A 56,357-nucleotide genomic window follows, 5' to 3' on the forward strand; every position below is an offset into this window, starting at 1 on the left:
TCCTTTTACAGCTCCGGCTCTTGGGCACCACTGCCCGAGAGCCGGAGCTTTTTTGCGTTGGGGTAGGGTCGGGGAGCATCGTTTCGCTCCTTACCGCACAGGAGGCCCCCGGGTGGAGGTCCAGGAGACCCGTGTCCAGACGGACCGGGTGCTCACCATCCCCAACATCCTCAGCATGGCTCGGCTCGCCGGCGTCCCGCTCTTCCTGTGGCTCATCCTCAGGCCTGAGTTCGGCGGCCCCAAGAGCGACGGCTGGGCCCTTCTTGTGCTCGCACTGAGCGGGATCAGCGACTACCTCGACGGAAAGCTCGCCAGGCGCTGGAACCAGATCAGCAACCTCGGCCGGCTGCTCGACCCCGCGGCCGACCGGCTCTACGTTCTCTCGACGCTGCTCGGCCTCACCTGGCGTGGGATCCTCCCGCTCTGGCTGACCGGCCTTCTGCTCGCACGAGAGCTCGTCCTGCTCGTGATGGTCGGCATCCTGCGCCGACACGGCTATCCGCCGCCCCAGGTGAACTTCCTCGGGAAGGCAGCCACCTTCAACCTGATGTACGCGTTCCCGCTCCTGCTGCTCAGCGACGGAAACGGTTGGATCGCGTCACTGGCCGCTGTTTTCGGATGGGCGTTCGCAGGTTGGGGTACAACCCTCTACTGGTGGGCAGGAGTGCTCTACGTGGTGCAAGTCCGCCGCCTCGTCCGCGCGGACGCCACGGCCGATTGAGCACCGCCGATTGTCCGGACAAAGTGGTCCGATGGCCCGCCGCGCCGAAGTGCGGGACAATCTGGACGGGTGAAGTCGGCTAGACCGTCGTCTCTTTAGGAGGACGCTTCCGACATGAAGGCCGTCGTGATGGCCGGTGGCGAAGGCACTCGCCTTCGCCCTATGACCTCCAGCATGCCCAAGCCGCTCCTGCCCGTGGCCAATCGCCCGATCATGGAGCATGTGCTGAGGCTGCTCAAAAGGCATGGGCTCAACGAGACCGTTGTCACCGTGCAGTTCCTGGCATCGCTCGTCAAGAACTACTTCGGCGACGGCGAAGAGCTCGGAATGGAGCTCACCTATGCCAACGAGGAGAAGCCGCTCGGTACCGCCGGAAGCGTCAAGAACGCCGAAGAGGCGTTGAAGGACGACGCCTTCCTCGTCATCTCCGGCGACGCCCTGACCGACTTCGACCTCACCGACCTGATCAATTTCCACAAGGAGAAGGGCGCACTGGTCACCGTCTGCCTGACCCGGGTGCCCAATCCGCTGGAGTTCGGCATCACCATCGTCGACGAGGAGGGCAAGGTCGAGCGTTTCCTCGAGAAGCCGACCTGGGGGCAGGTCTTCTCCGACACGGTGAACACGGGCATCTACGTCATGGAGCCCGAGGTCTTCGACTACGTCGAGGCCGATGTCTCCGTCGACTGGTCCGGTGACGTCTTCCCTCAGCTGATGAAGGAGGGCAAGCCGATCTACGGCTATGTCGCCGAGGGCTACTGGGAGGACGTCGGTACCCACGAGAGCTACGTCAAGGCGCAGGCCGACGTCCTCGAGGGCAAGGTCGACGTCGACGTCGACGGCTTCGAGATCTCCCCGGGCGTCTGGGTGGCCGAGGGAGCCGAGGTGCACCCCGACGCGGTGCTCCGCGGGCCGCTCTACATCGGCGACTACGCCAAGGTGGAGGCCGGTGCCGAAATCCGCGAGCACACCGTCGTGGGTTCCAACGTCGTCGTCAAGAGCGGTGCCTTCCTGCACCGGGCAGTCGTCCACGACAACGTGTACGTCGGCCAGCACAGTAATCTGCGCGGCTGTGTCGTCGGCAAGAACACCGACATCATGCGAGCCGCCCGGATCGAGGACGGCGCGGTCATCGGTGACGAGTGCCTGATCGGTGAAGAATCGATCGTTCAGGGTAATGTGCGGGTCTACCCGTTCAAGACCATCGAGGCCGGCGCGTTCGTCAACACCTCGGTGATCTGGGAGTCGCGGGGACAGGCCAACCTGTTCGGCGCCCGTGGCGTCTCGGGCATCCTCAACGTGGAGATCACACCCGAGCTGGCCGTGCGGCTCGCCGGCGCCTACGCGACCACGTTGAAGAAGGGCTCCACGGTCACCACGGCCCGTGACCACTCCCGAGGCGCCCGCGCACTCAAGCGCGCGGTGATCTCCGCGCTGCAGGCCAGCGCCATCGACGTACGGGACCTGGAGAACGTCCCGCTGCCCGTGGCCCGGCAGCAGACCGCGCGCGGCAGTGCGGGCGGCATCATGATCCGGACCTCGCCGGGTGTGCCGGACTCCGTCGACATCATGTTCTTCGACGGGCAGGGCGCGGACCTCTCGCAGGGCGGCCAGCGGAAGCTGGACCGCGTGTTCGCGCGGCAGGAGTACCGTCGCGCGTTCCCCGGCGAGATCGGCGACCTGTACTTCCCGGCGAGCGTCTTCGACTCGTACACCGGTTCGCTGCTGCGGAACGTCGACATCACCGGCATAGCGGAGTCGGGCCTCAAGGTCGTCGTGGACGCGTCCAACGGCAGCGCCGGTCTCGTGCTGCCCAGCCTCCTCGGCAAGCTCGGCGTGGACTCGCTGACGATCAACCCCGGTCTCGACGAGTCCCGGCCCACGGAGACCGAGGAGATTCGGCGCAAGGGCCTGGTGCGTCTCGGGGAGATCGTGGCGTCCTCCGGGGCCGCGTTCGGCGTGCGGTTCGACCCCGTCGGCGAGCGGTTGTCGCTCGTGGACGAGAAGGGCCGGATCATCGAGGACGACCGGGCGCTGCTGGTCATGCTGGACCTGGTGGCCGCGGAGCGGCGCAGCGGCCGGGTGGCGCTGCCGGTGACCACGACCAGGATCGCCGAACAGGTGGCCGCCTACCACGGCACCCAGGTCGAGTGGACCACCACCTCTCCCGACGATCTCACGCGGGTGGGACGCGAGGAGGGCACCATCTTCGGTGGTGACGGCAAGGGCGGATTCATCGTCCCCGAGTTCAGCAGCGTCTACGACGGCACGGCGGCCTTCGTACGGCTGATCGGGCTGGTGGCCCGCACACAGCTCACGCTGAGCCAGATCGACGCGCGGATTCCGCGGGCACACGTCCTGAAGCGGGACCTGGCGACCCCGTGGGCCGTCAAGGGCCTCGTCATGCGGCGGGTCGTCGAGGCGGCCGGGGACCGCTCCGTCGACACGACCGACGGTGTGCGGGTCGTGGAGAGCGACGGGCGCTGGGTGATGGTGCTGCCCGACCCGGCCGAGGCCGTCACCCATCTGTGGGCCGAGGGGCCGGACGACGCCTCGGCCCAGGCCCTGCTGGACGAGTGGGCGGCCGTGGTGGACAGCGCCGGGCGGTAGGACCGGCAGCGTGCTGAGCGGCGGAAGCCGCCGCACGCGCGTACCGGACAGGTCTCCTCGACGAGGCCTGTCCGGTACGCCGGTGGGGCCATTCGGAGGTACTGCTCGCGACATGCGACGATGTGCGGCATGCCGCAGCAATCCCCCGTTCGGAGCAGCCTCCCCCCGCGGTCGTCGCGCCCCGACGCGTCCATGTCGTTGATCACCAACGTCATGGACCACAGTCTCGACGACGGCTACGCGGAGGCCGCCGCCCGGCGGGCGGCGCAGGGTGAGGACGGAGGGCTGCCCAAGACGCTCAGGGCGAAGCTGGGCCTGGCGGCGGGCCTGGTCCTCGCCGCACTGGTGGTCACCGTGGGAGCGGCGCAGGCGAGGATCGCGGCACCCGTGGTGGCCAAGGAGCGCCAGGAGCTGATCGACCGCATCGACCTGGAGACCGCGGACGCGGACCGGCTCGAGAGCGACGTCGACAAGCTGCGTGACGACGTCGACCGGCGCCGGCGGGCGGCACTGCGCCGCAGCGGCGGCGGCTCCGAGGCCGATCTGGTGGGCGTGCTGTCGGGCGCGACCGCGGTGCACGGCCCCGGCGTCAAGCTGGTCGTCGACGACGCCAAGGCGGCCAGTGCGGGCGGCGACGGCTCCAATCCGCGCGAGACCTCCGGCTTCTCCGACACCGGACGGGTGCGCGACCGGGACATGCAGCGCGTGGTCAACGGACTGTGGGCCTCCGGGGCCGAGGCCGTGTCCATCAACGGGCAGCGGCTGACGGCCCTGTCCGCGATCAGGGCCGCCGGTGACGCGATACTGGTCGACAACAGGCCGCTGGTGCCGCCGTACACGGTGCTGGCGGTGGGGGACGGGCAGAGGCTGAGCACCCGGTTCCAGGACAGCGCCGACGGGCTGTACCTGCACGCCCTGGAGGAGAACTTCGGCATCAGGGCCACCATCTCCACCGAGGGCGACGTCCGCCTGCCCTCCGCACCGAGTGTGATCGTACGCACAGCACAGCCGAACGCCGAGAAGACTGAGAAGGGCACATCGTGATCGCCGTACTGGGCCTCATCGTGGGAGTCGTGGCCGGCCTGTTGGTCCGGCCGGAGGTTCCGGCGGTCGTCGAGCCTTATCTTCCGATCGCCGTGGTGGCCGCGCTGGACGCGGTGTTCGGCGGTCTTCGGGCCATGCTCGACGGCATCTTCGACGACAAGGTCTTCGTGGTGTCGTTCCTGTCGAACGTGGTCGTGGCCGCGCTGATCGTGTTCCTGGGCGACAAGCTGGGCGTCGGGGCGCAGTTGTCCACCGGTGTCGTGGTCGTCCTCGGTATCCGTATCTTCTCCAACGCCGCCGCGATCCGGCGACACGTCTTCCGGGCTTGAGAGCGATGAGCAACCAGGACGAGCAGCCGGAGAACAGGCTGCGCAAGGAACTGCCCGAAGAGGTCCCGTCCCCGCCCCCGGCCGCCGAGCCGGAGCGGCCCCACGCCGAGCCGGAGCGGCCTCCCGCGGAGCCGCAGCGGGTGTCCGCGGAACCGGAGCGGGCGCCCGCCGAAGGAGCCGAGGGCGCCGAGCCGCCGCTCACCGGCCGGCAGCGGCTGGTCCAGGGCGTCTGGCCGCCGCGGGTCACCCGGGCCCAACTCATCGTCGCGGTCCTGCTGTTCGGCCTCGGTTTCGGGCTGGCCGTGCAGGTCGCGTCGAACAGCGACAGCGACAGCGCGCTGCGCGGGGCGCGCCAGGAGGATCTCGTCCGCATCCTCGATGAACTGGACGACCGTACTCAGCGTCTTGAGGACGAGAAGCAGGGACTCGAGAAACAGCGCCAGGAGCTGCAGAGCAGCTCCGACCAGGCCGCCGAGGCGCGCAGGCAGACGGCCGAGAAGGAGAAGCAACTCGGCATCCTGGCGGGCACCGTGGCGGCGCAGGGTCCCGGCATCACCATGACGATCGACGACACGAAGGGGACGGTCAAGGCCGACATGCTGCTCGACGCGGTCCAGGAGCTGCGCGCGGCCGGCGCGGAGGCGATCCAGGTCAACGGCGTGCGCGTGGTCGCGAGCACCTACTTCACCGATTCGGGCAAGAGTGTGGGCGTCGACGGGAACAAGATCGATCAGCCGTATCGTTTCAAGGTCATCGGCAAGTCGCAGGACCTCGAACCGGCTCTGAACATTCCGGGAGGCGTGGTGCAGACCCTGGAGAAGGAGCAGGCCACGGTGACCGTCGAGCGGGTGGACAAGATCGTCGTGGACGCCTTGCGACAGGTGAAGCAGCCTGACTACGCTCGGTCGTCCTCCCGGTGAACCGGCGGGGCATGCGGGGCGTCCGGCAGGGGCATGAGGTTGCGGGGGGTCGGCGCACCGAAGAAGTGGCGTGTGGTGGAAACTGTCTGGTGGATACGGACGTTGTGAGGATGTCCGGGTCGACCGGTGTAGGCAATCAGGGTTCGTCCTGCCCCACGGGCGGGTCTGTTTCGGTCAAGGGGAATCGCCCGTGAAGTTGTTTGCGAAGTTGTTCGGCAAGAGCGCGCGAGAGGACGGCGACAACGCGACCGCTCGTCATCGCGCACAGCCTGACGCAGAGGGCCGGCGCCCGCTGTTCCGGGACCAGGTCGCTGGTCCGGGCGGTGACATTTCCGGAGGCCAGGGCGCGGCGTCTGTTGACCCTGCCCAGTCCGGCGGCATAGGTTTCGGGCAACCGTCAACCTCAAGTGCGGGTGGAGGGTTCGCCTCCGACCCCTATGCGTCCGACGCCCCCGCGGGGCAGCCGCGGCAGGAGGATCCGTCCATGTCCGTCCTGGTGTGCACGAGGTGCGGTAACCGCAACGCGGAGAACGCGCGCTTCTGCTCCAACTGCGGTGCGCCGCTGCGGCCCGGCGTGGCGCCGGAGCGTGCCTCGGAGACCACGTCCACGATCTCCATCTCCGGCATCGAGGCCTACGACGCCGAGGTGACGGGGCAGACGCAGGTGCCGATGCTCTCGCCCGAGGCGCAGGCCGCGGTCGACGCGCTGCCCCTGGGGTCGGCGCTGCTGGTGGTGCGCCGCGGACCGAACTCGGGCAGCCGCTTCCTGCTGGACAGCGACCTGACCACGGCCGGCCGGCACCCGCAGAGCGACATCTTCCTGGACGACGTCACGGTCTCCCGCCGGCACGTGGAGTTCCGGCGCTCCCCGGACGGCTCGTTCACGGTGGCCGACGTGGGGAGCCTGAACGGCACCTACGTCAACCGCGAGCGGATCGACCAGGTGCCTCTGTCGAACGGTGACGAGGTGCAGATCGGCAAGTACCGGCTGGTCTTCTACGCGAGCCGGCAGGGCATCTGACCCCCCTGGACTCCGTCCGGGGGGAACCCAGGGAAGGTCCATGCTGCACACACCGAGCGGCGGTGCCCGAAGCGGTACCGCCGCCACGGACGGACTGATGAGCATCGGCGCGGTGCTGAACGCGCTGCGTGACGAGTTTCCCGAAGTCACCATCTCCAAGATCCGCTTCCTGGAGTCCGAGGGGCTCGTCGAGCCGCAGCGGACGCCGTCGGGCTACCGCAAGTTCGGCCCCGGGGACGTCGATCGCCTCGCGCACGTCCTGAGGATGCAGCGGGACCACTACCTGCCGCTCAGGGTGATCCGTGAACACCTGGACGCCATGGAGCGCGGTGAGGCCGTGCAGCTTCCCCTGGTGGGGCGCCAGCGCACCGGGGAGGAGCCGCCGGAGCCGTCCGGGGCGCCCACGGTGGCCCGGATCGGTCGGGCCGAGCTGCTGGCGGCGGCGGGCATCGGCGAGGACGACCTGGCGGAGTGGCAGTCGTACGGTCTCATCGCTCCCCTGGAGGACGGGGTGTACGACGCGGCGGCCGTCACCGTGGCCTCCCTCGTCGCCGAGCTGGGCCGGTTCGGGATCGAGCCGCGCCATCTACGGGTGATGAAGGCCGCCGCCGATCGGGAGGCGGGCCTGGTGGACCAGGTCGTGGCCCCCTTGAAGCGCCATCGCAACCCGCAGACCAGGGCCCATGCCGAGGCCCGTGCCAAGGAGCTGGCGGCGCTCACGATGCGGCTGCACGCGGCGCTGGTGCAGACCGCTCTGGGCGTCCGCCTGCCCTGAACGCGGGGGTGCGCCGGGCGGCCGGATCGGGCACCTGTTCCCGGCCCGACTACCCAAAGGTCCCGACCACGGCCTAGGGTTGCTGTGTGAACGAGCTCGATGTCGTAGGTGTCCGGGTCGAGATGCCCTCCAACCAACCGATCGTGCTCCTGCGCGAAGTGGGGGGCGACCGCTACCTCCCCATCTGGATCGGGCCGGGGGAGGCGACGGCGATCGCCTTCGCCCAGCAGGGCATGGCCCCCGCGCGACCGCTGACCCACGACCTGTTCAAGGACGTGCTGGAGGCCGTCGGCCAGGAGCTGACCGAAGTGCGCATCACGGACCTGCGTGACGGCGTCTTCTACGCGGAGCTGGTCTTCGCCAGCGGGGTCGAGGTGAGTGCGCGTCCCTCCGACGCCATAGCGCTGGCCCTGCGCACCGGGACGCCGATCTACGGCAGTGACACGGTGCTGGACGACGCGGGCATCGCGATCCCGGACGAGCAGGAGGACGAGGTGGAGAAGTTCCGCGAGTTCCTCGACCAGATCTCGCCGGAGGACTTCGGTACCAGCAGCCAGTGAGCCGAGGCGGTTCGGCGGCCCGGGGGCGGTGACCCGCGGGCCCGGTTCGGGGTCGTGGCAATTGCCGGCGGCCATCCAGAGCGTCATGCCGTCCTCCGCGAGAGCATTCGGCTAGCCTTTCCCCGCGGTGGGGCACGAGAAACCACTCTTAGGGTGATTATCACCCGGCGTGGCGAGTGTGGCGATCGTTGACGCACCCCTGGTGACTGCCTACCGTCGAGAAGGCAGTTCAAGGACGGAGGGTCGGCGTGAGGACGAGCGGCGACGGCGCGGCTGGGGGTGCCCCCGGACGCGGTTTCGGGGAGAGCGGTCCGTACCCTCCCCAGAGTTCCCAGCCGCGTTCCGGCGGGCGGTACGCATATCCCGGCGGCGCGGTCGACCCCGCCCCACAGCGGCCGGCGGCGGTGCCGAACGGCGGAGGGGTGGCGTCCATGGCGTCCGAGGAGATCGGTTACCGGGGTCCCACGGCCTGCGCGGCCGCCGGCATCACCTACCGGCAACTGGACTACTGGGCCCGCACCGGACTGGTGGAGCCGAGCGTGCGGGCCGCCTACGGGTCGGGCACCCAGCGCCTCTACAGCTTCCGGGACGTGGTCGTCCTGAAGATCGTCAAGCGGTTCCTGGACACCGGGGTCTCGCTGCAGAACATCCGCACGGCCGTGCAGCACCTCCGGGAACGCGGTTTCCAGGACCTGGAGCGCATGACGCTCATGAGCGACGGTGCCACGGTGTACGAGTGCACCTCGCCGGACGAGGTGCACGCCCTGCTCCAGGGCGGCCAGGGCGTCTTCGGGATCGCCGTCGGCGTGGTCTGGCGGGACGTGGAGAGCGCGCTCTCCCAACTGCACGGGGAGCGGGTCGACACGGGGGAGACCCTGGTCGGGCACAACCCGGCGGACGAGCTGGCGCGGCGACGCAACCGGGCCGTGTGACCGCGCCCCACTGAGCCCCACCGCACCGGCGGACCGCCGCCCACGCCGTGACCCGCGCGTTGTCAGTGGTGTGGTGCAGCATCGGAGATGTGAGAAACGCGCCCACGATCCTGCATCTCGACATGGATGCCTTCTACGCGTCGGTGGAGCAGGCGTCCAAGCCGAGCCTGCGGGGCAGGGCCGTGATCGTGGGCGGCCTCGGACCGCGCGGCGTGGTGGCCACCGCCTCGTACGAGGCCCGGGTGTTCGGGGTGCACTCGGCGATGCCGATGGCCCAGGCGCGCCGGCTGGCACCGAACGCCGCGTACCTGGTGCCGCGCTTCGGTCTCTACCGGTCCGTGAGCGAGCAGGTGATGGCGCTGCTGCGCGAGCTGTCACCGTTGGTCGAGCCGCTGAGCCTGGACGAGGCGTTCGTCGACCTGGAGGCCCGGGGGGCGGCCCGGGACGCGGATTCGGCGCGCCGGGTGGGGGTGAGGCTGCGCGCCGACATCCGGGCGGTCACCGGGCTCACCGGGTCGGTGGGACTCGCCGCGTCCAAGATGCTCGCGAAGATCGCCTCGGAGGAGGCGAAGCCCGACGGACTCTTCCTGGTCGAACCCGGCACCGAGCGCTCGCTGCTGGGGCCGATGCCGGTGCGGACCCTGCCCGGGGTGGGGCCGGCCACCGGGGACCATCTGCGGCGGGCGGGGATCACGACGGTCGAGGAACTGGCCGAGGCCGGCGAGGACGAACTGGTACGGCTGCTCGGCAAGGCGCACGGGCACGCGCTGCACGCGATGGCGCTGGCGCGCGACGACCGGCCCGTGGTCTCCGAGCGGGAGGCCAAGTCGGTGTCGGTCGAGGACACCTACGACGTGGACATCCACGATCGGCTGCGGGTCGGTCTCGAGGTCCGGCGACTGGCCGACCGGTGCGTGGGCAGGCTGCGGGGGGCCGGGCTGTCGGGGCGGACCATCGTGCTGAAGGTCCGCAGGTACGACTTCTCCACGCTGACCAGGTCCGAGACGCTCAGGGGGCCCACGGACGATCCCGCGGTGATCCGGGAGGCGGCCGGGCGGCTGCTGGACTCCGTGGACACCACGGGCGGGGTGCGGCTGCTCGGTGTGGGCGTCACCGGGCTCGCGGACTACACCCAGGAGGACCTGTTCGCCCAGGCGGCGCAGTCCCCCGAGACGGTACCGGTGCCGCAGGAGGGCGTGGCCGAGACCGTTCCGGAGCCGGATGAGCCCGGCGGGCGGCAGTGGCGTGCCGGGCAGGACGTGCGGCACGAGGCGTGGGGCCACGGCTGGGTGCAGGGCAGTGGCCTGGGCCGGGTGACCGTGCGCTTCGAGACACCTCGGTCGCGGCCGGGGCGGGTACGGACGTTCGGCGTCGAGGACCCCGCGCTGGCGCCGGCCGACCCGCTGCCGCTGGTGCAGGATCCGGATCCGCCGGGGCGGGCGCCGCGGGCGGATCCGCCGCCGAGGGCGCCCGGTGGTGGCGTCGACGCCGATCGGTAGCGGACGCCCGCGATCCGCCGGATGCGGGCTCCGGCGGAGCTCCCGAGGTTGTCCCGCCCTCCGGCGCGGCCGCCCGCGGAAGTGGGCTCAGGGCTCCTCCGTACCCGCCAGCTTGCCGAAGTCGTGGTCCGCGAGCGGGGCGGGCGCCGCCACGTCCAGGCCGTAGTGGTGGTAGAGCTGGAGCTCCTGTTCGGGGGAGAGGTGGCGGCCCACACCGAAGTCGGGTGCGTCCTTGATGAGCGCGCGGTCGAAGGGGACCCGCAGGGCGCCCTCGACGATCTCGCTGGGCTCCAGGGGGACGAACGCGTCCCGGGAGAACAGACCGGTGCGTATGGCCGCCCACTCCGGCACCCCGGTGGCGTCGTCGAGGTACACCTCGTCGATGGTGCCGATCTTGGTGCCGGTGCGGTCGAACGCCTTGCGGCCGATCAGGTTGCGCGGATCGATGTCGGTCTGCACGGTCGCTCTCCCTCCACTTGGTCGCAACTCATCCGTAAGCACTACGAAAGAGCACAATCAGGGAGGCGGCCACTCGAAGGCCCGGCCGTTGACCTCGCTGGTACGCTGACAGCGGCTGCTGACCCCGTGCGGGAGAGTCCTCCGACCACCCTCGGAGGCGCCGAAGGAGCAAATCCTCCCCGGAATCTCTCAGGCCCACGTACCGCACGGACGAGGTCACTCTGGAAAGCAGGGCGGATGTCGACGGCGTCCACCCTCACCGACGGTGAAAGCCGGCGCCCCCGGGCCGCCGGTGAAGCTCTCAGGTCGAGATGACAGAGGGGGAGGCCGTCGGGGTATCCGTACCGGGGTGCCCCTCGAAGGTCGCGTCAGACCAGGAGGCCTCCGCAATGACCGCCCATCGCACCCCGCTCTCCGAGCTCGAAGCGGGCATCCCCTTCGAGCAGCGCCACATCGGGCCCGACCAGGAGGCGCGGGCCAAGATGCTCGCGCACGTCGGCTACGGATCGCTCGACGAGCTGACCGCCGCCGCGGTCCCGGACGTGATCAAGAACGCCGACGCCCTGGACCTGCCGGGCGCCCGTACCGAGGCCGAGGTGCTCGCCGAACTGCGCTCGCTCGCCGACCGCAACCAGGTCCTCGGCTCCATGATCGGCCTCGGCTACTACGGCACCTTCACCCCGCCGGTGGTCCTGCGCAACGTCATGGAGAACCCGGCCTGGTACACGGCCTACACGCCGTACCAGCCGGAGATCTCCCAGGGCCGGCTCGAGGCCCTGCTCAACTTCCAGACCATGGTCGCCGAGCTCACCGGGCTGCCGACGTCCGGCGCCTCCCTGCTCGACGAGGGCACCGCCGCCGCCGAGGCCATGGCGCTGTCGCGGCGCATGGGCAGGAACAAGAAGGGCCTGTTCCTGATCGACGCGGACGCCCTGCCGCAGACCATCGCCGTCATCGAGACGCGCGCCGAGCCGACCGGGGTCGAGGTCGTCGTCGCGGACCTCGCCGACGGCATCCCGGCGGAGATCGCCGAGCGCGAGATCAACGGCGTGCTGGTCCAGTACCCGGGTGCCTCCGGCGCCGTCCGCGACCTCAAGCCGCTGATCGACCAGGCGCACGAGCTGGGAGCCCTCGTCACGGTCGCGGCCGACCTGCTCGCGCTCACCCTGCTGACCTCGCCGGGCGAACTGGGAGCGGACATCGCCGTCGGCACCACCCAGCGCTTCGGTGTGCCGATGGGCTTCGGCGGGCCGCACGCCGGCTACATGGCGGTGCACGAGAAGTTCGCACGCAGCCTGCCCGGCCGGCTGGTCGGTGTGTCCGTCGACGCCGACGGGCACAAGGCGTACCGCCTGGCACTGCAGACCCGCGAGCAGCACATCCGCCGGGAGAAGGCCACCAGCAACATCTGCACCGCCCAGGTGCTGCTCGCCGTGATGGCCGGCATGTACGCCGTCTACCACGGCCCCGAGGGACTGCGGACCATCGCCCGCCGCACCCACCGCTACGCCACGATCCTCGCCGAGGGCCTGAGGGCGGGCGGTGTCGAGATCGTCCACGGCGCCTACTTCGACACCCTCACCGCGCGCGTGCCCGGCGGGGCCGCCGAGGTCGCGGCCGCCGCCCGGGCGGGCGGCGTCAACCTGCGTCTCGTCGACGCCGATCTCGTCTCCCTGGCCTGCGACGAGACCACCAACCGGGCCCAGGTGGAGGCCGTCTTCGCCGCCTTCGGCGTCGAGGGCGACATCGAGGCGCTGGACGCGGCGGCCGGCGAGGCCCTGCCCCGCACCCTGCTGCGCACCGACGACTACCTCACCCACCCGGTCTTCCACGAGCACCGCTCCGAGACCGCGATGCTGCGGTACCTGCGCCGGCTCGCCGACCGTGACTACGCGCTGGACCGCGGCATGATCCCGCTGGGCTCCTGCACCATGAAGCTCAACGCGACCACCGAGATGGAGCCGGTCACCTGGCCCGAGTTCGGTCAACTGCACCCCTTCGTGCCCGCCGAGCAGGCCGAGGGCTACCTCACGCTCATCCGTGAGCTGGAGGAACGTCTCGCCGAGGTCACCGGCTACGACAAGGTCTCGCTGCAGCCGAACGCCGGTTCGCAGGGCGAGCTGGCCGGTCTGCTCGCCGTGCGCGGCTACCACCGCGCCAACGGCGACGAGCAGCGCACCGTCTGCCTCATCCCCTCCTCCGCGCACGGCACCAACGCGGCCAGCGCCGTGATGGCCGGCATGAAGGTCGTCGTCGTCAAGACCGCCGAGGACGGTGAGATCGACGTCGCCGACCTGCGGGCGAAGATCGAGCAGTACCGCGACGAGCTGGCCGTGCTGATGATCACCTATCCGTCGACGCACGGTGTGTTCGAGGAGCACGTCGCCGACATCTGCGCCCAGGTCCACGACGCGGGCGGGCAGGTGTACGTCGACGGCGCCAACCTCAACGCGCTGGTGGGCCTCGCCAAGCCGGGCCACTTCGGCGGCGACGTCTCGCACCTGAACCTGCACAAGACCTTCTGCATCCCGCACGGCGGCGGCGGTCCCGGTGTCGGCCCGGTGGCCGTCCGCTCGCACCTCGCGCCGTACCTGCCGAACCACCCGCTGCAGCCGGCGGCCGGTCCCGGGACCGGCGTCGGCCCGATCTCGGCCGCGCCCTGGGGCAGCGCGGGCATCCTGCCCATCTCGTGGGCGTACGTGCGCCTCATGGGCGGCGAGGGACTCAAGCGCGCCACCCAGGTCGCCGTGCTCTCCGCCAACTACGTCGCCAAGCGCCTCGAGCCGCATTACCCGGTGCTCTACAACGGCCCCGGCGGCCTGGTGGCGCACGAGTGCATCATCGACCTGCGTCCGCTGACCAGGACGACCGGCGTGAGCGTCGACGACGTCGCCAAGCGGCTCATCGACTACGGCTTCCACGCGCCGACCATGTCCTTCCCGGTGGCCGGCACGCTGATGATCGAGCCCACCGAGTCCGAGGACCTGGCGGAGCTGGACCGGTTCTGCGACGCGATGATCGCCATCCGCGCGGAGATCGAGAAGGTCGGCTCCGGCCAGTGGCCGGCGCAGGACAACCCGCTGCGCAACGCGCCGCACACCGCGCGGGCGCTCGGCGCGGACTGGGACCACGCGTACAGCCGCGAGGAGGCCGTCTTCCCGGGCGGCGTGGCCGTCACGGACAAGTACTGGCCGCCGGTCCGCCGCATCGACCAGGCCTTCGGCGACCGCAACCTGGTGTGCTCCTGCCCGCCCCTGGACGCGTACGAGGACTGAGCGCGTCGTACGGGTGAGCCCCGCCCGCAAGCCGGGCGGGGCTCACCCGTCCTGGTGCTCAGGCCACGGCGAGCGACACCTCGGTCGCCTTGATCAGGGCGACCACGTCGGAGCCGACGAAGAGGCCCAGGTCCTCGGCCGCGTCCCTGGTGATCACGGCGGTCAGTTCGCCGCCGGGCACGGAGATCTTCACGGAGGCCATGACCGCGCCCCGGGTGAGCCGGGTGATCGCACCGGGCAGCCGGTTGCGGATGGACAGGCCCTCGAGCCTGCTCGTCGCCAGCGAGACCTCGGTGGACTTCACCAGGGCGCGGACGGCGGTGCCGGGAGCGAGGCCGAGCTGCCCGGCGGCCTCCTGGGTGATGGCGGCGGTCAGCTCCTGGCCGCCGTCCAGCCGCACCTTGACGATCGCCATGACCTCGCCCGGGTGGACCTCGGTCACGTTGCCGGGGAGCTGGTTGCGGATGCTCAGTGTCATGAGCACCCACCGTAGAGCGCCCGCCCGGTCAGGCCGGGTATGCGTGGGTCTGCGTCGCCTTCACTGTCGCCCAGACCGATGCACCCGGATGCAGGCCGAGCTCGGCGGCGGCCACGGTGGTGAGGTCGGCGGCGAGGGGGAGTTCGCCGGTGAGGTCGGCGCGGATCTGGTCACCGTGGGTCTCCAGGCCCGCCACCTCGCAGCGCCACAGGTTGCGGGCGCTGGCACCGGTGGGCCGGTCCCGGAAGAGGGTGACGGCGGCCGGCGGGAAGGCCACGAAGACAGGGCCGGACAGGTCCTCCGTGGTCGTCACCGAGGGGCCCGCGTCCAGCCGTACGGTGTGTCCCCCGGCCTGTCCGCGGTAGAGGTTGAGACCGACGAGCCGGGCGATGTAGTCGGTGCGCGGCCGGCGGGCGATCTCCGCGGGGGTGCCCTGCTGAACGACGTGGCCGTGCTCGACGACCACCAGCCGGTCCGCGAGCACCATGGCGTCCAGCGGGTCGTGCGTGACCAGCACGGCGACCGCCTCGAACTCGGCCAGGTGGCGGCGGAGCCGGGCCCGGACCTCCAGCCGGGTGCGGGCGTCCAGCGCGGCGAGTGGTTCGTCCAGGAGCAGCAGCCGGGGCCGGGTGGCCAGGGCGCGGGCCAGCGCGACGCGCTGGGCCTGGCCGCCGGACAGGCGGCGGGGCTTGGTCCCGGCGTGCCCGGCGAGCCCCATGTGCTCCAGCCAGGCCGCCGCCTGCGCACGCGCCTCGGCCTTGCCGGCGCCTCGGCAGCGGGGCCCGAACGCCACGTTGTCGAGGGCGGACAGGTGCGGGAAGAGCAGATAGTCCTGGAAGACGACGCCGACCGGGCGGGACTCGGGCGGGGTGTGCTCCAGCGAGGCGCCGTCCAGTCGCAGATGGCCGCCGGTGAGCGGGAGCAGCCCGGCGAGGGCGCGCAGGGCGGTGGTCTTGCCCGCGCCGTTCGGACCCAGCAGCGCGATGACCTCGCCGGGGGCCGCGGCCAGCGCCACGTCGAGCCGGAAGTCCCCCCGGCCCACGATGAGCCGGGCGTCGAGTCCCTGCTCGCCGACGGTCTTCGGGCCGGTTCCGACCGGTGCGCCGCTCCCGGCCACGGGGGCCCGGCCCGCCGCGGCCACCCGCGCGGGGCCGGCCCCCGTGACCACCTCGCCCTCCACGCGCGCCCCGCCCGCCTTCCGCATCCGGTCCCGCCTCGTCATCGTGTCCTCATGTCCCCGTCAGCCATCGGTCGCGCAGCCCCGCCAGCACAGCGATCGACACGGCCAGCAGGACCAGGCTCAGGGAGACGGCCGCCTCCGGGTCGTTCTGCAGGGCGAGGTAGACGGCCAGCGGCATGGTCCGGGTACGGCCGGGGAAGTTGCCCGCGAAGGTGATCGTCGCGCCGAACTCGCCGAGCGCGCGGGCCCACGCCAGGACCGCGCCCGCGGCGACACCGGGGGCGATCAGCGGCAGGGTGACCCGGCGGAACGCGGTGAACCGCGAGGCGCCGAGCGTGGTGGCCGCCTCCTCGAAACGCGGGTCGGCGGCGCGCAGGGTGCCCTCGACGCTGATGACCAGGAACGGCATGGCCACGAAGGCCTCCGCGATCACCACCCCAGCGGTGGTGAAGGGCAGGGTGATCCCGAACCACGCGTCCAGCCACCTGCCGACGACGCCGTTGCGGCCGAGGGCCAGCAGCAGGGCCACGCCGCCCACCACCGGGGGCAGGACCAGCGGCAGGGTGACCAGGGCCCGTACGACACCGCGGCCGGGAAAGTCCGTGCGCGCCAGCAGCCAGGCCAGTGGCACGCCCAGCACCAGACTGACCCCGGTCGCCGCCGTGGCGGTGACCAGGGACAACCGGAGTGCCTGCCACACCTCGACGCTGGTGAGCTGGTCGGGCAGGCTGCCCCAGGGGGCGCGGACGAGCAGTGCGAGGAGGGGCAGCAGCAGGAACACCAGGGCGGCGACGCCGGGCACCAGCAGAGGCAGCGGCGCCCCGCGTGCGCGTCGGCGCCGCGGCCCGTCCGTGCGTGGGCCGGCCGCGGCGCCGTACCTGCCGGGCGCGGTCACGGTTCGAGGAACCCGGCCCCGCCGAGGACACGCCGGCCCTCGGCGGAGCGCACCAGCGCGATGAACGCCTTGGCCGCCGGGGCGTTGCCCGCGTTCCTCAGCAGCGCGATCGGGTAGTCGTTGACGGCCTCGGCCGACTCGGGGAATTCCACGCCCTCCACCTTGTCACCCGCCGCCTTCACATCGGTCCTGTAGACCACGGCGGCGTCGGCCTCCTTCAGCTCCACCTTGGTCAGGGCGCTCTTGACGTCCTGCTCGTAGGAGACCGGGGTCAGCTCGACGCCAGCGGCGTCGAGGGCCTTCTGGGCGGCGGAGCCGCACGGCACCGTCCTGTCGCAGAGCACGACCTTGAGGCCGGATCCGGTGAGGTCCTTCAGGGAGGACACCTTGCCGGGGTTGCCGGGCAGGGTGGCGATCTCGAGCCGGTTGCGGACGAAGGTCTCCGGGGTGCCCACCGCCTCCTTCCGGTCCGTGACGACGGCCATGGTCCTCGTGCTGGCGGCGGCGAACACATCGGCCGGCGCACCGCTGGTGATGCTCGCGGCGAGCGTGTCGCTGCCGCCGAAGTTGAAGCCGACCGTGGTGCCGGGGTGCTGCTTCTCGAACTCCTCGCCGAGGGCCGTGAAGCTCTCCTTCAGGGAGGCCGCGGCGAACACGGTGACCGACCCGGACAGCTTCGCGGGCGCGGAGCCCGCGGTGTCCGAACCACCGGCGGACGCGCCGCCGGAGGAAGAGGAGCAGGCGCTCAGCGCCATCAGGGCGGCTGCTCCGGCACCGGCCAGCCGCAGCATCCGCCGGGTCCGGCGCATGGAACGGGTCATCACGGATCTCACTCCCGGGTCCTAGGACGAGCTGTCGCACCCTGCCTCGGCCGCGTGTCGGCCGTGCGCCGATGATACTGCCGCATCTGCCAGGTGCGGGTCTGCTGTCACATCGCATGAGCAAGACGCTTTCGCCGGAGAGCTGGCATGTGCGTTTCTACGGCGGATGTGGCCGGTGCGGTCGTCAGGGAGGGGGACGGTCGCCGGTGACGCGCACGGATTCCGCCCCGAGGGCGCTGCGCCGCGCCCCCACCGGGCCCGGCCGTGCCGGATCCAGCGGCGTCCGGGCGATCCGGGTCGACGGGGGCTTCGGCACACCGGGGCCCGGCCCCGGCCGGTCGCGCCCGCTTCGGGTGAACGGGAGGGGCCGGACGCGCGCGGTGGCGCCGGTCAGACCCGGTCGATGTGCACGTTGGTGGACTTCACCCGGGCGGTGGCCTCCACGCCGACCTCCAGGCCCAGTTCCTCCACGGCCTCCCGGGTCAGCAGCGACACCAGCCGGTGCGGTCCCGCCTGGATCTCCACCTGGGCGGCGACGTCGCCGAGCTTGATCGCGGTGACGATGCCGGGGAAGGCGTTGCGGGCGGAGGTGTAGGGCGCCTCCTCCTCGCCGCCCCCCGAACCGGCCAGTTCGACCGAGAACGCGGCGAGGTCCTTGCCGTCGACGAGCCGCCGACCGGCCTCGTCGCGGTGGGTCGCCACCCGGCCGGCGTCCGCCCAGCGACGGGCGGTGTCCGGGCTCACGCCGAGCAGCCGCGCGGCCTGGCCGATGGTGTAGGACTGCATGCCGGTCACGATAGGGCCATCACCCGGGAGCCACGGTCACGGGGTCGCCCTCGGGTGCGCCGCCACATGGCCACCCCTCAGCCCGTGTGCACGCGCGGGCGGCGGGTGCGGTCCGGTTCCGCCTCGCGCAGCACCTCGCGGGTGACCGGGGCGACCTCGCCCTGCCCGAAGAGGAGGAAGCGCAGGAAGTTGGCGAACGGGTTGCCCTCGGTCCACTCGAAGTAGATGTGCGGGGTGCGGCCGGTCACGTCGCGTATGTGCAGGAGGAGTGCGGCGAGCGCGTTGGGGATGGAGGAGGACTCCACGCTCAGCACGCGGTACCGGTTGTGCAGTACCTCGCCGCGCACCGTCAGGCCCGCCTCGAACTCGGAGGGGTCGGTGACGGTCACCTCGACGAAGACGAAGTCCTCCTGCTCCGGCAGGTCGTTGTCGGACCGGATCTGCTCGACCTTGTCGCGGTACTCGGCCTTGTCCCGCCCGTCGGGCTGGTTCGCGATGAACCGCATCTTGCGGCTGGCCATGTCCCTGACGAAGCGCTCCGCCATCGGGTCCATGGTCACGCTGGTGACGCGCAGCTCGAAGGCGCGGGCCAGGCGGGACAGGAAGGAGACGAGGATGATCCCGGCGATGAAGCAGGCGCCGATCTTCACACCGTCCGGGCGTTCGACGACGTTGACGACGGTCGTGTAGAGGAACACCACCGAGATGACCGCGAAGGCGATGCTCCAGCCGCGCTGCCCGGCCCTGCGCGCGGCGATGGTCACCGCGATCGCGGCGGAGCTGATCAGCACCAGCACGCCGGTGGCGTAGGCGCCGCCCTGCTTGTCCACGTCGGCGTCGAAGATCCAGGTGACCAGGAAGGCGACCAGGGTGAAGACGACGACCATCGGGCGCACCGCCCGGGCCCAGTGCGGGGCCATGCCGTAGCGCGGCAGGTAGCGCGGCATCAGGTTGAGCAGCCCGGCCATCGCGGAGGCGCCCGCGAACCACAGGATCGCGATCGTCGAGATGTCGTAGACCGTGCCGAACGCTCCGCCCAGGTACTCGTGCGCGAGGTAGGCGAGGGCGCGGCCGTTGGCCTGTCCGCCGGGCTCGAACTCCTTCTCCGGGATCAGCAGGGTGGTGACGAAGCTGGTGGCGATGAGGAAGCAGCTCATGATCAGGGCCGCGGTGGTCAGCAGCTTCCTGGTGTCCCGGATCCGGCCGGCCGGCCGCTCCTCGGTGTCGCCCGGCTCGCCCTGGACGTGCGGCATGACGGCCACACCGGTCTCGAAGCCGGACAGGCCGAGGGCGAGCTTGGGGAAGACGATCAGGGCGACGCCGATCATCACGAACACGTTGCCGTGCTCCGCGGTCAGGGCGTTGCTCCAGTCGGCCACCACGTGATCGGCGGTGAGGACGTGCCACAGGCCGTCGACCACGACGACCAGGTTGAGGCCGAGGTAGATGCCGACCAGGGCGACGGCGACGCCGACGGCCTCGAGGAATCCCTTCAGGAACACCGCCCCGAGCAGGGCGACCAGGAACAGCGTGATCACCATCTGATGGCCCTGGAGCGCGCTGTTCAGATGCGGGTTCTCGACCAGGTGGGTGGAGGCGTCGGCGGCCGACAGGGTGATGGTGATCAGGAAGTCGGTGGCCGCGAAGCCCAGCAGGGTCAGCACGAACAGCTTGCCCTTCCAGAACGACAGCAGCCGTTCCAGCATGGCGATGGACCCTTCGCCGCGCGGGCTCTCCTGCGCGACCCGGCGGTACACCGGAAGGGCGCCGGCCAGGGTCACGATCACCAGGACGATCGTCGCGATCGGTGACAGCAGGCCGGCCGCGAGGGCGGCGATGCCCGGCTGGTAGCCGAGGGTGGAGAAGTAGTCGACACCGGTCAGGCACATCACCCGCCACCAGCGCTGCCCCCGGTGCGGAGCCTCCGGCACGGCATGGGGCCCGGTGTGGCCGCCGTGCTTGCCCATGTCGGACAGCCCCTCCAGCATCCAGGCGCGCAGGCGACCGGGAGGGGGGTGTTCGGGCGTGGCCATGGGCGTGCTCCAGGTAGGCGGCTCAGCGGTTTCCGGCCATCACGCGGACGGCGGCACCAGCGTAAGCAGAGAGTGACGTCGTGGCCCTTGGATTCAGGGTCGGGGGGCGTCAATCCTGTGTTAAGACCGGCCCGGCGGAGGGAGCGGGACAGCGAGAAGCGGAGGCCGGAGGTCGATGGAGGGGCATGGGGCGGTGGGGGAGGGGTGACCGCGGACCAGAGGGCGGCGGGCACCGAGCGTCATCGCCACGACCCCTCCACGCTGCTCCCGCGCCAGGCCGTCCGCAGCCGCAGTGCGCGGGGTCCGGCGTCAGAGATCCCTGGTGTCCATGCGCCGGTGCCACGCGTTGCGCCGGTGGACGGCCACCAGGTCGGACTGGAGCGGCGACGGAGGCACGGCCAGCACCGGGCAGCAGGCGTGGGTCAGGCAGTGCCGGCAGACGCGGCCCGAGAAGGCCCGCCGCAGGCCCCGCCGGCCCGCGCCCACGACCAGCAGGTCGCTCTCGCGGTCGGCGGTCGCCACGAGCGCCCGGCCCGGGGTGCCGCGGACGATGACCGCGCGCATCGGTACCCCCGGCCCCTCCTCGCCGAAGATCTCGCCCAGCACCGCGGCCAGTCGCTGCTTGGCCAGCCGCTGCCACTCCTCGACCAGCAGGGCGGCGGCGGGCGAGCGGCGCGCGGTGGCGTCGCCCCCGGGCGGTTCCCAGGCGAGCACCGGCCACAGTTCGGCTCCCAGTCTCCGGGCCAGTGCCGTGGCCCGGCGCAGGGCCGTGACGCTGCCCAGGGAACCGCTCACGCCGACCACCACACGGGCCGCCGCCGGGGTGTCGTAACCGGACATGACTCCACCGTTCCTCCCGGGTCACCGCGGCTCCGGCTCCCGGGCCGGCTCCGCGTGCAGGGCCTCCCTTCCATCCCACTCCCGAGTGGGCCACGAGACCAGCCGTGGGGGCTTCCGGCGCCGGTCTCGTCCCGTGGGCCGCGCAGGGCGACGGCGGTCGCCGCGGCAGGGGTACGACCGTCACCGGTGCCGATCAGGTCGGGGAACGTGTGCGATCCCGGGAGGGGCGGCTGGACCCCGGCCCGGCCGGAGGGCGCCGCTGGAAGCGCTGCGACAGGGTGTGGTCACCTGACGCGGCCGAACCCGGACACGGGTCGGGGCCGGTGCGCACCGTATGTGTGCGACCGGCCCCTCGGATCGCCGGGCGGCGCGGTGGAACCGCCCAGAACGCCCTGAGGGCTGTCCCGCGGCCCCCGGCGGGAGCGAGGCAACGGCTACGGCACCTCGCCGCGTTGCCGGATCGCCCGCATACGCCCGGTACGAGGACGGCCCTCAGTCCTTGGCCGCACCGCATCCGGCGCCGTGCGCCGACGGACCGGGGACGACCGGACGGCCGTCAGGCGGCGGTCATCACCTGGTCCGCACCCAGCGGACGGTGCGGGGCGATGACACGGCCGTCGGGCAGAAGCTCGCCGGTGTCCTCGAAGAGCAGGACGCCGTTGCACAGCAGACTCCACCCCTGCTCCGGGTGGTGCGCCACGAGGCGGGCGGACTCCCGGTCGGCGGACTCGGCTTGCGGACACGGCGGCTGGTGCTGGCACATGGATGGGATCTCTCGCTCTGTCGTGGTCATGTCCGTCCCCCGTGGTGAATAGGTCGGTCGGAACCCAGTGTTGTCCTCTGGGCGTCAATCCGCAGGGATTTCGCAGCACCGCTTCTCACAGGTTCATGACGCGTCACCCGTGCGGACGGTTCATTCCAACTGCACTGTCATTTCGGGTGGTTCTGGGGGGTCGGATAGGGCTAGTCCGGACTGCGGAGATCCTTTTCCGGCTCGTAGGAGCATCCAATTGCTCGTACGAGCGAGTGATCGCCGAATATACGGTCGTGCCCCGCTTCCCTTCCGGGGAGCGGGGCACGCGCGCCTGGTATCAGGCGGGGATGGAGCCGAGCAACGGTACGGGAGTCGCCCGATGGGTCAGTACCGGGAGCAACTCGGCCACCCGATGCGGCCGGTGGGCCCAGATGCCGGGTGGGGCCGGGGCCAGGGGCACGAGCAGGTCGGTGGCGGCCGGGTGCCCCTCGGAGGCGTCGGCGCCGACGTCGCCGTGCAGCCACAGGGTCAGCATGTACAGGCCGGGCACGGACAGCAGGCGTGGCTGGTACGGCTGCGGCAGCGTCTCGGCCTGCTGCAGGGCGCGCTCGGTGGAGGTGATCCAGGGGCCCTCGAAGAAGTGCGAGAAGGCCCAGCCGTCCGGCGTCAGCATGGTGTCGGCGGCGGCCACCGCGCGATCTCCGCAGCGGATCACGAAGCGCCAGCCGGCCGGCCTCGTCGCGGACAGGCCTTGGGTGGTGATCGGATCCAACACGTGCACGGGAAGCGGGAGTTCGGGCGTCGTGGGTCCCTGTGCGGCGCGCAGGGAGGGAGTTCGGGCCTCGCGGACCGCGGTGGGGGAACCGAGGGCCGTGAGAACGGAACGCAGTGCGGGCGCGGGTGCGGCGGGCGCGTGCAGGGGCATGGTGGGTCGCCTCTCGTTCGACAGGCGCGGCGGCGCGAGGAGGGTGGGGCGGACAGCGCTGTCAGCTCACGGGTGACCTGAGAGGTGGGGCCCGGTTCGACGAACGAGTGTGCGGCTGCGGCCTGCCGCTGAATCGACGGCAGGAACACGACAGAAACCGGGACCGCGGGCACCAACCTTAGGCCTTGTTCGCGAAGTTTATACGACGCGTGTTCAGACGATGTTTCGTCTACCGCATTCCGGTCGACTCGGCAAGGCGTCATTCAGTCGCTGATTCGCCCACATGGATCCCGCTTTTCGTGCCGGGAGGGACCTGCTGACCTCGTAATACCCCGCCATCGCGGTCGGCCGGTTGTCGTCGGCGTTTTTCACGAGGCGATCGGGGCACACGAACGTGCGTGGTGCGGCATGCCCCGTGAATGTGCCGCCGGGAACATTCAGACAGAGTAGCGGGCGCCGGGCCCGCGCGGGACGTTATCGATCGCTTCCGCTGGGCATCATCCAGACCCGGGACTCCGGCGGCCGGTCTGCGGCCCGCCCATCCGAGGAGGGAAACCCAGATGGGGGAGAAGGTCGTGGCAGGGCAGTTCGACCTGTCCGATCGCCAGCGCTACCGCGAAAAGCTCCAGAAGTGCCTCACGGGACTCGAGCGGCTGCTGGACGAGAAGGGGTTCGACCGCGCCAAGAACCTCATGGGCGTCGAGATCGAATTGAATCTCGCCGGCCGCGACGGCATGCCCAAAATGTTGAACGGGCAGGTACTGGAGCGCATCGCGAGCCGTGATTTCCAAACGGAACTCGCGATGTTCAACCTCGAGGTGAACATCGCTCCGCACCGGCTGGGCGGACGGGTATTCGACCGGCTCGCCGAGGAACTGCGCATCTCGCTGGCGTACGCCGACCGGAAGGCCGGGGAGGTGGACGCCGGCATCGTGATGATCGGCATTCTGCCCACGCTCGACCGTGACGACCTCGTCTCCTCCAACCTCTCCGAGGTGGACCGCTACACCCTGCTCAACGACCAGATCGTGGCGGCGCGCGGCGAGGACTTCCAGCTCGACATCGACGGCGTGGAGCATCTGCGCTGCACCTCCAGGTCCATCGCCCCGGAGGCCGCCTGCACCTCCGTGCAACTGCACCTCCAGGTCACCCCGGCCCGCTTCGCCGACGTGTGGAACGCCGCGCAGGTGGCGTCCGCGGCGCAGATCGCCGTCGGCGCCAACTCACCGTTCCTGTTCGGGCGCGAACTGTGGCGCGAGTCCAGGCCGCCGCTGTTCCTGCAGGCCACCGACACCCGCCCGCCGGAACTCCAGGCGCAGGGCGTACGGCCGCGCACCTGGTTCGGCGAACGGTGGATCTCCTCCGCCCACGACCTGTTCGAGGAGAACCTGCGCTACTTCCCGGCACTGCTGCCGATCTGCCACGAGGAGGACCCGCTGGAGGTCCTCGACGCCGGGGGCGTACCGAAGCTCGCCGAACTGGTGCTGCACAACGGCACGGTGTACCGCTGGAACCGGCCCGTCTACGACATCGCGGACGGCGTGCCGCACCTGCGCGTGGAGAACCGCGTGCTGCCGGCCGGGCCGACCATCACCGATGTGATCGCCAACGCGGCCTTCTACTACGGCCTGGTGCGGGCCCTCGCCGAGGAGTCGCGCCCGGTATGGACGCGGCTGCCGTTCGAGGCGGCCGAGGCCAACTTCGACGCGGCCTGCCGGGACGGCATCGACGCCCGCTTCGTCTGGCCGCGCCGGGGCCGCTACGGCGGCACCGGCGAGGTCGACGCCGTCACCCTGGTACGGGACGAACTGCTGCCGCTCGCCGCCGCCGGACTCGACGCGTGGGGCGTCGAGGCCGCCGACCGCGACCTCTACCTGGGCGTCATCGAGGAGCGCTGCCGGCGCCGGGTGAACGGGGCGGCCTGGCAGGCGGCCACCTTCCACCGGGCCCTGGAGCAGGGCCTCGGCCGCGGGGACGCGCTGGCCGCGACGACGCGCCGCTATGCCGAGCTGATGCACGTGGGCGAGCCGGTGCACACCTGGCCGGTGGGGCTGCCGGAGCCGGTGCCGCTCGGCTGAGCGGGGACCGGGGTTGCGAACCGCGGCAAGCCCGGCCCGGGTGAGCGCTCCCGGAGGCGATCCGGCATGCTGTGAGCTCGCACGGCCGGAGCGACGACAGGAGTGCACGTGGAGGCGGACGCGGCGGCCGACGGCCCTGCGCGGGGGCGGTTCCCGCGGCGGATCCTCCGGGACGAGACGCTGCTCGTGCTGGCGCTCTCGCTCGGCGCGAGCGGGGTCTCCGCGCTGATCAGCTTCGTCGGATCGGTCACCAGGCCCGGCGGGCTCAAGGACCAGGCGGCCACCCTCAACGCGTCCGCCGCGCCCGGGCGCCCCTGGCTCGACCTGGCCTGGCAGCTCTTCGGCATCGCCTCCGCGCTGGTACCCGTGGCCCTGGTCGCCCACCTGCTGATGCGCGAGGGCGAGAGCCTGCGCGCGCTCGGCTTCGACCGGACGCGCCCCTGGCCCGACCTCGGCCGGGGCGCGGGCGTCGCGGCCGTCATCGGCAGCACCGGAATCGCCTTCTACCTGGCCGCCCGCGGCCTCGGCGGCAATCTCACCGTCGTGCCCGAGGCCCTGCCCGAGGTGTGGTGGAAGTACCCCGTGCTGATCCTCTCCGCGGTGCAGAACGCGATCCTCGAGGAGGTCGTCGTCGTCGGCTACCTCCTGCGCAGGCTGGGGCAACTGGGCTGGACGGCGGGGTCCGCGCTGGTGGCCAGCGCGGTCCTGCGCGGCTCGTACCACCTCTACCAGGGCATCGGCGGCTTCATCGGCAACATGGTGATGGGCGTGGTCTTCGTCTGGCTCTATCGCCGCTGGGGCCGGGTCGGACCGCTGGTCGTCGCCCACTCCCTGCTCGACATCGGCGCGTTCGTCGGCTACGCCCTGCTGGCCGGCAAGGTGGACTGGCTGCCGACGGCCTGAGGCGGGACCACGCCTCCGGCCGGCCCCGGCCGGTCAGCCGAGCAGTTCCCCCTCGATCACGGTGACGGCGCGGCCGGTCAGCAGCGTACGGTCGCCCCGCAGGCCGGTGCGGACCAGCCCGGGGCGGTGGGAGGCCTGCAGCCCCGTGAGGTCGTCCCGGCCGAGACGGGCGGACCAGTGCGGGGCCAGCGCGGTGTGGGCGCTGCCGGTGACCGGATCCTCGTCGATGCCGACGCCGGGGAAGAAGCAGCGTGAGACGAAGTCGTGGCCGAGGGACGGGTCGTCGGCACGGGCGGTGGCGATGACGCCCCGCGAGGAGTGCGCCGTCAGGCCCCTGTGGTCGGGGGAGAGTCCGAGCACCGTCCGCTCGTCGGCCAGCTCCACCAGCAGGTCGCCGACGTGGGGCCCGGTGTCGTAGGCGGCGAGCGGGGCGGCGCCCAGCGCCTCGGCGACCCCGTCCGGGATCCGCACCGCGGTGAGCGGGGCGGTGGGGAAGTCCATGGTGATCCAGCCGTCCGGGCCCGGCGTGGCGACGAGGACACCGCTGCGGGTGGCGAACCGCACCGGCCCCTCGTGGGCGCCGGCGGTGTGCAGGACGTGCGCCGCGGCGAGGGTGGCGTGCCCGCACATGGCGACCTCGGTGGCGGGCGTGAACCAGCGCAGCGCCCAGTCCGCTTCGCCGCCCGCGGGCAGCCGGTGCGCGAACGCCGTCTCGGCGTGGTTCACCTCCATGGCGACGTTACGGAGCCAGTCGTCGTCCGGGAAGGCGTCGTCCAGGAGCAGGACGCCGGCCGGGTTGCCGGTGAAGGGGCGGTCGGTGAAGGCGTCGACGATTCGTATGCGCATGGCGCAGACGCTACGGCCCGTGCCGGTCCGGTAGGAAAGGCCAATCGGGGAGCCCTGGACCGGACTCGGCGTCGCGGCGCGCGGTCCGAGGGCCGGCGGGGACCTCGTTTTCCGTGACCCGTCGCAAATGATCTGGTTCTTGACCATCCCTGTGACCTGCGGCGACCAGATGGATTGAGATGAGGAGGAGTCGAAAATCTCAGCTGATGTGGTCCAGGTTCAGCGAATCGACCGATGTTGTCCTGTGCCCCGGCTGACTGTCCTCGACGGGCCCGCCCAGCCGCTGTCCGGTGTCAGTGGCAAGCGGCAGACTGCGCGCATGAATGATGCCCTTGAATCTGATCGCAGTGACCGCGCTGAGCTGGCCTGGGTCAGCTCGATGGGCGGTCCGTTGATCGTGGTCCCCGAGTCCTGCATTGGCGCATGGGGCGGGTGCACGGAGGAGGGAGCCGTCCTGGGCGAGGACGGTGGCCGTGATGATTATGACCGGGCTTGCGAGGTCGACGACTGGGCTGGCGTGATCGCCGTGCGCGCGGAGGCTGCGACGGCGCTTGTCCTGGCCGATGAACCCGCAATGACCTGCTTCCTGTCGGAGGAGTTGGTCTTCGTGCGATGGCTGGCTGCGGATTCGGAGGAAGAATTGCTCGCCGGAGCGCAAGCAGTCGTTGCCGACCCGGACACTCCATGGGAGGACGGCGGCCTGTGGGTCACTGATGGCCCGGCGGTGCTGATGGACTCGGCCGTGGCCGGCGCGGATCTCGGAGTGGAGTATCCCGGTGGTGGCCAGCCGGAACAGGCTCCCGTGCAGCTTCCGGCAGGTCGGTGGAGGGTCCGCGCTGTCCATACGAAGAACGAGTTCGCGTGGGTTGGCGTGGTGCAGCTTGTTGCCGAGGATGGCTCGGTCTGAAGGCTGGCATCCCGAGCCATTCATACTTCGATGGCACGTGCTGAAAGTTCGCTATCGCCGGACAGACGTTCGCGGTAGGCCCGCTGGCGACAACGGTGAGAACACGTGCGGCGTCTGGCCTGGCCGAGGACTGCCGGGAGGAGCCCCTTGCAGACTGGGCAGGTCGACAGGCTCTGGGGTGGAGGCAGGGCCTCGGAGGGGGATTTCGGCGGAGGTGACGATGCTGCTGGCTGAGACCGATCTTGGGCCGGACTCACGCGCCTTCGGTATGCCTGCTGGCGACAGCGGTGAGAGCAGGTTCGCCGCTGTGCCTGGTTGGGGCCGAGGGGCAGTAGAGCCGAGCAAATCTCGCAGAGCCGTAGAGATGGGGGCGGCGACGGCGGTTCTGCTTCTCCAACCGGGGAGGTAACTGGGTGAGGCGGTGGTGCATTTCGCCAGCGGTATGCCCGCTGACGACACCGTTGGGAACACGTTCGCCGTCTCGAAGAGGGCAGGGGACGTTCGCAGATGGGACACGGGAGCGGTTCGGTTTCCTCGGTCTGGGCGGATCGTTCTTGGCGACGTCGCTGTCGTTCGAGATAGGCGTCCCGACGGCAGCGCGATGAACACAGGTGACGGCGCCGTCCGGGCCGGATCCGCATGATCTCGCCGCACTGCTTGCAGGGCACTCGCAGCCACTCGCTGAGCGGGTGGCGTCTGCGGTATGCCTTCTGGCGGCAAGCCTGCGAGCATCGCAGAGCTTGACGTCCGAGGATACCGAGGGGCGGCATGGCGGCGCCGCACTCCAGGCAGTGCCGGGTCTCCAGCGTGATCCGCAGGAAGTCCGGATCGCGGCCCGTGACGGCCGCCAGCCGCGACCAACTCGGGATGCCTCGATGATCCGGCGGTTCGCAGAGAAACATCCGCAGATAGCCCGGGATCAGGTGGTTGGCATGGGCGAGGCGGACGATGAACGACCGGACCCCTTCGCCGCCTCGCGGGCGGACCTGGACAGGCAACAGGCGGATGTTCCCGCTGATCACGCCGCTCTCGACGATGCTCATGAGGCCGGTTTGGACTTCCGGGTCTCGGCCGCGCGGTCGAGTTTCACGCTCTGCAGGGACTTGCGGGTGATCTTCTCGGTGCCGTCCAGGATGGCGTCGAGGGCGGCCCCGCGGATGAGGTGGGACAGCGAGCCGATCATGCCGCCGGTGCGGTCGTGGAGGTAGTGGGCCAGCCCTTCCAGGGTTCCCGGCCGGTGGTGGTGCAGCCGCAGAGCCTCTTCGAGGGTGGTGACCAGGCCGGTCCACTCCTCGGTGCGGGGGAACGCGACGGTTTCGATGACTCCGAACCGGCCCGCGATCTGCCGTCCCCGGGTGCCGTTGAACAGGCCATTTGCCTCCAGGTCGACTCCGGCATAGACGAAGGTGGCCGGGATGCGCTCGGAGAAGTACTTCAGGGTGTCGGAGACCTCGGCTCCGCTGCGGGTCGCAAGGGAGAGATTGTGCAGCTCGTCGACACAGACGACGGTGACCCGCGCGTCGATCAGGACCCCGCAGACAGCCTCGATGACGTCGGTGATGTTGGCGCGGACGGTGACGGGCAGGCCGAGGAAGCGGGCGAACTCCACGGCCAACATGCGCGAGGTCGCGGCGGGCGGGACGGTGACGTAGACAACGGGGATGCGACCGCCGACGCCGGGGTGCTGACGCCGGTCGATGGCTTCGATGGTCTTGCCGAACTGGGTCAGAGCGGTGGTCTTGCCGGTGCCGGCCGGGCCGGACAGGATCAGGCCCCGGCGGGCACTGATCGCGTGACGGTTGAGCAGGGTCAACCGTCGGCCAGTATGAACGACGGTCCGCAAGGTGGAGGTCGCCGCCACCGTCATTCTGGTGTGGTAGTCGAGGCGGGCGTCGTCGTAGTCCTGGCGCTCGTCCGGCCCCAGTCCGGCGAGGACGTCGGCGGGCAGCAGGTCCGGCGGGGCTGGATCTTGAGTGGTGAACTCCCGCCAGCCCTCAAGGGTGGTGAGGTAGCGGTGCAGTTCCTCCTGGTCCACGGCCCGCCGCCATCCGGCCTGCAGGCCGGATGGCGGCAGCTGTTCGAACGCGGGCCCAGCTGCGGTCACCATCGCTTGTCCGCCTCCTTGAAGGGGTCGAAGACACCAAGCGGAATGACCTTCGCGACCAGCTCGTCCTGCGTGTCTGCTTCCTCGTCGTCGTGAGGCAGCATGTCGTCTGGCGCGGCCGGCACCGGTTCGGGCTTCGGCGGCCGCGGACCGTTGCCTTCGGCGCCTGCCTTGGTCCGGGCGGCGACTCGCCGGTCGCGCCGGGACGGCCGCTTCTTCCCGCCGCCCTCGGGACCTTGGTTGGCCCTGATCAGAAGCTCGGACACAGCTTGGGCGATCTGTTCCTCGGTGGGATCGCTTTCGCCCTGCTGACGCAGGTCGGCCGCGGCATGGTCCCAGGCCAGATCCCCGAACGGCTGCGGGACAGTGCCGAGGTGTTTCCAGGGGACGGGGATCCAGCCGCCCTCCCAGTGGTTGCGGACCCAGATCCAGTTGGCGTCGTAAGGGTCGCGGTGGATCTCCCACAAGTTCTTCTTGCGGGCGACCCCGGAGGGCTGGCGCCGGAAGGGGCCCAGGTCCGCGCAGTCGTAGATGCGGTGGCTGATCTTGATGCCGTAAGAGTTGACCGCCCGCCAGGTCGCGGGCAGCAGTTCGACTTAGTCGTCCCCGGTCAGGGCCAGGGGAACGTAGCCGACGCTCTCGAGCAGGCTGGCGTACTTCTGGTTCGGCGTGAAGGTGCGGCCGGGACTGCCGGGGTCCCGCAGCCCGTCGTGCGGCCTGTTCTGCCACTTCGCGATGAGCCATTCGTCCAGGAGTTCCTGGATCTCCAGCATTGACCACAACGGCTCGTCCTCGACGTTCCGTCCGCGGTGCTCGGCCGTGCGGCCCAGGTAGCCGGGGAGGAACTGGCAGAACATCGTGGCCACCGATTCGAGCGTCCGCTCGATGTGGGGCTTCTCCGCGGGCGAGCGTGGGTGGCAGGGCTGGAAGTTGATCTCCAGAGTCCGGCAGGCGGCCCGGAAGTTCTCCGAGATGAATGCCTTGCCCCGGTCGCAGACGATGGTCTCCGGGATGATCACCGGCTGGGCCGCGGCGTGCTCCAACCGTTCGTCCAAGGACAGCAGCCTGCGATGCGGCAGGACCGAACGGGACATCCTCAGTGCGTCTGACCAGCCCAGACGCATCGGCTCCGGGGTCAGAGCACGGGCCAGCAGCAGCGAAGCGTCCACCGACTTGGTGGTCGGCCGCACGACCGCGGCGGCGATGGTGCGGGTGGCGACATCGACCAGGCCGCAGAGCTCGACCCTGCCAGGCACCCCCTCATCCAGCCGCACCAGCACGTCCAGCGGGGTGGAGTCGATCTGCATCAACTCGCCCGGCGCCGCGACCTGCTCGTAACGGAACGGCCCCTCCGGCTGGTTGGCCAGCGACTGGCGAGTGCGGGCCGACCCAGTCACCGGGATGCCGCCGGACAGCTTCGCGAACAAGCGGTAGAACGTCGCCCGCGACGGCATCTCCACCACGTCCTCGCCGTGCTCGGCAGCCAGGATGCGGCCGGTCCGCCAACGCGCGTACTCGATCGTGCGAGTGGAGGCCGGGACACTCTCGGCAATGGCCTGACGCATCGCCGCCACCACCCGAGGATCAGCCCGGCCCAGCAGCGACGCGTGCGGAGCGAGACGGCGGTCCGCCACCGCGGCGACCCCGCCGGCCTCGTAACGCTGCCGCTTGCGCTTGACCGTCCGTGCACTGACCTCCTCGCCCCGCGCGGCCAGTTCCGCGGCCTTCGCCCGCTCGCGTTCCGCCAGCGACCGGCGGGCCGGGTCGTATTCGGGCCGGGGCAGAGCCCCCGCCGGAGCGTCCGGCGGCAGCCCGGTCAGGATCTCGATCAAGTGGTGCTGCCACCACAAGGCCCGCTTCGCGGCCTCCTCCGGGAGATGGTCCAGAAGCGCGGCCGAGCCCGGTGTGGCCCGTTCTGCGGTGCCCAGGACGGCGAAGTCCTCAGCCCCTTGGAGGTGAACCTGGTCGACGAGCATGCCCGTGCCATGGACGTCGGCCAGGCGGACCCGCATCCCGGTGAGCGCGACGACCGTGTACGTGCTCTTCTCGAACCTGACCCGGTCACCCAGCCGCAACCGTCCCGGACGCGCAGACCTCACGACGCCCTCCCCGCCGCCAGGCCGACGACCGTCCCGCCGTCCAGCGGAGCCGAGACCAGATCGGCTGTCAGCTCGTTCCGCCAGAGCAGGTGGTAGAGCGCCGGCAGCACCGCATACTTGTCCCCGACCCGGTCAGCACCGGTGAACAGCAGCTGAGGCTCGGCGAACACCTCCCGCAGGGCATCCGCCACCGAGGCCCGGTGGCAGCGCAGGTGGCGATAGCGCGCCAGCCACCGCAAGTTCGTCCGGAACGTCTGGTCCAAGTCCCCGACCAGCCGAAACTGCCACCCCACCGTTGCACAGACCTCCGCGGTGAACGCGAAGACCTCGGCGGCCTCCTCGTCGACGAGACCCTCCGGCCGGACATCGACCACCACGCCGGTGCCGTCGGCCAGCCGTGCGAAGTAGTCCGGAGTGTGCTGACGATCCCGTTCGCCGTCCCACCAGGACAGGCAGAACGGCTGCGAGGCCAAGGCCACCACCGAAGGGTCGAAGTCCAGGGCCATCGCGGCATCCCGCTCGACCCACGACTCGTAACCCACCAGGTCACGCGAGGACGCCGCCCAGTACTCACCCGTGAAGTTCTTCTGCCCCTTGAACGAGATGAACTTCCGGACCGGGGCTGCACGCTCGAAGGGCTCGTCCCAGCAGCGGGCCAGTGACCCCAGCCGTCCGAACCCGTCGACGCCGACGAAACCCACCTGCACGTCCGACGCGTACTCCCATGCGGATCCCGACCTCACCGGCTCGCTCACGGCCACCTCCCCGACGCCCTCGCTGCCAGCGTCGGCCACCCGGTGCGAAGCCATGTCCCGGAGTCACGAGGCGTCACCCCATCGAGCGACCACCCGTTCCGTACACCACGAGGACCAGATCACTTGAGACCACAAACCAGGTCCTCTCGTGCGGGGACACGTTCACAGCCCTCAGTCGATGCAGAACTCGTTGCCCTCGATGTCAAGCATCGGGATGCACGCATCGTTGCCGTCATACAGCGTCTGCACGTGTACCGCGCCAAGCGGGACCAACCGTGCGCATTCGGCCTCAAGTGCGGCGAGGCGCTCTTCCCCCACGAGTCCGGTGCCGACCCGCACATCAAGATGAACCCGGTTCTTGACGGCCTTCCCCTCAGGGACGCGCTGGAAGTACAGCCGCGGGCCCACACCTGAGGGATCAATGCAGGCGAACCATGAATCCCGCTGCTCAGGTGGCTGCGAGCCCCTGAAGTCATCCCAGGTGGCGAACCCCTCTGGCGGCGGCGGTATGACGTACCCCAACACCTCGCACCAGAAACGGGCGAGGCGCTCAGGTTCTGCGCAGTCGAAGGTGACTTGGAACTTCTTGATCGACGTCATCGGCCCACCATATTGGCGTGTCCCGTTCACCGAAATCCCGGGGATCCGCGGCGTGCGGGTCGAGGTCTCGCGTGGCATGAGCAGCGTCAACGGGCCAGGCCGCCTGAGACGACGAGCGAACCGGACCAGATCACCTGAGACAGGGGCCAGGTCGGCGTAGGCAGGACAACCGGACGGATACGGAAAGGCCTTGTCGCACCTCTGTCTCCGATATATCGTTGAGGCATCGCGTAAGAACGCGATGCGAACGTGACAGGTCAGCGATGGAGTGGAGTGATCATGATGCGTGGCCATGGATTCGAGCGTGGGCATCGCCAGGACGGACCGGGCCGGCCCGGCCGGGGCGGATTCGGTGGATTCGGCGGGTTCGAGGGGCGGCGGGCCGCCTTCGGGCCCTTCGGTCCCGGGGGTCCCGGCTGGGGGCCCGGCTGGGGGCCCGGCGGGCCCGGCTTCGGGCCGGGGCCGTGGGGGCCGCGCGGGCGTGGCGGGCCGAGGGGGCGGGCGCGGCGCGGTGATGTGCGGGCCTCCATCCTGGCCCTGCTCAAGGAAGGGCCCATGCACGGCTACGAGATGATCCAGGAGATCGCCGAGCGCAGCGGCGGCGCCTGGAAGCCCAGCCCCGGCTCGGTCTACCCCACCCTCCAACTGCTGGAGGACGAGGGGCTGATCGCCAGCGAGAGCGAGGGTGGCAAGAAGCTGTTCACCCTGACCGACAGTGGCCGCACGGTCGCCGAGGACGGTCCGGAGGCTCCCTGGGAGGAGGCCTCGCGCGGGGTCGACTGGGAGGCCCTCGGCGAGATCCGGCAGGCCGGTATGGGGCTGATGCAGGCGTTCGGGCAGGTGTGGAACACCGGGACCAAGGAGCAGCGCGAGAAGGCGCTGGCCGTGGTCACCGAAGCCCGGAAGAAGCTGTATCTGATCCTCGCCGACGAGGACTGAGCCGTACGGCGACGTGGCGCCGCTCCGCGCGAGCCCCCGTCGGTGTGCGCCCCCGCGTCGACGCCCTGATCTCCTCCCAGAGGATGAGATCCCGGCCAGCGGCGTCCACTCCGCGCGGCAGGCGAAGATGGTTCCCCGCGCCGATGGCCCGGGCCGCCCGGGACTGATGGGGTGGCGGTGTGCAACCCCGTACATCCCGCTGGAGCATCCCCGAGCAGGGACTGCCGAGCGCCGGCGGCGACGCCGGGCTCGGTGCCGAGTCGGCGGCCGTGGTCGCCGGTGCCCGCCGCCGGGCGGTGCGCGACGGGGACCGCCAGGTCGACACTGCCCATCTGCTGCACTCGCTCCTGGAGCACGATCCCGGGGTCCGGGCCGTCGTCGGCGGTGCCCCGCGGCTCGCCCGGCTGCTCGGCTACCTCGTGCAGCGCAGTATCGGCTACGGGCTGCGCTGGCAGAGGACGGTGGAGGGTGCCGGCCTGCCCAGCGGCGCGGCGGGTCCCGTCCGGCACGGCGCCGGGCGGGCGGGGGGCGGTGCGCACGGCGACGCCGGTCCGTGGTCGCCGCTCGCGGCCGCCGCCCTGGCGGAGGCCCGCCGGCGTGCCCGGCGGCGCGGTGCGACGCGGACCACCGGCACCGACCTGCTCGCCGGGCTCGTCATGGACCCGCGGTCCCGGGCGGTCGAGGTCCTGGAGCGCGCCGGCGTCCGGACCCGTGAGCTGGGTGCCCGGCTCGACGGCCGCCCGGCCGACGTCCTGCCGTGACGCCGTCCACCCCCTGAGACAGGTGTCAACGAGAGTGACGCTCATGTCAACGCCTGTCATCATGTGCCGGTGCCTATATCTGCAGCGAGCCGGGGCGGCCGCGGCAAGGGCGTCGGGCTCGGTCTCGCGCTCCTGTCCGCGCTGGCCTTCGGCGGGTCCGGAGTCGCGGCGAAGCCGCTGATCGAGGCGGGGCTCGACCCGCTCCACGTGGTGTGGCTGCGCGTGGCCGGCGCCGCCGTGGTCATGCTGCCGCTCGCCGTGCGGCACCGCACGCTGCCGCTGCACCGGCCCGCGCTGCTCGCCGGGTTCGGGCTGCTGGCCGTGGCCGGCGTCCAGGCCTGCTACTTCGCCGCGCTGTCCCGTATCCCGGTCGGCGTCGCGCTGCTCGTCGAGTACCTGGCCCCCGCGCTCGTGCTCGGCTGGGTGCGGTTCGTGCAGCGGCGGCCGGTGACCCGCGCCGCCGCGGTCGGCGTGGTCCTCGCGGCCGGCGGTCTCGCCTGCGTGGTGGAGGTGTGGTCCGGCCTGGGTTTCGACGCGCTGGGCCTGCTGCTCGCGCTCGGCGCCGCCTGCTGCCAGGTCGGCTACTTCGTCCTGTCCGACCAGGGCAGCGAGGCGGGTGAGCGGGCACCGGACCCGCTCGGCGTCATCGCCTACGGCCTGCTCGTCGGCGCCCTCGTGCTGACCGCGGTGGCCCGCCCGTGGACCATGGACTGGTCGGTGCTGGCCGGCTCCGCGCGGATGAACGGCACCACCGTGCCGGCCGTCGCGCTGCTCGCCTGGACCGTCCTCGTCGCCACCGTCGTCGCGTATGTCACCGGGGTGCTGTCCGTGCGCCGGCTGTCCCCGCAGGTCGCCGGTGTCGTAGCGTGCCTCGAGGCGGTCATCGCCACCGTGCTGGCCTGGGTGCTGCTCGGCGAGCACCTGTCCGCGCCGCAGATCACCGGCGGAGCCGTGGTCCTGCTCGGCGCGTACATCGCCCAGTCCTCGGCGCCCGTCAAGGGCGCGGCGGAGCCGGTGGCCGCGGGTGGCGGCGCGGAACGGGAGCTGTCGGCGCGCGGAACGGCCGCCTGAGCCCCGGTCGGCGCCCGACGCGTTCGCCCTCCCGCCCCCGCCGCCCCGGGCGGGCCTCCGGCCCTGTCCCGCCCGGCGCCCCGGCGCGCGGGGCCGGGCGGCACGGGACGGGGCCGGGCACGCGCAGCCGGCGCCCGTGGCCCGTCCGGCTCACGGCGTCAGGTAGTCCGGCAGTCCGATACCGGGCGCCAGGTCGGGGTTGGGGACGGGGGCCTCGTAGCCCTTGCGGAGCGGTACGACCCCGGCCCAGTGCGGCAGGGACAGGTCCTCGGGCTCGTCGTGGGCGCCGCCGGTGCGCATCTTCGCGGAGACCTCGCCGAGGTCGAGGCGGATGACGGCGGTGGCGGCCAGCTCCTTCCTGTTCGCGGGCCGGGAGTCGGCCGCCCGGCCCGGTACGACCTGGTCCACCAGCGCGTCCAGGGCCAGCCGCCGCTCCTCGGGGTCGGTGACCTCGTGGGCGGTGCCGTGCACCACCACCGAGCGGTAGTTCATCGAGTGGTGGAAGGCGGAGCGGGCCAGTACCAGCCCGTCGACATGGGTGACCGTCAGGCACACCTCCAGTCCGGGATCCGTTCCGCCGGCCATCCGCAGCGGGCGCGAACCGGTGGAGCCGTGGACGTACAGCCGCTCGCCCACCCGGCCGTACAGCGTCGGCAGCACCACCGGCGCGCCGTCGCGGACGAAGCCGAGATGGCAGACGTATCCCTCGTCGAGTATCGCGTGCACCGCGTCCCGGTCGTACGAAGCCCGGTCCGCGGAACGGGTGGGCACGGTGCGGTCGGTCGGCGTGTACGCGACGGACGGCGACGATGATTCCCGGGTCCCCTGCATGGCGGTCTCCATTGCACTAGTGCATAATCTGCTTTGTGCTAGGAGACTATCGGATTCAGGGTCGCGGCGCAGCGGAGATCGCGGCCAGCGTCGAGCGGGCGGTCGGCGCCGGGGAACTGGAGCCCGGCGAACATCTGCCGCCCATGAGGGATCTGGCGACCCGGCTCGGGGTGAACCCGAACACGGTGGCGGCCGCCTACCGCACCCTGCGCGAACGCGGGGTGATCGAGACCGCCGGGCGGCGCGGCAGCCGGATCCGCCCCAGACCGGCCACCACCGGACGCCAGCAGATCCGGGTGGAGGTGCCGGAGGGCGTGCGGGACCTGGCCGAGGGCAACCCGGACCCCGCGCTGCTGCCCCGGCTGGCGGACGCCTTCGCAGCGGCCGCCGCGCGCGGCGACCGGGAGCCGGTGCTCTACGGCCACGATCCGGTGGAGCCTGAGCTGGCCCGGCTGGTCCGCGCCGGGCTGGACGCCGACGGGGTACCGGACGGCCCCGTGGCGGTGGCCTCCGGTTCCCTGGACGTCATCGAGCGGGTCCTCGCGGCCCACCTCAAGCCGGGTGACCGGGTCGCGGTGGAGGACCCCGGCTGGGGCAGCGTGCTGGACCTGGTCCCGGCACTCGGCCTGCGCACGGTCCCCGTCGGGGTCGACGACGACGGGCCGCTGCCCGGCGAGGTCCGCGCCGCGCTGGAGTCCGGGGCGCGGGCGCTGATCGTCACCGACCGGGCGCAGAACCCGACCGGAGCCGCGCTGAGCGCCCCGCGCGCCCGTGCGCTGCGTTCGGTCCTCCGGGACCACCCCGGGACGCTGCTGATCGAGGACGACCACGGGCACGGCATCGTGGACGTCCCGCTGCGTCCGCTGGCCGGTGTCACCCGCCACTGGGCCTTCGTCCGCTCCGTCGCCAAGGCCTGGGGGCCGGACCTCCGCCTCGCGGTGTTCACCGGGGACGCCGTCACCGTCGACCGGGTGCGCGGGCGGCAGCGGCTGGGTCCGGGCTGGGTGAGCCGGCTCGTCCAGCGTGCCGTGGTGGAACTGTGGCGGGGCGGCGCGGTGGACCCGGGCGCGGTGGCGGCCTCGTACGGCGGCCGCCGGGAGGCCCTGGTCGAGGCGCTGGCCGCGCACGGGGTGACCGCGCACGGCCGCAGCGGCATGAACGTCTGGGTGCCGGTGCCCGACGAGACGGGCGTGGTGGCCCGGCTGCTGCAGGCGGGCTGGGCGGTCGCCCCGGGCGCCCGGTTCCGGCTGGGCTCGCCGCCGGGTGTCCGCCTCACGGTGTCGGCCCTCGCCCCGCGGGACGTCGGCCCCCTGGCGGAGGCGGTGGCGGGGGCGGTACGTCCCTCCCCGGCCCGCTCCTACGGCTGAGGCCGGACCGGGGGCCGCGTGGCGGCGGCTCAGGCCCTGGGCCTGACCTGGGTGAGCGCGGCCCCGGCGAGAACGATCACCGCGCCGGCCGGCGTGGTCCAGCGCAGCGACTCCCCGAGGATCGCCACGCCCGCCGCCGTGGCGATGACCGGGATGAAGTAGGTGACCAGCTGCGCCGTGGTGGGCCCGACCTCGGCGACGAGACCGTACTGGATGAGCACCGCCAGCCCCGTGCCGAGAGCGCCCAGCGCGGCCACGGCCAGCAGCGGGACGACCGGGAAATGGTCCGGGAACCGGGTGAACAGCGGCGTCACGACGGCCAGTTGCACCGTCGCCAGCAAGAGCTGGGCTCCCGTCATGGACAGATGCGAGTGCCCGGTCCCGGCCAGGGTCCGGCGGACGTGGATCCAGCCGACCGGGTAGCTCAGCGAGGCGAGCAGCGCCATCGCCGTGCCCCTCGCGTCCAGCCCGTGGAAGCCCTGCCAGGCGCCCAGCACCGTCAGCACGCCGAGGAAGCCGAGGCCGAGCCCCGCGACGCGCACCCGCGTGGGCCGGTCCTCCGAGAGCGCCACCACGGACAGGGCCATGCCCCACAGCGGCGAGGTCGCGTTGCAGATGCCGGCCAGTGTGGACGGGACGGTCAGCTCCGCGTAGGCGAAGAGGGAGAACGGCAGGGCGTTGAGGAAGAACGCGGCCACGGCCACGTGTGCCCACAACCGGAGCCCGCGGGGCAGCCGCTCCCGCTTCAGGGCCATCGCCGCCGCCAGCACCGCGGTACCGAAGACCAGGCGGCCGAGGGTGACCTGGAACGGCGCGTAGCCCTCCGTGCCGACCTTGATCAGCAGGAAGCTGAAGCCCCAGATCAGCGAGAGGGCGCCGAAGCGCAGCCGCCAGTCGAGGCGGGCTCGGGGCCGGGCGGGCGCGGGGGACTGGGGCCGGGATGCGGTCAGCGTGCTCATGGCGTCAACGATGCGCGAGCCGATCTCGTAGCACAATCGAGAATCCTCACCGCATATCTCTTAGAATCACTTACATGTTGAACCTGGAGCGCCTGCGGACCCTGGACGCCCTCGCCCGGCACGGCTCGGTCAGCGCCGCCGCGCAGGCCCTGCACGTCACGACGTCCGCCGTCTCCCAGCAGCTCGGCAAGCTGGAGCGTGAGGCCGGGCAGCGGCTGCTGGCGAAGAACGGCCGCGGCGTCCGGCTCACGGACGCCGGACGGCTGCTGTCGGAGCACGCGGCGCGCATCCTGTCCCAGGTCGAGCTCGCCCAGGCCGATCTCGAGGCGCACCGCGGCCAGGTCGCCGGTGAACTGCGCGTCTCGGCGTTCCCGACCGCGGCCCGCGGGCTGTTCCCCACCGCGCTGGCCGACCTGCGCGGCCGGCACCCCGGCCTGCGGGTGCGCTCCAGCGAACTGGAGCCCGAGCGCGGCATCGCCGCCGTCGTCCGCGGCGACCTCGATCTGGCCGTGGTCCTCGACTGGTACAACAAGCCGATGCCCGTGCCCGACGGCCTGGTCAAGGCACCGCTGCTGGACGATCCGGCCGACGTCGCCCTGCCGGCCGGGCATCCGCTCGCCGGCCGGGACGAGGTGGACCTCGCCGAGTTCGCGGAGGACGAGTGGATCACCTGGGGCGAGGGCGAGTTCTGCCACGAGTGGCTGCTGTTCACCCTGCGCTCCAAGGGCATCGAGCCGATCGTGGGGCACCGGGCCGGCGAGACCCACACCCAGCTCGGTCTGGTCGCCGCCGGCCTCGGCGTGTGCATCGCGCCGCTCCTGGGCCGGCACCCGGTGCCCCCGGGCATCGTCATGATCCCGCTCAGACAGCGGGTGCGGCGGCACGTCTACGTCGTCTGGCGGGCGGACGCCGACCGCCGTCCCTCGATCCGCGCCGCGGTCGAGGCGCTGCGGGCGGCGTCCGAGCGGGTGAGCGGGGCCTGACGGGCTCGTGCACGTCGGCGCCCTGCCGGCACCGTCGTGTCCCGCCCGGGCTCCGGTCTCACCGGGCCGCGCCGAGCTTGCGGAAGTCCCAGGACACGATCTTGTCCGGGGTCAGCCGGGCCCAGGCGTGCCGGCCGTCGTGCGGCATCTCGTCCAGGCCGAAGTATTTGCGCGCGAACACCGTCTCCGGCGCGTCGAGTTCGGCGCGCAGTTCCCCGGTACGGGGCACCTCGCCGACGAACTCCACCCGCCCGGACAGCTCGGCCCCGCGCAACTGGTCGTACTCCTCACCCGAGTCGACCACGACGGCCACCCGGGGGTCGCGGCGGAGCTGCGCCCAACGCCGGCTGCGCACCACGGAGTACAGCCACAGAGAGGTGCCGTCCCACGCGAACCACAGCGCGCTGACGTGCGGCGCGCCGTCCGCCGAGACGGTCGCGACCCGGCAGGTGCGCCGGCTGGTCAGGAAGTCGTCCAGCTCGCCGGGCGTCATCATGATCTTCCGGCCCCGGCGCTGCTGCGTGACGGTCATACGGCCCCTCTTCTTCCACGTCGAACCGGCGTAACCCGTCCCAGGCGCGATCCTCCGGGAACACGCCGGGAAAGGGAACAGGACGAGTGCGCCGGCCTCGCCGGCGCGCCTCACCCCAGGGTGATCTCGTCGCCCGAGACGGTGATCTTCCGGGCGGCCAGCGCCCTGGTCGCGGGCCCCTGCCGCACGCTGCCGTCCTCGACGGAGAAGTGGCTGTCGTGGCACGGGCAGACGATCGCGCCGTCCGAGACGCTGGACACGGCGCAGCCCTGGTGGGTGCACTTGGCGGAGAACGCCTTGTAGGAGCCCGCCGTCGGCTGGGTGACCACCACGCCCCGGTCCTTGAATATCTTGCCGCCGCCCTCCGGGATGTCCGCGGTCCGGGCCAGCGCCGCGCCCCCGGCCGAGTCGCCGGAGGCCGGACCGCCGTCCTGCGCGGAGCCGGTGGACCCGGTCGTGCCCGCGGCCCCGGAGCCGGTGCCGACGCTCTGCGAGGAGTCGTCGCCCGAACCGCAGGCGGTCAGCGCGGCGGCGAGCCCCGCCGCTCCGGCCGCCGCCACGACGGTACGGCGGGCCGGTCCCGTCTCGGGCTTGAACGATGCGCTGGTCATGACGTGGTTCCCTTCCGCGGAGCGTCTCGTGATCCGCCCAGGGGTACGGTCCCCGGCCGCCCCCCGTTCAGCCGGGTGCCCGGCCGCCGGCCGGACGGGTGGCGACCACGGCCGCGCACCGTCCGGCGGCCCGGCGGCCGGACGGGCCCCGCCCCAGTAGCCTGGGGCGATGCTCAAGGAAGTCACCGCGACCCGCTACATCACACCCCTGCGGGAGGGCGGCTCGCTGCCGGGACTCGTCGAGGCCGACGACCTCGGTACCTACGTCATGAAGTTCACCGGGGCCGGACAGGGCCGCAAGACCCTGGTCGCCGAGGTGGTGTGCGGTGAACTCGCCCGCCGGCTCGGCTTCCGGATGCCCCGGCTGGTGACGGTCCGGCTGGACCCCGTACTGGGCCTGGGCGAGCCCGAGCAGCAGGTGCAGGACCTGCTCAGGTCCAGCGGCGGCACCAACCTGGGCATGGACTTCCTCTCCGGCGCCCTCGGTTACGACCCGCTCGCCTTCCCGGTGAGCTCCGCCGAGGCCGGGCGGATCGTCTGGTTCGACGCGCTGATCAACAACGTCGACCGTTCCTGGCGCAACCCCAACCTCCTGGTGCACCACGGCGAGCTGTGGCTCATCGACCACGGCGCCTCCATGATCTGGCACCACAACTGGCCCTCCGCCGAGGCCTCGGCGGCCCGCCCCTACGACGCCGCCGACCACGCCCTCGCCCGTTTCGCGCCGGACGTCGGGGCCGCCGCGGCCGAACTGGCGCCCAGGGTCACCCGGGACCTCCTCGCCGAGGTCACCGCCGAGATCCCGGACGACTGGCTGGCCGACGAGCCGGGCTTCGGCACCCCGGACGCGATCAGAGACGCCTACGCGCGGCCGCTGCTCGCCCGGGCGGCCGTCGTCGCCGACCGTGTCACCGGCATCGAGGAGGGCAAGTGAGCGAGCGTCACATCCACGTGGCGGGCCATGTGACCGAGCGCCACATCACCCGGGCGGGCCAGGGTGGTGACCGGGACGTGTTCGAGTACGCCCTGCTGCGGGTCGTCCCGCGCGTCGAGCGCGGCGAGTGCGTCAACGCGGGCGTGGTGGTCTACTGCCGCGCCCGGGCCTACGTCGGCGCCCGCACCCATCTGGACGAGGCCCGGCTGCTCGCCCTGGACCCCGGGGCGGACGTGGCGGGAGTGCGGGCCGCGCTCGGCGCCGTCGCACGGGTCTGCGCCGGCGGCGAGGAGGCCGGGCAGGCGGCCCGCGACGACGCGGGTCGGCGCTTCCGCTGGCTGATCGCGCCCCGCTCCACCGTCGTGCAGCCGGGACCCGTGCACACCGGGCTCACCGCCGATCCGGAGGTCGAGACCGAGAGGTTGCTGGACCTCCTGGTGAGGTAATGGATCACACCGGCCCGGTGTCCCGTTGACACCGGGTGCCAGTGCTTCTAGCGTCGCGTGTGCTGAAGGTACTAAGCGGTCGCTCACCGCACTGGCCGGCTCAGCCAGGAGCCGCACAGGTTCTCTCAAGGGCGAGGAGAAGCAGCAATGTCCACCACTGAACAGCGGGTCGCGGTAGTCACCGGAGGGGCGCGCGGCATCGGTGCCGCCACCGCCGTACGGCTGGCCGCCGAGGGCCGCGCGGTCGCCGTGATCGACCTCGACGAGGCCGCCTGCAAGGACACCGTCGAGAAGATCACCGCGGCCGGCGGCCGGGCGATCGCGGTCGGCGCGGACGTCTCCGACGAGGCGCAGGTCGAGGCCGCCGTGGCCCGGGTCGTCGAGGAACTGGGCGCCCCGACCATCCTGGTCAACAACGCCGGCGTGCTGCGCGACAACCTGCTGTTCAAGATGAGCGTCTCCGACTGGGACACCGTCCTGAACGTGCACCTGCGCGGCTCGTTCCTGATGACGAAGGCGGTGCAGAAGCACATGGTCGACGCGGGCTTCGGCCGGGTCGTCAACCTGTCCTCGTCCTCCGCGCTCGGCAACCGGGGCCAGGCCAACTACTCCGCCGCCAAGGCCGGCCTGCAGGGCTTCACCAAGACCCTCGCCATCGAACTGGGCAAGTTCGGCATCACCGCCAACGCCGTCGCCCCCGGCTTCATCGCCACCGAGATGACCAAGGCCACCGCCGACCGGGTCGGCATGGGCTTCGACGACTTCAAGAACGCCGCCGCCACCCAGATCCCGGTCCAGCGCGTGGGCGAGCCCGAGGACATCGCCAACGCCATCGCCTTCTTCACCGGCGAGGCGGCCGGATTCGTCTCCGGCCAGGTGCTGTACGTCGCCGGCGGACCGCTCGACTAGGAAGTCTGGGGAATCACGGACATGACTGAACTCCCGGAGCTCTCCGGCAAGGCGGCCCTCGTCACCGGCGGCAGCCGCGGTATCGGTTACGGCGTCGCCGAGGCGCTCGTCGCCCGCGGCGACCGCGTGTGCATCACCGGGCGCAACGAGGACGCCCTGAAGGAGGCCGTGGAACGGCTCGGCGCCGACCGGGTCATCGGCGTCGCGGGCAAGGCCCACGACCTCGGCCACCAGGGCGAGGCCGTCGAGCGGACCATGGAGGCCTTCGGCCGGGTCGACTTCCTGGTCAACAACGCCGGCACCAACCCCGTCTTCGGGCCGATCGCCGACCTCGACCTGGACGTCGCCCGCAAGGTGTTCGAGACCAATGTGATCTCGGCGCTCGGCTTCGCCCAGAAGACGTGGCACGCCTGGCAGAAGGACAACGGCGGCGCGATCGTCAACATCGCCTCGATCGCGGGTCTCGCCCCCTCGCCCTTCATCGGTGCCTACGGCGTCAGCAAGGCCGCGATGATCAACCTGACCCAGCAGCTCGCGCACGAGTTCGCTCCCCGGGTGCGGGTCAACGCGATCGCCCCGGCCGTCGTGAAGACCAAGTTCGCCCAGGCCCTCTACGAGGGCCGTGAGGCCGAGGCGGCCGCCTCGTACCCGCTCGGCCGGCTCGGTGTGCCCTCCGACATCGGCGGGGCCGCCGCCTTCCTCACCTCCGAGCAGTCCGACTGGGTCACCGGTCAGACGCTCGTCGTGGACGGCGGCATGTTCCTCAACGCCGGCGTGGGCTGACACTCCGTCCGGAGGTCCCGCCCCACCCCCGTCCGGAGGTAACGATCGGACGCACGAAGGCGCCGTTTCCTTGACGGAAACGGCGCCTTCGTCATGTCGAGCGCGGAGCTCCGGGGGATGACAACGTCGTCAAGAACAAGCTGATCACGACCCTGGTACGAACCAGGTTCACAGGTGTGTCACTGCGGTAGGGTCTGCCGACCGTTGGTATAGCGGATCGAGGAGCGTGCGCGTTGTTCAACCGGAATCGATGCCTGCAGAAAGTGGCGGCGGTTGTATCCATAACCCTGGTGGCCGGATGCAGCGTCTTCTCCGACGGCAGCGAGGACACCGGAGGGCCGATCGTGGTCGGCACCACCAGTGCGCCCAGCACCCTGGATCCGGCCGCGTCCTGGGACCAGTCCTGGGAGCTCTTCCGCAACATCTACCAGACCCTGCTCAGCTACTCCGACGGCGCGGCCGCGCCGCAGCCCGACGCGGCCGAGAGCTGCGAGTTCACCGAATCGAACACCGTCTACACGTGCAAGCTGCGTGAGGGCCTGACCTTCTCCAACGGGCACAAGCTGGACGCCCAGGCCGTCAAGTACTCGATCGACCGGATCAAGACGATCGACGTCAGCACCGGTCCCGCCGGCCTGCTGGACGGCCTCGACCAGGTCCAGGTGGTGAACGAGCGCGAGGTCGCCTTCCACCTCAACAAGCCCAACGCCACCTTCCCGTTCGTGCTGGCCACGCCCGGCATGTCGATCGTGGATCCGGCGGAGTACCCGAAGGACGGCCTGCGCAAGGACGGCAGGGTGCTCGGATCCGGGCCCTACAACCTGGAGTCCTACCAGGAGGGCAAGCAGGCCGTGCTGGTCGGCAACAAGCGCTACAAGGGCTCCGCGAAGCGCAGAAACGATGCGGTGACCATCCGCTACTACCAGGACTCGCGTGCGCTGGCCGACGACCTGCGCCACAAGAAGGTCGACCTCACCTTCCGCGGCCTCGCCGCCGACGACGTCATCTCCTTCCAGCGCTACGACGACAAGGACATCGACGTCATCGACGGCCCCAGCAGCGAGATCGAGTACCTGGTGTTCAACCCCAAGGACCCCTGGGTCGCCAAGCCCGCCGTCCGCAGGGCCGTCGCGCAGCTCATCAACCGCGGCGAGATCGTGCACCGGGTGTACAAGGACACCGTCCAGCCGCTGTACTCCATGGTCCCCGCCGGACTGACCGGCCACTCCACCGCCTTCTTCGATGACTTCGGAGACCCCAGCGTCAGCAAGGCCGCCAAGATCCTCGCCGACGGGGGCATCAACCAGAAGGTGCCGCTGACCCTCTGGTACACCACGGACCGCTACGGCTCGGCGACCGCGAAGGAGTTCCAGGAGATCAAGCGCCAGCTCGAGGCGTCCGGTCTGTTCACCGTCACCCTGCACGGCCGCCCCTGGAACACCTACGTGACCGGCTACCAGAAGGGCGAGTATCCGGTGTTCGGCCGCGGCTGGTCCCCCGACTTCCCCGACGCCGACAACTTCATCGCGCCGTTCGTCGGCAAGCAGAACGCCGTCGGCACGCCCTACGCCTCGCCCACGATCACCGACGACCTGCTGCCCACCTCCCGCCGCGAGAGCGACCGCGCCAAGGTGGTGAAGGAGTTCCGCCAGGCGCAGACGATCCTGGCGAAGGACGCGCGGCTGCTGCCGCTGTGGCAGGGCAAGCAGTACCTGGCGGCGAGCGCCGACATCTCCGGCGCGGAGCGCTCCCTCGACCCGTCGGCGATCATGATGATGTGGGAGCTGTTCCGGAAGACCAGCTGGTAGCCGGTGCGGTCATCGGAGCCGGAGTCCGGTGTCAGTGGTCGCCTGTAGGTTCTGAACCTGAAGTGACCGCACATCGTGAGGACGTTGACGTGACCGACACCGCCATGCTGCCCGAGTCCTGGCGCGGGGTTCTGGGCGACGAACTGCAGCAGCCCTACTTCAAGGAACTGATCGAGTTCGTCGAGGAGGAGCGTGCGAGGGGTCCCGTCTACCCGCCGCGCGAGGAGGTCTTCGCCGCGCTGGCCGCGACGCCCTACGACAAGGTCAAGGTCCTGGTCCTCGGCCAGGACCCGTACCACGGCGAGGGCCAGGGCCACGGCCTGTGCTTCTCGGTCCGTCCCGGGGTGAGGACCCCGCCCTCCCTGCGGAACATCTACAAGGAGATGAAGGAGGAGCTGGGCCTGCCCGTCCCCGACAACGGCTATCTGATGCCGTGGGCCGAACAGGGCGTGCTGCTGCTCAACGCGGTGCTGACGGTCCGGGCCGGGGAGGCCAACTCGCACAAGGGCAAGGGCTGGGAGAAGTTCACGGACGCGGTGATCCGCGCGGTGGCCTCCCGCCCCGACCCGGCGGTCTTCGTGCTGTGGGGCAACTACGCGCAGAAGAAGCTCCCGCTGATCGACGAGACCCGGCACGTGGTGGTGAAGGGCGCGCACCCCTCGCCGCTGTCCGCCAAGAAGTTCCTCGGCTCCCGCCCCTTCACCCGGATCAACGAGGCCGTGGCCGCCCAGGGGCACGAGGCCGTCGACTGGCGGATCCCCGACCTGGGCTGACCCGATCGGCCCCGCGTGGCCCCGTGTCGTACGGGGCCGCCTGCCCCGGATCGCCGGTTCCTGCGGCTAGCGTCGGCTCGGACGGTGACCCGACAGCCGACGACGGCCGGAGGACCTGGTGGCGGAGCGACAGGAGCAGACGGCGCCGGACGCCGTGCTGAAGCGGATCGGGCAGGTCGTGATACTGCACCACGGCGGCGACCGTGAGGAGGCCCGCCGCCGCCTCCTGCTGCTGTGGGCGGAGATCGGCGAGGACGGCGCCGCGCTGCACCGCTGCACCCTGGCCCACTACCTGGCCGACACCCAGGACGACCCGGCCGACGAACTGGCCTGGGACCTGCGGGCGTTGTCCGCGGCCGAGGAACTGACCGACGGGCGCGGCACCGGTGACCCGGTCGGCGCCCGTGCCTTCCTGCCCTCGCTCCACCTCAATCTGGCCGCCGACTACGCCAAGCTGGGCCGTGTCGAGGCCGCCCGCAGCCATCTCGGCCGGGCCCGCCGCACCGCCGGTGCGCTGTCCGACGACGGCTACGGCGACGCGGTGCGGGCGGCGATCGGCCGACTGGAACTGCGGCTGGGGGACGGGGGCGCCCCGGGCGGCTCCTGGGGACCGCCGAGGCAGCGGCCCACGGGCGGGACGGATCGGTGACCGCGGACCTCGGTGTCCGCGCAGGTCAGTGCCCGCAGGTCAGTGCCCGCAGGTCAGTGCCCGTAGGTCTGCTCGCAGATCTCCGACTCGGGGCTGCCGCCGCGCCAGCCGCCGTACTGCCTACCGAGGGCGCACACGTCCGGGGCCGGCGGCACCGGCTGCGCCGCACCCGGCAGGCCGCCGCCCCGCTCCCGTGGGGCCTGGTGAGGCGGGGCGGGTGCGGGCGGAGCGGCCGGGCGGTGGGTGAGCGGCGGTGCCGCGGGCGTCCGGTGCGGAGCGGCCGGCTCGCCGTGCCGCGGCCGCCGCGACGGACCGACCATCTCCAGCGCCTCCCGCGCCGGTGCCTGCACCACCCGCGGCACGGCACTGCCGTCCGGACGGGGCTCCGTCCGCCGCGAGGGCACGGTGTCCGCCGGGGGGCCGGGGGCCGCCGGGCCCTGTACCGTGACACAGCCGGAGAGGGCCGAGGCGGCCACGGTGACCAGGAGCGCTGCGGTGGTCGTCGTTCGATGCACCCGTGCAACTCTGCTGGGTCGGCCACCGAGTCGGCACCGTGCACCGGGTGTTGATGCCCCGCACGGGTGATCTCCTGCCCCGTACGGACGGCTCCGGCGTCGCCGGGGTGACGCCTCGGTCGCCGGTGGCGCCGCCGATCCGCTCGCGGACCGGGCCGGCGTGGCCGTCGTACCGGGCCCCGCTCCTCGCCCACGCGGGCGCGGTCCGGCGGAGGCCGTGCCGTTCACCGGTGTGCCGGTGCCTGCCCGCCATCGGGCGACGCCCGCCCCGGAACCTCTCGGCCCGAGGGGCCGGCCGCCCCGTATGCTTCCGGCAGGCATCCGCAGGCATCCGCAGGCATCCGCAGGCATCCGCAGGCATCCGCAGGCATCCGCAGGCGATCGGCAGAGGAGAGCACGTGAGAGTCGGCTGCATCGGACTCGGCGACATCGCGCAGAAGGCGTATCTGCCGGTGCTGGGCACGCAGCCGGGCGTCGAACTGCACCTGCAGACCCGGACGGCCGCCACCCTCACCCGGGTCGCCGACTCGCTGCATCTGCCGGACGCACAGCGGCACACCACCCTGGACTCGCTGCTCGCGGCCGGCCTGGACGCGGCCTTCGTGCACGCGCCGACCGCCGTCCACCCGGACATCGTGACCCGGCTGCTGGAGGCGGGCGTACCCACCTACGTGGACAAGCCCCTCGCCCACGAACTCACCGACTCCGAGCGGCTGGTGGCGCTCGCCGAGCGCCGCGACGTCTCGCTCTCCGTCGGCTTCAACCGCCGTCACGCCCCGGCGTACGCACAGTGCCTGGACCATCCGCGCGAGCTGATCCTCATGCGGAAGAACCGGATCGGGCTGCCGGAGGAGCCCCGCTCGCTGATCCTCGACGACTTCATCCACGTCGTCGACACACTGCGCTTCCTGGTGCCGGGCGTGATCGACGACGTGACCGTGCGCGCCCGGGTCGAGGGCGGGCTGCTGCACCACGTGGTGCTCCAGCTCGCCGGGGACGGCTTCACGGCGCTCGGTGTGATGAACCGGCTCAGCGGCTCGGCCGAGGAGATCCTCGAGGTCTCCGGGCAGGACACCAAGCGCGAGGTGCTCAACCTGGCCGAGGTGGTCGACCACAAGGGCCAGCCGACGGTACGCCGGCGCGGCGACTGGGTGCCGGTGGCCCGGCAGCGCGGCATCGAGCAGGCGGTCCTCGCCTTCCTCGGCGCGGTGCGCGCCGGCCAGGTGCTCAGCGCCCGGGACGCACTGGCGACCCATGAGCTGTGCGAGCGCGTGGTGCGTGCGGTTGTGGACCGGTCCGCCGCAGCCTGAGCGCCCGTACGCCCTCGCCCACGCACAGCGCCGCCAGCACCAGCAGGGTGCCGTGCACCGGCCAGTCGCCGTAGCGCACGTACGGGGTGATCCCGTGGGCCAGCGGCACCTCGTACAGATGGGCGGTGCTCGCGCCGGTGCCGAGCCACGGGCCGAGGCGCTGCCCGGCCGGGCCGTAGACGGCCGAGACACCGGTCAGGGTCGAGTGCACCATCGGGCGGCCGGTCTCGGCGGCCCGCAGCGCGGCCAGCGAGGCGTGCTGCCCGGGGGCCCAGCTCCCCTGGAAGGACGAGGTGGAGGACTGGCCGAGCAGCACGTCCGCGCCGTCCCCGGCCAGCCGCCGGCTCATGTCCGGGAACGCCGTCTCGAAGCACACCAGCGGACCGACCCGCAGCCCGTGCCCGACGTTCATCACGACCTGCTCGGTGCCCCGCCGCCGGTCCTCACCGGCCGCCCTGCCCACCGAGGTGGCCCAGCCCAGTACGGAGCGGGCCGGGACGTACTCGCCGAAGGGGATGAGCCGCATCTTGTCGTAGCGCTGCCCCGTCGGGCCCCGCGCACCGACGAGGACCGAGCTCTTGAAGATGCCGGGCCGGTCGGAGCGGCGGGCGTCCACATTGACCAGCAGGTCGGCGCCGGTCTGCCGGGACAGCGCGGCGATCCGCCGGGCCAGGTCGGGCCGCTGGTCCAGGTCGAAGCCGACGCTGCTCTCACCCCACACGATCAGGTCGGCGCCCTGTCCGACGAGCCGCCTGGTGAGTTGTTCCTCGCGGTCGAAACGCCGGTCGGGGCCGTCCGTCCCGCCGACGACACCCGGCTGGACGACGGCGATCCGCACCGAGCCGTCGACGTCCGGGCGGGGCGCCCACGCCCAGGCGGCGGAGGTGGCGGCGGCGGTGGCGACCAGTGAGGCCACCGCCGGTATCCGCGACGCGCGCACCGACACCAGTACCGCCACGGCCACGTTGACGGCCACGACCAGGAAGCTGAGCAGCCACACCCCGCCGACCGAGGCCAGCCGCAGCGCCGGCCCGACCTGCCACTGGCTGGAGCCGAGCATCCCCCAGGGGCCGCCGAGGCCCTGCCAGGAGCGGACCAGCTCCACCGCCAGCCACGCCGAGGGCAGCACCAGCAGCGCGGCCGCTCCCCGCGCCGGTGACGCGGCGGCGCCGAGGAACCGGCGGACCAGCAGGCCCCAGGGCGCCCAGAGCACGCCCAGCAGTCCGGCTATCAGGAAGATGAACACGTGCAGGCTCGGCAGCAGCCAGTGGTGCACGGCCACCATGAACCCGAAGCCACCGCACCAGCCGTCGTACGCGGCCCGCCGTGCGGTCGGCGCGGAACGCGCCAGCAGGATCCAGGGCACCAGGGCGACGTACGCGAACCACCACAGCGCCGGCGCCGGGAACGCGAGCACGGGCAGGGCGCCCGCGAGGGCGGCGACGCCGGAGCGCCGCCAGGGGGAGGTGAGCCAGTGCTCGATCGTCCTCATGAGGAGTCTCCCTACCCAGCACTGCCTCCAGTGTGCTCGCCGGAGGCGATCTCCGACAGGGCGCGCCGGGGCGCGCCCCGGCTCACCCGGGAACGGACGCCGGAGCGGGCTGGTGCCGTGTCGGCCAGGGTCGGCCCCGTCGCGATGCCCGGCGGGCACTCCCGCCGCACCGGCCGAAAGCCCGGGTACGCCCGGTACGAGGGCTTCCGTCCGGCACGCCGGGAACACTCACCGGACACCGCTCCTCGACGGGCAGACCTCGGCCGCGCGGCACTAGGACGTCCTGCGCCACTTCTCGTGCACGACGACCCGGCTCAGCCGCCAGCCCTCCGGCGTGCGCAGCAGCCCGAACTCGTACCGGCCGCCGCACACCAGGTCGGGGCCGAGGCCGCCGTCGCCGGCGAGGCGCATCGGGCTGACGTAGTCGGCCCGGACGCGCGCGGTGTCCCCGGTGTCGTGCTCGTGGATCTGGAACCGCACCCGGCGGTTGACGATCAGATGCTGGCGCATCCCGAACGACTCGAGGCTCTGGGCGAGCCACCCGGCCACCCGGCCGGCCCCGCCCTCGATGCCGCCGGCGGAGCGGTAGTCGGCCCGCCCATCCGCCGTGAACAGTTCCCGGTAGGCCGTCCAGTCGCCGTCGTCCACCGCCACCGCGTACTCGGTGACCGTCTCGTCCACGGCCAGCCGGTCCATCACGGTCGCGAGCTCCCCACGCTGCGTCATCGGCACAGTGTTGGCCAAGTCGGGCCGGGTGCCAAGTGCGCGGGCGGTATCGGGGGCCACGCGCCCACGGCCGGCGGGGCCTCCCGGCAGGCGGTCCCGGGGGCGCGGCGCTCAGGGCAGGAGCGCCAGTGCCCCGGTCAGGTTGTGCTCGGCGATCCCTGCCATGGCGGCCCGGTCGGGGAAGTCGCCGTCGAGCAGCCGCAGCGGGCCGGCGACCAGGGAGAGGTGGGTCGCGAGGGCGTAGAGGTCCATCCGCCGCGGGTCGAGGCCGGGGCGGCGCAGCACGGGGTAGCGCGCGCCGAAGCGGAGTCGCAGGAAGACGTGTTCCCACTCGACGTCGAAGTGCATGACGCCCTCGATGTCGATCAGCACCGCGCGGCCGTCGGCGTCGACCAGGACGTGGTCGGGGCCCAGCTCTCCGTGGATGAGCCCGTATTCGGCCCGCGGGGCCACCAGCGCGGCCAGGTGGAGGAGCCGGTCGCGCAGGCGGTCGGCGGCCGCGGCGATCCGGCGGTCGCGGCCCGAGGCCTCCGTGAGATCGGCCAGGGCGCGGTCGAGGACCAGCCGTTCGCAGGTGACCCCGTCCGCGGCGCCGCCGTCCCGCGGCAGGTCCGGCCGGCCGAACCGCGGGGCGTGGTGCCGGTGCATGGCGTCCGTCGCCGTGGCCAGGTCGTCCAGTGCCATCGCCGCGCGGGCCGGGTCGGCATCGAGGAGTGCTTCGAGGGTGTCCTCGGAGACGTCCTCGACCACGGCCACGTCCGCCGGGTGACGGCTGTGTCCGCCGTCCGCCAGCAGCAGCCGCGGAACCCGGACGCCCAGGTCGTCCAGAGTGCGCCGGGCGGTCAGGAACGGGGCCAGCCCCGAGACCGGTGCGAACGGGTGCCTCGCGTCGGCGGCGTGCTGTCCGGGCCAGAAGTCCTCCGTCGCGGCCCAGTTGTAGACGATGACCCGCGTCAGCGGGGCGCCGTCGACCCGGACCCGGTACACGCCCTTCCTGCTGCCACCGCGCAACCGCTCCACCGCGACCGCGCGGCACCCCCGGCCGAGCGCCTCACGTACCAGCCCCTGCAGGTCCCCGGACCCCATGACTTCTCGCATCGGCCGAACATACCGGGCCGGCGCCGGCTCCCCGCCCGGTCCCGGACTCCGGCCTCAGGCCGCCTCGATGACGCGGCCGCGGACGGCCTGGGCCCACTCGACCACCAGCAGCTCGTACTCCGCGCGCTCCTGGGGCGACAGGGTGCCGCCCGCGCGCAGCCACAGCGCCCTGATCCGCTCGTTCAGCTCGGCGGCGGAGCGCACGGAACCACGGGGGGTGAAATCGGGGGACATGCGGACCAGCCTAGGGGCAAACACTGACGCTGCGCTACCGATCGGCTACTCAGGCCGACGAGGTTGGCCGGTGCGTGTGGTGCTCAGCTCGCGGACTCGGCCGCGTGCGGGCTCAGCACACCCGCCGTCACCAGCGCGATGATGACGATGCCGAGGGCGATCCGGTACCAGACGAACGGCATGAAGCTCTTGCTGGAAATCCACTTCATGAACCAGGCGATCACCGCGTATCCCGACCCGAAGGCGATCGCCGTCGCGAACAGGGTGGGTCCCCAGGCCACTTCGCCACCGCCCACCGAGTCCTTCACCTCGAACACGCCGGACGCCAGGACCGCCGGGACGGCCAGCAGGAAGGAGTAACGGGCCGCGGCCTCGCGCCGGTAGCCCATGAACAGACCGCCGCTGATGGTGGCGCCGGAACGGGACACGCCGGGGATGAGGGCGCAGGCCTGGCAGAGGCCGAAGACCAGGCCGTCCTTGACGCCGAGGTCCTCCAGGGTCTTGCGCTGCTTGGGCGCGCGGTGCCGGCCGCCCTGCTCGTCACGGGCCGCCAGCCGGTCGGCGATGCCTATGACCACGCCGACGACTATGAGCATCGTCGCGGTGATCCGCAGGTCCCGGAACGGCCCCTCGATCTGGTCCTTCAGCGTCAGGCCGAGCACGCCGATCGGAATCGAGCCGACGATCACCAGCCAGCCCATCTGGGCGTCGTGGTCCTGCCGCATCGCCTTGTCGGTCAACGACCGGAACCAGGCCGAGATGATCCGGCCGATGTCCTTGCGGAAGTAGATCAGTACGGCGGCCTCGGTGCCGATCTGGGTGATCGCCGTGAAGGCCGCCCCCGGGTCCTCCCAGCCCGCGAAGGCCGCGGTCAGCCGCAGGTGCGCGCTGGAGGAGACGGGCAGGAACTCGGTCAGCCCCTGGACGAGTCCGAGGACGAGGGATTCAAACCAAGACATGGAGGTGAGGCGTCCAAGCGCTGAGGAGGATACGTGGTGATCATGTGACGGGGGCAGCGTAGCGGGCGCCGGTGGTGGGCCGGGCACAGGGGTTCGGCAGGGGGCGTCACCGTGACGGCGGCGAGGGCCGTGCGACGGCCATGGCGGGCTCCCGGCGCCGTCGTGACCCGTGCCCGCCTCTCACGACGTGGCCGGTCCGGCGACGGTCCAGCCGGGGGACTGCGGACGGGCCGTCAGGTCCTCGTGCCGGACCGGGGCGCCGCAGGCCCGGCACGTCACCCGGGGGACCAGCTCGCTGCCGCAACTGTGCTCCACGACCATGGGGAGGTCGACGCCGTCGCGCAGATGGCGGTCGCCCCACTCCTTGAGGGTCATCAGGACCGGCTCCAGCTCCAGTCCCGCCCGGGTCGGCCGGTACTCGAAGCGCCGCGGGCGCTCGCTGTAGACGCGCTTGGTGAGGATCCCCGCGTCCACGAGCCGGCGCAGCCGGGTGGCCAGGATGTCGCGCGGCGCGCCGATGTTGCGCGCCAGTTGGTCGAAGCGGCCGTTGCCCAGGCACACCTCCCGCAGCACGAGCAGCGAGTACTTCTCGCCGACGACCGCGAGGGCGTCGGCGATCGAGCAGGGGCGCGGGTCCTTCGGGGCGGCCATGCGGCCCAGTCTAAATGAGGGTTTGATTTTCCAACTCATCGGTCTATGGTGAGTTGGAAAATCCAACTCATCAGTGGCCGGGCGCGCGAACGCCCCGGCATCGCGGGAGGACCGCACCATGCGCGACGCAGTCATCGTCGAAGCCGTACGCACCCCCATCGGCAGGGGCAGGCCCAGCGGCTCCCTCGCCCACGTCCACCCGGTCCAGCTCCTCGCCCACACCCTGCGCACCCTGGTCGAGCGTTCCGGCGTCGATCCGGCCCTGCTCGACGACGTCATCGGCGGCACCGTCGACCAGGTCGGTGAGCAGGCCATGAACACCACGCGGTACGCCCTCCTCGCGGCCGGCCTGCCCGAGACGGTCCCGGCGACCACGGTGGACCGCCAGTGCGGCTCCTCCCAGCAGGCGGTGCACTTCGCCGCGCAGGGAGTCATGTCGGGTGCGTACGACCTCGTCGTCGCCTGCGGCGTGGAGTCGATGAGCCGGGTGCCGATGTGGTCCAACGTGCCGGACGGCAAGGACCCGTTCGGCCCGGGTGTCGCCGACCGCTACCCGCAGGGCCTGGTCCCGCAGGGCATCAGCGCCGAACTCATCGCCGCCAAATGGTCCCTCACGCGCGCGCGGATGGACGAGTTCGCGGTCTCCTCGCACCGGAAGGCCGACGCCGCCTGGCAGACGGGCCTCTTCGACGCCGAGGTGGCACCCCTGGACGGCGTCGCCCGCGACGAGTGCGTACGGCCGGGCAGCACCCCGGAGATCCTCGCCGGTCTCAGACCCGCCTACTACGACGCGGCCTTCGCCGAGCGCTTCCCGCAGATCGAGTGGAACGTCACCGCGGGCAACGCGAGCCCCGTCAACGACGGCGCCTCGGCCGTGCTGATCACCTCCGGTGAGACGGCCGCCCGCCTCGGCCTGCGCCCGCTCGCCCGGCTCCACAGCTTCGCCGTGACCGGCTCCGACCCGCTGCTGATGCTCACCGGAGTCGTCCCGGCGACGGAGAAGGTGCTGCGCCGCGCCGGGCTCGAACTGGGCGACATCGACCTCTTCGAGGTCAACGAGGCCTTCTCCAGCGTGGTCCTGGCCTGGCAGCAGGAGACGGGCGCCGATCTCGACCGGGTCAACGTGCACGGCGGCGCCATCGCCCTCGGCCATCCGCTCGGCGCGAGCGGCACCCGGCTCACCACCACCCTGGTCCACGCCATGCGCGAGCGGGGTGCCCGCTACGCCCTGCAGACCATGTGCGAGGCGGGCGGACTCGCCAACGCGATGATCCTGGAGGGCGTCTGACGGACCGGCGCCCGGCGGCCCCTCAGCCGGCGCGCAACTGGTGGCGCCTGCGCCAGGCCACCACCATGCCCACCAGCGCCGGTACCGCGATGCAGGCCATCGCGATCAGGAAGGCCGGCGAGGTCGGAGCCGAGGCCCGGGCGCCGGCCACCGCGTAGGCGGCGGTGTTCGGGACCGAGCCGAGCGCCGTCGCCAGCAGGAACGGCAGCCAGCCCATACGGGAGACGGCGGCACAGTAGTTCGCCGCCCAGAACGGCACGCCCGGGAAGAGCCGCGCCACCATCATGGACCGGAAGCCGTGCCGGCTGAGCTGTCCGTCGGCGGCCGTCAGCCAGCGCCCGCGCAGCAGCGGGCGCAGCGCCTCCTGCCCGAGCACCCGGCCGAGCCCGAAGGCCAGGCCGGCCCCGAGCACCGTGCCCGCCAGCGCCGTCGTACCCCCCAGCCCGGAGCCGAACAGCGCGCCCGCCGCCAGGTTCAGCAGCGGGCGCGGCACGAACGCCACCGTGCACAGCCCGTACGCCGCCGCGAACACCACGGCCGCCGCGGCCCCGCCGAGGTGCGGCGGCCAGCCGTGGGTCA

55 protein-coding genes, 1 pseudogene and 1 riboswitch (1 of these 57 running past the window's edge) are annotated in these 56,357 nt (G+C 71.9%); of the genes and pseudogenes, 28 read left to right on the forward strand and 28 right to left on the reverse strand.

Features of this window, described 5'->3' with window-relative positions:
- Positions 1–112: 112 nt before the first annotated feature.
- The 10 genes and pseudogenes from MXD57_RS24960 to MXD57_RS25005 all read left to right on the forward strand — a co-directional run bounded on the left by MXD57_RS24960 (position 113) and on the right by MXD57_RS25005 (position 10,577).
- Complete coding sequence (locus MXD57_RS24960; RefSeq protein ID WP_250404225.1) at positions 113–721, forward strand: CDP-alcohol phosphatidyltransferase family protein; 609 nt, start codon at positions 113–115, stop codon at positions 719–721.
- 114 nt (positions 722–835) lie between these two features.
- Positions 836–3,331: a mannose-1-phosphate guanyltransferase gene (locus MXD57_RS24965; protein ID WP_250404227.1), complete on the forward strand. Its 2,496-nt coding sequence runs from the start codon at positions 836–838 to the stop codon at positions 3,329–3,331.
- A 120-nt stretch (positions 3,332–3,451) separates the two neighbouring features.
- Entirely contained in the window at positions 3,452–4,375 is a 924-nt protein-coding gene (locus tag MXD57_RS24970) for a DUF881 domain-containing protein (RefSeq protein WP_250404229.1), read from the forward strand.
- Complete coding sequence (locus MXD57_RS24975; protein WP_006134295.1) at positions 4,372–4,704, forward strand: small basic family protein; 333 nt, start codon at positions 4,372–4,374, stop codon at positions 4,702–4,704. Before MXD57_RS24970 ends, MXD57_RS24975 begins: the two co-directional genes overlap by 4 nt.
- A 5-nt stretch (positions 4,705–4,709) precedes the next feature.
- Positions 4,710–5,624 carry a DUF881 domain-containing protein gene (locus MXD57_RS24980; protein WP_250404231.1) on the forward strand — a complete coding sequence of 305 codons (915 nt, stop codon included), beginning with the start codon at positions 4,710–4,712 and terminating at the stop codon, positions 5,622–5,624.
- Positions 5,625–5,814: 190 nt separating this feature from the next.
- Positions 5,815–6,645 (forward strand): FHA domain-containing protein, encoded by an 831-nt coding sequence (locus MXD57_RS24985; RefSeq protein ID WP_250404233.1) that lies wholly within the window; start codon positions 5,815–5,817, stop codon positions 6,643–6,645.
- Positions 6,646–6,685: 40 nt separating this feature from the next.
- On the forward strand, positions 6,686–7,420 hold the full coding sequence (gene ftsR, locus MXD57_RS24990) for a transcriptional regulator FtsR (protein WP_250404235.1): 735 nt from the start codon (positions 6,686–6,688) through the stop codon (positions 7,418–7,420).
- Between the two features lie 86 nt (positions 7,421–7,506).
- Positions 7,507–7,980: a bifunctional nuclease family protein gene (locus MXD57_RS24995; protein WP_190897230.1), complete on the forward strand. Its 474-nt coding sequence runs from the start codon at positions 7,507–7,509 to the stop codon at positions 7,978–7,980.
- Between the two features lie 248 nt (positions 7,981–8,228).
- Positions 8,229–8,912 carry a MerR family transcriptional regulator gene (locus tag MXD57_RS25000; protein WP_250404236.1) on the forward strand — a complete coding sequence of 228 codons (684 nt, stop codon included), beginning with the start codon at positions 8,229–8,231 and terminating at the stop codon, positions 8,910–8,912.
- Positions 8,913–9,001: 89 nt separating this feature from the next.
- A pseudogene (locus MXD57_RS25005) lies at positions 9,002–10,577 on the forward strand (DNA polymerase IV).
- Here the strand turns inward: MXD57_RS25005 and MXD57_RS25010 are convergent.
- Positions 10,499–10,870, reverse strand: coding sequence for a PRC-barrel domain-containing protein (locus MXD57_RS25010; protein ID WP_250404240.1), 372 nt, complete (start codon positions 10,868–10,870; stop codon positions 10,499–10,501). The pseudogene MXD57_RS25005 and the gene MXD57_RS25010 sit on opposite strands and share 79 nt — an antisense overlap.
- A gap of 119 nt (positions 10,871–10,989) precedes the next feature.
- Positions 10,990–11,085, forward strand: a riboswitch (glycine riboswitch).
- A gap of 174 nt (positions 11,086–11,259) precedes the next feature.
- On the opposite strand from MXD57_RS25010, the gene gcvP reads away from it, so the two are divergent.
- Positions 11,260–14,145 carry an aminomethyl-transferring glycine dehydrogenase gene (gene gcvP, locus MXD57_RS25015; protein WP_250404241.1) on the forward strand — a complete coding sequence of 962 codons (2,886 nt, stop codon included), beginning with the start codon at positions 11,260–11,262 and terminating at the stop codon, positions 14,143–14,145.
- Between the two features lie 58 nt (positions 14,146–14,203).
- On the opposite strand, the gene MXD57_RS25020 is transcribed toward gcvP, so the two are convergent.
- The 9 genes from MXD57_RS25020 to MXD57_RS25060 form a co-directional block, all read right to left on the reverse strand.
- A complete protein-coding gene (locus MXD57_RS25020; RefSeq protein ID WP_250404243.1) occupies positions 14,204–14,623 on the reverse strand; it encodes a TOBE domain-containing protein in 420 nt (139 codons plus the stop codon).
- A gap of 28 nt (positions 14,624–14,651) precedes the next feature.
- Entirely contained in the window at positions 14,652–15,827 is a 1,176-nt protein-coding gene (locus MXD57_RS25025; RefSeq protein ID WP_374114750.1) for an ABC transporter ATP-binding protein, read from the reverse strand.
- Positions 15,828–15,852: 25 nt separating this feature from the next.
- Positions 15,853–16,698: an ABC transporter permease gene (locus MXD57_RS25030; RefSeq protein WP_250404246.1), complete on the reverse strand. Its 846-nt coding sequence runs from the start codon at positions 16,696–16,698 to the stop codon at positions 15,853–15,855.
- Complete coding sequence (gene modA, locus MXD57_RS25035; RefSeq protein WP_250404248.1) at positions 16,695–17,519, reverse strand: molybdate ABC transporter substrate-binding protein; 825 nt, start codon at positions 17,517–17,519, stop codon at positions 16,695–16,697. The genes MXD57_RS25030 and modA overlap by 4 nt, the downstream gene beginning before the upstream one ends.
- Positions 17,520–17,909: 390 nt before the next feature.
- Positions 17,910–18,305, reverse strand: coding sequence for a TOBE domain-containing protein (locus MXD57_RS25040; protein ID WP_250404250.1), 396 nt, complete (start codon positions 18,303–18,305; stop codon positions 17,910–17,912).
- Positions 18,306–18,382: 77 nt separating this feature from the next.
- Positions 18,383–20,338: an amino acid transporter gene (locus tag MXD57_RS25045; RefSeq protein ID WP_250404251.1), complete on the reverse strand. Its 1,956-nt coding sequence runs from the start codon at positions 20,336–20,338 to the stop codon at positions 18,383–18,385.
- Positions 20,339–20,647: 309 nt separating this feature from the next.
- On the reverse strand, positions 20,648–21,178 hold the full coding sequence (locus tag MXD57_RS25050; protein WP_250404253.1) for a universal stress protein: 531 nt from the start codon (positions 21,176–21,178) through the stop codon (positions 20,648–20,650).
- Between the two features lie 556 nt (positions 21,179–21,734).
- Positions 21,735–21,941, reverse strand: coding sequence for a DUF5999 family protein (locus tag MXD57_RS25055; protein WP_094214367.1), 207 nt, complete (start codon positions 21,939–21,941; stop codon positions 21,735–21,737).
- Between the two features lie 328 nt (positions 21,942–22,269).
- Positions 22,270–22,857 carry a hypothetical protein gene (locus MXD57_RS25060; protein WP_250404255.1) on the reverse strand — a complete coding sequence of 196 codons (588 nt, stop codon included), beginning with the start codon at positions 22,855–22,857 and terminating at the stop codon, positions 22,270–22,272.
- Between the two features lie 560 nt (positions 22,858–23,417).
- On the opposite strand from MXD57_RS25060, the gene MXD57_RS25065 reads away from it, so the two are divergent.
- Positions 23,418–24,935 (forward strand): glutamate--cysteine ligase, encoded by a 1,518-nt coding sequence (locus MXD57_RS25065; protein WP_250404257.1) that lies wholly within the window; start codon positions 23,418–23,420, stop codon positions 24,933–24,935.
- Positions 24,936–25,037: 102 nt separating this feature from the next.
- A complete protein-coding gene (locus MXD57_RS25070) occupies positions 25,038–25,838 on the forward strand; it encodes a CPBP family intramembrane glutamic endopeptidase (protein WP_374114748.1) in 801 nt (266 codons plus the stop codon).
- Positions 25,839–25,871: 33 nt separating this feature from the next.
- Here the strand turns inward: MXD57_RS25070 and MXD57_RS25075 are convergent, their stop codons facing one another.
- Positions 25,872–26,684, reverse strand: a complete 813-nt coding sequence (locus MXD57_RS25075) for a PhzF family phenazine biosynthesis protein (RefSeq protein WP_250404261.1) — start codon at positions 26,682–26,684, stop codon at positions 25,872–25,874.
- A gap of 319 nt (positions 26,685–27,003) precedes the next feature.
- Here MXD57_RS25075 and MXD57_RS25080 point away from each other — a divergent pair, with 319 nt between their 5' ends.
- Positions 27,004–27,591 carry an Imm21 family immunity protein gene (locus MXD57_RS25080; protein WP_250404263.1) on the forward strand — a complete coding sequence of 196 codons (588 nt, stop codon included), beginning with the start codon at positions 27,004–27,006 and terminating at the stop codon, positions 27,589–27,591.
- 1,039 nt (positions 27,592–28,630) lie between these two features.
- Here MXD57_RS25080 and MXD57_RS25085 read toward each other — a convergent pair.
- The 5 genes from MXD57_RS25085 to MXD57_RS25100 form a co-directional block, all read right to left on the reverse strand.
- Positions 28,631–29,698: a TniB family NTP-binding protein gene (locus MXD57_RS25085; protein ID WP_250404265.1), complete on the reverse strand. Its 1,068-nt coding sequence runs from the start codon at positions 29,696–29,698 to the stop codon at positions 28,631–28,633.
- Positions 29,692–30,162 carry a hypothetical protein gene (locus MXD57_RS31870; protein ID WP_308290915.1) on the reverse strand — a complete coding sequence of 157 codons (471 nt, stop codon included), beginning with the start codon at positions 30,160–30,162 and terminating at the stop codon, positions 29,692–29,694. The genes MXD57_RS25085 and MXD57_RS31870 overlap by 7 nt, the downstream gene beginning before the upstream one ends.
- Before the next feature lie 129 nt (positions 30,163–30,291).
- Entirely contained in the window at positions 30,292–31,794 is a 1,503-nt protein-coding gene (locus tag MXD57_RS31875) for an integrase (protein ID WP_308290916.1), read from the reverse strand.
- Positions 31,791–32,549 (reverse strand): TnsA-like heteromeric transposase endonuclease subunit, encoded by a 759-nt coding sequence (locus MXD57_RS25095; protein WP_250404267.1) that lies wholly within the window; start codon positions 32,547–32,549, stop codon positions 31,791–31,793. Before MXD57_RS25095 ends, MXD57_RS31875 begins: the two co-directional genes overlap by 4 nt.
- A gap of 171 nt (positions 32,550–32,720) precedes the next feature.
- Complete coding sequence (locus MXD57_RS25100) at positions 32,721–33,149, reverse strand: VOC family protein (RefSeq protein WP_250404268.1); 429 nt, start codon at positions 33,147–33,149, stop codon at positions 32,721–32,723.
- Positions 33,150–33,431: 282 nt separating this feature from the next.
- Here MXD57_RS25100 and MXD57_RS25105 point away from each other — a divergent pair, with 282 nt between their 5' ends.
- The 3 genes from MXD57_RS25105 to MXD57_RS25115 all read left to right on the forward strand — a co-directional run bounded on the left by MXD57_RS25105 (position 33,432) and on the right by MXD57_RS25115 (position 35,920).
- The gene (locus tag MXD57_RS25105; RefSeq protein ID WP_250404321.1) at positions 33,432–34,088 is read left to right on the forward strand and encodes a PadR family transcriptional regulator; all 657 of its coding nucleotides are present in this window, start codon (positions 33,432–33,434) and stop codon (positions 34,086–34,088) included.
- A gap of 179 nt (positions 34,089–34,267) precedes the next feature.
- Entirely contained in the window at positions 34,268–34,849 is a 582-nt protein-coding gene (locus MXD57_RS25110) for a Clp protease N-terminal domain-containing protein (RefSeq protein ID WP_250404270.1), read from the forward strand.
- Positions 34,850–34,918: 69 nt separating this feature from the next.
- Positions 34,919–35,920, forward strand: coding sequence for an EamA family transporter (locus MXD57_RS25115; RefSeq protein WP_374114749.1), 1,002 nt, complete (start codon positions 34,919–34,921; stop codon positions 35,918–35,920).
- A gap of 150 nt (positions 35,921–36,070) precedes the next feature.
- On the opposite strand, the gene MXD57_RS25120 is transcribed toward MXD57_RS25115, so the two are convergent.
- Positions 36,071–36,751, reverse strand: a complete 681-nt coding sequence (locus MXD57_RS25120; RefSeq protein WP_250404322.1) for a pyridoxamine 5'-phosphate oxidase family protein — start codon at positions 36,749–36,751, stop codon at positions 36,071–36,073.
- Between the two features lie 35 nt (positions 36,752–36,786).
- On the opposite strand from MXD57_RS25120, the gene MXD57_RS25125 reads away from it, so the two are divergent.
- On the forward strand, positions 36,787–38,118 hold the full coding sequence (locus tag MXD57_RS25125) for an aminotransferase class I/II-fold pyridoxal phosphate-dependent enzyme (RefSeq protein ID WP_250404274.1): 1,332 nt from the start codon (positions 36,787–36,789) through the stop codon (positions 38,116–38,118).
- A 29-nt stretch (positions 38,119–38,147) separates the two neighbouring features.
- Here the strand turns inward: MXD57_RS25125 and MXD57_RS25130 are convergent, their stop codons facing one another.
- The gene (locus tag MXD57_RS25130) at positions 38,148–39,077 is read right to left on the reverse strand and encodes a DMT family transporter (RefSeq protein ID WP_250404276.1); all 930 of its coding nucleotides are present in this window, start codon (positions 39,075–39,077) and stop codon (positions 38,148–38,150) included.
- A gap of 74 nt (positions 39,078–39,151) precedes the next feature.
- On the opposite strand from MXD57_RS25130, the gene MXD57_RS25135 reads away from it, so the two are divergent.
- On the forward strand, positions 39,152–40,060 hold the full coding sequence (locus MXD57_RS25135) for a LysR family transcriptional regulator (protein ID WP_250404278.1): 909 nt from the start codon (positions 39,152–39,154) through the stop codon (positions 40,058–40,060).
- Between the two features lie 58 nt (positions 40,061–40,118).
- On the opposite strand, the gene MXD57_RS25140 is transcribed toward MXD57_RS25135, so the two are convergent.
- Positions 40,119–40,592, reverse strand: a complete 474-nt coding sequence (locus MXD57_RS25140; protein ID WP_250404279.1) for a pyridoxamine 5'-phosphate oxidase family protein — start codon at positions 40,590–40,592, stop codon at positions 40,119–40,121.
- A 110-nt stretch (positions 40,593–40,702) separates the two neighbouring features.
- Positions 40,703–41,203: a Rieske (2Fe-2S) protein gene (locus tag MXD57_RS25145; RefSeq protein WP_250404281.1), complete on the reverse strand. Its 501-nt coding sequence runs from the start codon at positions 41,201–41,203 to the stop codon at positions 40,703–40,705.
- A gap of 169 nt (positions 41,204–41,372) precedes the next feature.
- Here MXD57_RS25145 and MXD57_RS25150 point away from each other — a divergent pair, with 169 nt between their 5' ends.
- From MXD57_RS25150 to MXD57_RS25180, 7 genes are all read left to right on the forward strand, one after another.
- Positions 41,373–42,137, forward strand: coding sequence for a HipA family kinase (locus MXD57_RS25150; RefSeq protein WP_250404283.1), 765 nt, complete (start codon positions 41,373–41,375; stop codon positions 42,135–42,137).
- The gene (locus MXD57_RS25155) at positions 42,134–42,583 is read left to right on the forward strand and encodes a DUF3037 domain-containing protein (protein ID WP_250404285.1); all 450 of its coding nucleotides are present in this window, start codon (positions 42,134–42,136) and stop codon (positions 42,581–42,583) included. The genes MXD57_RS25150 and MXD57_RS25155 overlap by 4 nt, the downstream gene beginning before the upstream one ends.
- A gap of 147 nt (positions 42,584–42,730) precedes the next feature.
- Positions 42,731–43,492 (forward strand): 3-oxoacyl-ACP reductase FabG, encoded by a 762-nt coding sequence (gene fabG, locus MXD57_RS25160; RefSeq protein WP_250404287.1) that lies wholly within the window; start codon positions 42,731–42,733, stop codon positions 43,490–43,492.
- Between the two features lie 21 nt (positions 43,493–43,513).
- Positions 43,514–44,275, forward strand: a complete 762-nt coding sequence (locus MXD57_RS25165; protein ID WP_250404288.1) for an SDR family oxidoreductase — start codon at positions 43,514–43,516, stop codon at positions 44,273–44,275.
- Positions 44,276–44,508: 233 nt separating this feature from the next.
- Complete coding sequence (locus tag MXD57_RS25170) at positions 44,509–46,083, forward strand: ABC transporter substrate-binding protein (RefSeq protein WP_250404291.1); 1,575 nt, start codon at positions 44,509–44,511, stop codon at positions 46,081–46,083.
- An 89-nt stretch (positions 46,084–46,172) separates the two neighbouring features.
- Complete coding sequence (gene ung, locus MXD57_RS25175) at positions 46,173–46,856, forward strand: uracil-DNA glycosylase (RefSeq protein WP_250404293.1); 684 nt, start codon at positions 46,173–46,175, stop codon at positions 46,854–46,856.
- 118 nt (positions 46,857–46,974) lie between these two features.
- On the forward strand, positions 46,975–47,505 hold the full coding sequence (locus tag MXD57_RS25180) for a hypothetical protein (protein WP_250404295.1): 531 nt from the start codon (positions 46,975–46,977) through the stop codon (positions 47,503–47,505).
- Positions 47,506–47,558: 53 nt separating this feature from the next.
- Here the strand turns inward: MXD57_RS25180 and MXD57_RS25185 are convergent, their stop codons facing one another.
- Positions 47,559–48,020: a hypothetical protein gene (locus MXD57_RS25185; RefSeq protein WP_250404298.1), complete on the reverse strand. Its 462-nt coding sequence runs from the start codon at positions 48,018–48,020 to the stop codon at positions 47,559–47,561.
- 398 nt (positions 48,021–48,418) lie between these two features.
- On the opposite strand from MXD57_RS25185, the gene MXD57_RS25190 reads away from it, so the two are divergent.
- Positions 48,419–49,330 carry a Gfo/Idh/MocA family protein gene (locus tag MXD57_RS25190; protein WP_250404299.1) on the forward strand — a complete coding sequence of 304 codons (912 nt, stop codon included), beginning with the start codon at positions 48,419–48,421 and terminating at the stop codon, positions 49,328–49,330.
- On the opposite strand, the gene lnt is transcribed toward MXD57_RS25190, so the two are convergent.
- From lnt to MXD57_RS25220, 6 genes are all read right to left on the reverse strand, one after another.
- Positions 49,248–50,822 carry an apolipoprotein N-acyltransferase gene (gene lnt / locus MXD57_RS25195; protein ID WP_250404301.1) on the reverse strand — a complete coding sequence of 525 codons (1,575 nt, stop codon included), beginning with the start codon at positions 50,820–50,822 and terminating at the stop codon, positions 49,248–49,250. The genes MXD57_RS25190 and lnt overlap by 83 nt on opposite strands.
- 273 nt (positions 50,823–51,095) lie before the next feature.
- Positions 51,096–51,548 carry a nuclear transport factor 2 family protein gene (locus MXD57_RS25200; RefSeq protein WP_250404303.1) on the reverse strand — a complete coding sequence of 151 codons (453 nt, stop codon included), beginning with the start codon at positions 51,546–51,548 and terminating at the stop codon, positions 51,096–51,098.
- Positions 51,549–51,659: 111 nt separating this feature from the next.
- Positions 51,660–52,646: a phosphotransferase gene (locus MXD57_RS25205; RefSeq protein ID WP_250404305.1), complete on the reverse strand. Its 987-nt coding sequence runs from the start codon at positions 52,644–52,646 to the stop codon at positions 51,660–51,662.
- Positions 52,647–52,700: 54 nt separating this feature from the next.
- On the reverse strand, positions 52,701–52,880 hold the full coding sequence (locus MXD57_RS25210; protein ID WP_250404307.1) for a hypothetical protein: 180 nt from the start codon (positions 52,878–52,880) through the stop codon (positions 52,701–52,703).
- A gap of 83 nt (positions 52,881–52,963) precedes the next feature.
- Positions 52,964–53,839: an undecaprenyl-diphosphate phosphatase gene (locus MXD57_RS25215; RefSeq protein WP_250404309.1), complete on the reverse strand. Its 876-nt coding sequence runs from the start codon at positions 53,837–53,839 to the stop codon at positions 52,964–52,966.
- A gap of 180 nt (positions 53,840–54,019) precedes the next feature.
- Positions 54,020–54,490: a winged helix-turn-helix transcriptional regulator gene (locus MXD57_RS25220; protein ID WP_250404311.1), complete on the reverse strand. Its 471-nt coding sequence runs from the start codon at positions 54,488–54,490 to the stop codon at positions 54,020–54,022.
- Between the two features lie 118 nt (positions 54,491–54,608).
- Here MXD57_RS25220 and MXD57_RS25225 point away from each other — a divergent pair, with 118 nt between their 5' ends.
- A complete protein-coding gene (locus MXD57_RS25225; RefSeq protein WP_250404313.1) occupies positions 54,609–55,778 on the forward strand; it encodes a thiolase family protein in 1,170 nt (389 codons plus the stop codon).
- A 22-nt stretch (positions 55,779–55,800) separates the two neighbouring features.
- Here the strand turns inward: MXD57_RS25225 and MXD57_RS25230 are convergent, their stop codons facing one another.
- Positions 55,801–56,357, reverse strand: the 3' portion of a protein-coding gene (locus MXD57_RS25230) for a TVP38/TMEM64 family protein (protein ID WP_250404316.1). 229 nt of this gene lie beyond the right edge of the window; 557 of the gene's 786 nt are visible here — the last part of the coding sequence; the start codon falls outside the window, past its right edge — the gene reads right to left on this strand; the stop codon is at positions 55,801–55,803.

This window comes from Streptomyces cellostaticus, assembly GCF_023630175.1.
Lineage (GTDB): Bacteria > Actinomycetota > Actinomycetes > Streptomycetales > Streptomycetaceae > Streptomyces > Streptomyces cellostaticus_A.

Coding starts and splice junctions, on each gene's coding strand:
- MXD57_RS25200 (WP_250404303.1), bottom strand. CDS start 51,548: ATGACGCAGCGTGGGGAGCTCGCGACCGTGATGGACCGGCTGGCCGTG.
- MXD57_RS25040 (WP_250404250.1), bottom strand. CDS start 18,305: ATGCAGTCCTACACCATCGGCCAGGCCGCGCGGCTGCTCGGCGTGAGC.
- MXD57_RS25100 (WP_250404268.1), bottom strand. CDS start 33,149: ATGACGTCGATCAAGAAGTTCCAAGTCACCTTCGACTGCGCAGAACCT.
- gcvP (WP_250404241.1), top strand. CDS start 11,260: ATGACCGCCCATCGCACCCCGCTCTCCGAGCTCGAAGCGGGCATCCCC.
- MXD57_RS25045 (WP_250404251.1), bottom strand. CDS start 20,338: ATGGCCACGCCCGAACACCCCCCTCCCGGTCGCCTGCGCGCCTGGATG.
- MXD57_RS25145 (WP_250404281.1), bottom strand. CDS start 41,203: ATGACCAGCGCATCGTTCAAGCCCGAGACGGGACCGGCCCGCCGTACC.
- lnt (WP_250404301.1), bottom strand. CDS start 50,822: ATGAGGACGATCGAGCACTGGCTCACCTCCCCCTGGCGGCGCTCCGGC.
- MXD57_RS25025 (WP_374114750.1), bottom strand. CDS start 15,827: ATGCGGAAGGCGGGCGGGGCGCGCGTGGAGGGCGAGGTGGTCACGGGG.
- MXD57_RS25135 (WP_250404278.1), top strand. CDS start 39,152: ATGTTGAACCTGGAGCGCCTGCGGACCCTGGACGCCCTCGCCCGGCAC.
- ftsR (WP_250404235.1), top strand. CDS start 6,686: ATGCTGCACACACCGAGCGGCGGTGCCCGAAGCGGTACCGCCGCCACG.
- MXD57_RS25150 (WP_250404283.1), top strand. CDS start 41,373: ATGCTCAAGGAAGTCACCGCGACCCGCTACATCACACCCCTGCGGGAG.
- MXD57_RS25165 (WP_250404288.1), top strand. CDS start 43,514: ATGACTGAACTCCCGGAGCTCTCCGGCAAGGCGGCCCTCGTCACCGGC.
- MXD57_RS25020 (WP_250404243.1), bottom strand. CDS start 14,623: ATGACACTGAGCATCCGCAACCAGCTCCCCGGCAACGTGACCGAGGTC.
- MXD57_RS25065 (WP_250404257.1), top strand. CDS start 23,418: ATGGGGGAGAAGGTCGTGGCAGGGCAGTTCGACCTGTCCGATCGCCAG.
- MXD57_RS25215 (WP_250404309.1), bottom strand. CDS start 53,839: ATGTCTTGGTTTGAATCCCTCGTCCTCGGACTCGTCCAGGGGCTGACC.
- MXD57_RS25205 (WP_250404305.1), bottom strand. CDS start 52,646: ATGCGAGAAGTCATGGGGTCCGGGGACCTGCAGGGGCTGGTACGTGAG.
- MXD57_RS25120 (WP_250404322.1), bottom strand. CDS start 36,751: ATGCAGGGGACCCGGGAATCATCGTCGCCGTCCGTCGCGTACACGCCG.
- MXD57_RS25220 (WP_250404311.1), bottom strand. CDS start 54,490: ATGGCCGCCCCGAAGGACCCGCGCCCCTGCTCGATCGCCGACGCCCTC.
- MXD57_RS25085 (WP_250404265.1), bottom strand. CDS start 29,698: ATGGTGACCGCAGCTGGGCCCGCGTTCGAACAGCTGCCGCCATCCGGC.
- MXD57_RS25055 (WP_094214367.1), bottom strand. CDS start 21,941: ATGTGCCAGCACCAGCCGCCGTGTCCGCAAGCCGAGTCCGCCGACCGG.
- MXD57_RS24980 (WP_250404231.1), top strand. CDS start 4,710: ATGAGCAACCAGGACGAGCAGCCGGAGAACAGGCTGCGCAAGGAACTG.
- MXD57_RS25060 (WP_250404255.1), bottom strand. CDS start 22,857: ATGCCCCTGCACGCGCCCGCCGCACCCGCGCCCGCACTGCGTTCCGTT.
- MXD57_RS25080 (WP_250404263.1), top strand. CDS start 27,004: ATGAATGATGCCCTTGAATCTGATCGCAGTGACCGCGCTGAGCTGGCC.
- MXD57_RS24965 (WP_250404227.1), top strand. CDS start 836: ATGAAGGCCGTCGTGATGGCCGGTGGCGAAGGCACTCGCCTTCGCCCT.
- MXD57_RS25130 (WP_250404276.1), bottom strand. CDS start 39,077: ATGAGCACGCTGACCGCATCCCGGCCCCAGTCCCCCGCGCCCGCCCGG.
- fabG (WP_250404287.1), top strand. CDS start 42,731: ATGTCCACCACTGAACAGCGGGTCGCGGTAGTCACCGGAGGGGCGCGC.
- MXD57_RS25050 (WP_250404253.1), bottom strand. CDS start 21,178: ATGTCCGGTTACGACACCCCGGCGGCGGCCCGTGTGGTGGTCGGCGTG.
- MXD57_RS25105 (WP_250404321.1), top strand. CDS start 33,432: ATGCGTGGCCATGGATTCGAGCGTGGGCATCGCCAGGACGGACCGGGC.
- MXD57_RS25075 (WP_250404261.1), bottom strand. CDS start 26,684: ATGCGCATACGAATCGTCGACGCCTTCACCGACCGCCCCTTCACCGGC.
- MXD57_RS25140 (WP_250404279.1), bottom strand. CDS start 40,592: ATGACCGTCACGCAGCAGCGCCGGGGCCGGAAGATCATGATGACGCCC.
- MXD57_RS25225 (WP_250404313.1), top strand. CDS start 54,609: ATGCGCGACGCAGTCATCGTCGAAGCCGTACGCACCCCCATCGGCAGG.
- MXD57_RS24970 (WP_250404229.1), top strand. CDS start 3,452: ATGTGCGGCATGCCGCAGCAATCCCCCGTTCGGAGCAGCCTCCCCCCG.
- modA (WP_250404248.1), bottom strand. CDS start 17,519: ATGACCCGTTCCATGCGCCGGACCCGGCGGATGCTGCGGCTGGCCGGT.
- MXD57_RS25210 (WP_250404307.1), bottom strand. CDS start 52,880: ATGTCCCCCGATTTCACCCCCCGTGGTTCCGTGCGCTCCGCCGCCGAG.